Origin of the sequence: Methylophaga sp. UBA678 (assembly GCF_002299105.1) — a bacterium.
GTDB lineage: Bacteria > Pseudomonadota > Gammaproteobacteria > Nitrosococcales > Methylophagaceae > Methylophaga > Methylophaga marina.
On record NZ_DBNG01000009.1, the window covers coordinates 178,693 to 221,496 of the forward strand.

The following is a 42,804-nucleotide window of genomic DNA, read 5'->3' on the forward strand; positions in this document are numbered from 1 at the left end:
AAATTATTTGAGGATATTGGTCTACCTCCCCTTGATCCTGAGCATGATCGAGCCATGATCTGTGGCAGTCCACAAATGCTGAATGACACCGCAGCGTTATTAGATGAGCGAGGGTTTGTGGTTTCTCCTCGCATCGGTGTACCCGGCGACTATGTGATTGAACGTGCTTTTGTTGAGAAATAAGACTTTATTGAATAAAGACCTCATCACCAACACGAATAACACCAGCTTCAGCAATAGCGCCATAGATTCCCAGGTTTTGGTCAGCTTGCTTCACAATCGTACGAAGCATTTTTTTATCTGATGGGATATGGCGCTGTTGTCGGGTAATGGCGCCACATCGTGGCGTGGTGCCACAACATTGCACTGTCGTCTGACCAATCTGAATCGTTTTATCTAACCAGGCTTGCTCAACCAAACCTTCCATACCCGGAACCGTTTCGATGACAATATTTGGACGGAAACGCTCTACTGCCCAGTCAGAGTCAGGTTTAAGCTGTTTCATATAATCCAGTGTGGCGGTCGTCAGCATATGAAAAGGGGTGACTAAAAAAAAGGTGCCTGGCAGCGATACATATTCCTGAGCCTGCTCGGGCAGGTTATCCAAATCCGGTAAGGCTTCTCCAGGCTCCCGATCAAATGTGGCTTTTAGTTCTTCCAGCCAAGTGTGATCGTCTTGTTTATAACGTTTGTAAAAATCACGTTCTTCAATAGGTTTAAGCGACTGTAATGTGGAATCAAACCCGGTTAGCAAAGTCAGTAACTGATTGACCTGTGGCTCATCACTGCCAATCACGGCGCCATCAGGAAAAGTGATATCAACCTGATCATCTGGTCCGGTCGCATCTCCGCGTCGGCACTTTGCATTACAGCGTAATAATTCAGGCCGAAATTTACAGCTTTGGATTTCCTGTCGCTGAGTATCTTGTAATGCCCAGATACGATCGCCAGTTAAACCATTTTCACCTAGATAACATTGTTCAAGCTGTTCCCCTGCCATCCCTTTGACTGGATAACGCCAGATTTGTTTGATTGTGCCAACCTTGAGCATAAAACCACCTTATGTCCGTGATGCGATAACTGGTGCTAAGCTTAAGATTGTGTGTCCGGTCTGTATATCCGGCATTTTACGTAGATAATTTTCTTCGGGCATAAAAAAAGCCCCAACGAGTGGGGCTTTTTTGCTCTCGATTTGAGAAACTATTATCTGTTGCAGATGTACATAGTTACTTCGAAACCGAAACGCATGTCTGAATATTCTGGTTTAGTCCACATGATAATCACCTCGCTTTGTGTTTGTTAGTACGGTTCCTATGTTACGAGTACGTGGCAAATGACAATAGCGTATTTTTCTTTTGATCACTCAGGATTTTCCTGAGTAATGATAAATTGATTATCCGTCAGTTTGGCAGGAGTAAAGAAGCGAGACTCAAGAAAATCAGAAAGCCCAGTGTATCGGTCATTCCTGTAGTGATAATACTACTGCCCAATACCGGATCCTGTTTTAGCTTCTTTAGAATCAACGGAATACTTACGCCGATTAAGGCCGCTAACACCATTGTGCCAGACATGGCTAGCATCATTACAAAGGCCAGGCCCAGATTCTGATATAAAAATAGCGTTAGCAATCCCGTTAAACTTCCCCATATCAGCCCATTCACCGCAGCCACAGAAAACTCTTTTATATAGAGCCGTCGAAGATTATTGGCGTCGAGTTGTTTTAATGCCAGCCCACGAATCACCAGCGCCACCACTTGATTGCCCGTGTTGCCGCCAATATTAGCGGTGATGGGTAACAAGGCAGCTAGTGCCACCATACTGCTAATCGTGGTCTGGAACTGATCAATCACGCGAGAAGCAATCAATACAATCACCAGATTCAGTGCAATCCACGGCCAGCGATTTTTAGCTGACTTCATCATTGGGTCAAATAAATTTTCTTCTTTCGATAAGCCTGCCTGAGCGAGAAACTGGCGCTGCGACTGTTCTTCCAGTAGATCCATTAGCGAGCTGACACGTAATACCCCAACCAGTTTCTGATGTGCATTCACCACCGGTGCTACCAATAATTCATAGCGCTCAAAATCACGTGCCGCTTCATCGGCAGAATCGGTAGTATGAAAGATATGGGCTTGCTTCAACATGCAATCGGCTACCCGTAAATCACCTCGCTTGATTAATAAATCAGAGACGAGCAGCAGTCCCTGAAATAAACCCACCGAATTGATCACCATGATAAAACCGGACTCATCCGGTAACTTCCCTTTCTGACGTAACTCACGTAACACTTGATCTAAGGTTTGATTCTCAAGTACCACAGCAAAATCATATTCCATCCAGGCACCAACGCTTTCTTCAGGAAAGAGTAAGGTGGACTGTACATTTTCACGCTGCTGCTGTGGTAATGAGGATAAGACGCTATCACCGATCTCATCTGGTAACTCTTGCATCAGATCCGCAATTTCATCAGTATCGAGATGCGATGCCGCCCGAATCAAATCGGTTGGTTGTAATTCTGCTAATAAGGTTTGTCGTAAACTATCAGAAAGCTCCAGCAGCACCGCCCCCATATGCTCACTTTGCAGCAGTTGCCAAATAAACGAGCGCTGTACCGGCGGTAACTGCTCAAGCAGATTTGCTATGTCATATGGATGTAAGCGGTTTAACAGCTGCTGAATTTCACCTTGATACTGCTTGACGGTTAACAGCTCGACTAATGCCTGCTTATCCTTATTCTCCTGACGTATTGTCAGGGTTTCCACTAACTCCTGGCGATTAAGCAAATCATAAATTAAGTGAAATATATGCTCTGTTTGCTTCAGTTGTTGCACGCAAAACGCCTCATCATATTTAGTGCCGACCTTTTAGTATGCGTCAGAGATATTTCAATCTGATGATGGCTGAAATGCACTTACCCTTTAGCGGGAAAACTTTCCAGTATTTCAATAAATTATTCTTAAAAAGAGTCAGATGCAGTAAAATCACCGATTGCTTTATTAGACGTTGCCTTACATTGTGAACTCAAACCGCCCTAAGCTATTCAGCGCATTGCTCAGACGAATTAACCACTGTTTCCGTTCTGCCAAAGACGCATCCGCAGTGACGATTAGAACGACTGTTCAGTTACCCATTATTCTTAATGATGGCAGTGAGGCCATGGCAGAAATGTATAGCTTTTCGGGTTTTGTGGATGGCAAAGAACACTTTGCTTTGAAGCTTGGTAGACCCGATCCCACACATCCACTTGTTCGCATCCATTCGGAGTGTGTTACCGGTGATGCGCTGGGTTCCGCACGCTGTGATTGCGGACCGCAATTACAGGAGGCATTAAGTTTATTCAATAAAGAAGGTGGCTATTTACTGTATCTGCGTCAGGAGGGCCGCGGCATTGGTTTGTATGAAAAACTGGATGCCTATCGTTTGCAGGAACAGGGACATGACACCTTTACCGCCAATCTCGAACTTGGTCATAACGTCGATGAACGGGATTATCAAGCAGCGGCTGATATTCTGAATGCACTCAAGCTGAATCAGATTATGCTAATGACTAACAATCCGGACAAACGTCAGCAACTGGAAAAGGCCGGTATTCAGGTTCATGGCACACGGCCTACCGGGGTATTTGCAAACCGCCATAACCATGGTTATCTGACATCTAAAATCCACCGGGGCAATCATCAGATTAGTATTGACGAGCTGCTAAGGAAGCCCTAGACAACATCCAACGATTGAAAATATTGATGAATCTCTTTCAAGTTTGTTTGGATATACTCTAAAAAAGCCTGAGTAACAGGGGTTGCATGTTTACCCTGAGGCGATACCAGACACCAACTGCGTCGCAGTGGAAAACCTTTAATTACCGGACTGACCAACTGGCCCAGCCGCAGCTCAGATAACACACTCAACCTCGGCAAAACAGCGACACCTAACCCAGCTAGAACAGCATGCTTTAGTGCATCATTAGAACCAAACTGCATGGTGACATTCAGCGATAAACGTTGTTGCTGACAGTGCTGCTCTAAGGCCAGTCGATTACCTGATCCAGACTCACGACTGAGCAATTGTGCATCAAGAAATTGCTGCGGATGGATATGCTTTTTTGTGGCAAGTGGATGGTGTACGGGCACCACGGGTATCAATTCATTATCCAGAAAGGGTAAGGACGATAAGGAACGATCATTAGGTACTAAGCCCATGATCACCAAATCTTCTTTATTGTCATTCAAACGCTCAATGGCCTGCGTACGGTTCACAATATTCAGGTTTACATTGACCGATGGATACTGCTGTAAAAACCCTCTTAACAAATGCGGCACCGCATACTGGGCTGAACTGACCGCACACAGATTTAACTCACCTGAAAGCTTTCCCTCCAGTCGATGTAAATCACTCTGCAAACTGGCGACTTGCTCAAATATGGCATCAATATGTTCAGCTACCCGTTCACCTGCTCGCGTGCAATAAAGCTTTCGACCGACATATTCGAATAATGGCTGCCCCAAAGCTGACTCCAGTTTTTTGATTTGAGAACTGACGGCGGGCTGAGTCAGCCCCAAGCTTTCTGCCCCTTTTCCATAACCTTGCTGTTGATAGACAGCTCGAAACACCTGCATTTGACGAAAAGACAGTCGACTAATTAATTGCTGTAAAGTCAATGACATAAAAATTAAAAAACCTTATACATAAGTAATTACTTATCACTAATCAAAATTATATCAATTTTTAATTATGTATGATTTCCTCTAGCCTATTTCCTAGATTCAATCTGGAGTAGCTCATGTTGAAAAAAGTGTTAATCGCCAATCGTGGTGAAATTGCTGTGCGCATTGTTCGCGCATGTGCAGAAATGGGCATTCGTTCAGTCGCTATTTATACCGAACCCGATCGTTATGCATTACACGTCAAACGTGCTGACGAATCCTATTCACTTGGTGATGATCCACTCGCTGGCTATCTTGATCCTTTACGTATTGTGAACTTAGCGATAGAAACCGGTTGCGATGCTATCCATCCTGGCTATGGTTTCTTATCTGAAAATGCCGAATTTGCCCGCCTGTGTGAAAAACACAACATCACTTTCGTTGGTCCCAAATCCAGCGTTATTGAAAAAATGGGCGATAAAACAGCCGCTAGAGACAGTATGCGCGATGCTGGTGTACCCATTACACCGGGCTCTGACGGCAACTTAGCGGACTTAGATGAAGCGTTAGCGCTTGCTGAAGAAGTCGGTTATCCAGTAATGATCAAAGCCACCTCTGGTGGTGGTGGTCGTGGTATCCGTCGTTGCGATAGTGCCAATGAACTGAGTCAGCAATATCCACGCGTTATTTCTGAAGCGACAAAGGCATTCGGTTCTGCTGAAGTTTTCCTTGAGAAATGTATTGTTGACCCTCGTCATATTGAAGTACAAATCCTCGCTGATAGTGAAGGCAATGTCGTGCATTTGTATGAACGGGATTGTTCTATTCAGCGCCGTAATCAAAAACTGATTGAAATTGCACCGAGCCCACAATTGACACCTGAGCAGCGTAATTATGTCGGTGGCCTGGCTGTCAAAGCGGCTCAAGCAGTGAATTATGAAAATGCGGGTACCGTCGAATTTTTGCTCACCGGTAATGAAGTGTATTTCATGGAGATGAATACCCGGGTTCAGGTAGAGCACACCATTACCGAACAAATTACCGGTATTGATATTGTCCGTGAACAATTACGTATCGCATCTGGCTTGCCGTTAAGCTACCGCCAGCAAGACATTGCCTATCGCGGCTATGCTTTACAGTTTCGGATTAATGCTGAAGACCCGAAAAATGATTTCCTACCCAGCTTCGGTCGAATCACCCACTACTACGCACCGGGCGGCCCTGGTGTCAGAGTGGATACTGCTATCTACACGGGCTATGAAATCCCACCGTATTTTGACTCCATGTGTCTGAAACTGGTGGTGTGGGCACTGGATTGGGAAGATGCCATCAGCCGTGGTCAACGTGCTCTGGATGATATGCGTTTACACGGCATTAAAACCACCGAGAACTACTACAAACAGATTCTCAATCATCCTGATTTCCGCTCTGGTCACTTCGACACAAGTTTTGTGCCTAACCATCCGGAATTACTTAACTATTCGAATAAACGACGTCCCAGCGCAGTGGCGCTGGCTTTGGCCACTGCAATTGCAGCCCATGCAGGCTGGTAAGCCTTAAACACTGCTGGAGATTTTATGAAAAAAATTGAAGTTACTGATGTCATTCTGCGTGATGCTCACCAATCACTTATCGCCACTCGTATGCGCACTGACGATATGCTGCCTATCTGTGACAAGCTCGATCAGGTCGGTTATTGGTCACTGGAAGTCTGGGGCGGTGCCACATTTGATGCCTGTGTTCGCTACCTAAAAGAAGATCCCTGGGAAAGACTCAGACAATTAAAACAAGCCTTACCCAATACCCGTTTACAAATGTTATTACGTGGCCAAAACCTGTTGGGTTACCGCCATTATGCTGACGATGTGGTCAGTGCTTTTGTCGAGCGTGCGGCTGAAAACGGTATTGATGTATTTCGTATTTTTGATGCGCTGAACGACCTGCGTAACCTGGAAACCGCGATGAAAGCGGTGAAAAAAGCTGGTAAACACGCTCAAGGCACCATCAGCTACACCACCAGCCCGGTTCATACTCCTGAATTGTTTGTAAAACAGGCCAAAGATCTACAAAACATGGGCGCAGACTCGATTGCCATTAAAGATATGGCTGGTCTATTGGCGCCTTATCCGACCTACGATTTAGTGAAAGCCATTAAATCAGAAGTCGACTTACCTTTAGTTATTCATTCTCACGCGACTTCTGGTCTGGCAGCACAATGTCAGTTAAAAGCCATTGAAGCGGGTGTGGATCGTATTGATACCGCCATTTCTTCATTTGCCAGCGGTACCAGCCACCCAGCGACTGAATCTCAAGTTGCTGCATTGCGTAATACAGACTGGGATACTGGCCTTGATTTGAACCTGTTATCCGAAATTGCCGACTATTTCCGTGACGTTCGCAAAAAATACCACCAGTTTGAAAGCGAATTTACGGGCGAAGATGTGTCTGTCCAAATCAATCAGGTTCCGGGCGGCATGATGTCAAATCTGGCCAACCAATTAAAAGAACAAAACGCACTGGATAGAATTCGCGATGTGTTTGCTGAAATTCCACGCGTTCGTGAAGATCTGGGTTTTCCACCATTGGTGACACCCACATCACAAATTGTGGGTACTCAGGCGGTATATAACGTCTTAGCCGGTGAACGTTATAAAACCATCACTAATGAAGTGAAACGTTATCTTCAGGGTGGCTACGGTCAGCCACCCGCACCTGTTAATGCACAATTGCAGAAAAAAGCCATTGGTAACGAAGAAGTGATCGACTCTCGTCCTGCTGATGCGCTGGCACCAGAGCTGGATAAACTCAGAGCCGATATTGGCGAGCTAGCGACATCAGAAGAAGATGTACTGACTTTTGCCATGTTCCCGGATCTCGGTCGTGAATTCTTACAACAACGTGCTGAAGGCACATTGAAACCTGAGCCATTATTACCTGTTAGTGAAGCTAATAATGATAAAGAAAGCATTGCTACCGAGTTTAAAGTGGATGTCCATGGTGAAAGCTATGACATTGCCATCACCGGTGTAGGTGATGTTGGCGGTGGTAAACGTAAGTTCTACATATCTATCGATGGCATGCCAGAAGAAGTCACTTTCGAAGCGTTAAATGAGTATGTAAATGATGGCGGTAATACCGGTGGCCGTAAGAAAGCCACCGATCCGGGTCATGTCACAGCACCGCTGCCTGGCAATGTGGTTGAAGTTCTGGTGAAAGAAGGCGACAAAGTGGAAGCAGGTCAGGCCCTGTTAGTCATGGAAGCCATGAAAATGGAAACCGAACTACTGGCTAATATCGCTGGAACGGTTAAAGCATTACACGTGAAGAAAGCCGACCGTGTGACACCAGGTGAAACCTTAATCGAGATCGTCGAATAAGCTTACCAATAAAGCCCATTATAGTAACGCCATGATGGGCGTAAGCCTGGCCCGTAATACGGGCCATAGGCGAACGGGTCATAATAATAAGGATGACTCCGCCAATAAGGATCACGCGAATAGTCAGCTTGCGTCCAGCGGTACAATTCAGAAGAGATCACAACCGGTAAGCTCATTGATTTCTTATCGATTGTGACGGTCTCTTTATTCTCAACCGTGCCGGCAACAGTGATTAATGTACCCGCTTTATAGATATAAGGATCGATAAAACTTTCAGAATGAATTAAAAACCGTCCTTGGCTGACACCATCACTATCCGGTCTTCCAAAACTATTCAGTGGAAACTGTACAACATGAATCGTTGAGCCATTATCATCATTTTCCACTTTAACGACTTGTCCCCCCCAACGTATCACTTCACCTTTGTGCTGTTCAGCTTCAACAGCGACCTGACTTAACTGCCAGTCAGGGCTTGGGGCTTCTTTAATCGCCATTGGCAAATTACTACATGCGCTCAGCAGTAACATTAATAGAGGAAATAAAGCACGCATTGCTTGTACCTTCATTTGTTCAATAGCTGTGTGACCAGAGCGGTATTCTGTTAGTTCAGTTCAACAGCGTCTTTCATTGCAGGGATTTTCCAGTCTCTAAAGTAGCGATGAGCGACAGTAACTCCTGATAGAGTTTATCGAACTCATCTAGAAACGCTCTGGCTTCCCCCATCTTGTCAGCAAGTGCATATTCCCGCATTGTTATCGCCAAGTTATGCCATTTCAGATGCGTTGCAACCAACTCATCTAACCATTCGTGCTCGAACAGGTTCTGATTCTTTACGCGTTCAACCCACGTGCCACAATGACAGTAATGCACATCCATAATTGGCCATTGTGGTGATTGAGCCGTATCACTGCTCTCATCAAAGTTACTCAAAAACACTTGTCGCCAGCGTTCAAGCGTTAGCATGAAAAACCGTAATGCCTTCTGTCTTGGTGTAAGTGATAAACGAGATGCTGATACCCAGCCTAATTCAGCATGATAATGTCTGAGCCACGACATCACTTCATCGCTTGGCATGGGTCTGGCTATGCCATAGCCCTGAGCGTTTTCGCAGCCAATCAACAACAACATTAATCCATGCTCGACCGTCTCAACACCTTCTGCAATGACTTGTCTGTCGAACGCTTCAGCCAGACCGGTCACACCATCAACAATCGTATAGTCCTGTGGATCATCAAGCATGTCACGAATAAAGCTTTGGTCGATTTTAATCGTATCGGCACTCAAGTGACGTAAATGTGTCAGTGAGGAGTAGCCAGTACCAAAATCATCCAATGCCACTGATACACCAATGGAATCCTTGCATTGCCTTATGACCTTGGTGATGGCCCCAATATCACCTAGAGCGGTGGTTTCGACTATTTCCAGTTGTAGGTATTCCGGCCCAATATCGGGATACTCGGCCAGTAACGTCTCCATGTCACTTACAAAGGCATCAGATTGTAAATGGTAAGAGGCAATGTTGACACTGATGGAGATCATATACCCTTGCTGGTGTAGGAACTGGAGTTGCTTGAGTGCTTGCTGCAAAACCCACCGTCCGATCTCAATTTCTAGTTCGCTGTCAGCAATCACAGGCAAGAACTTGAGCGGTGTTAATAATCCCCTCGTTGGATGCTGCCAACGTATCAGTGCTTCCATGCCAAAAACTTCACCATTTGTCATGTTCACTTTTGGTTGATAGAACAAACAGAACTCATCGGTTTTTAAGGCCTGACGGATATCATGCAACAGCTGTTGTTTTTCTATAGTCAGCTGATTATCGGCTGGGTTGAATAGCTGGTAATGATTCCGACCAGATAATTTTGCCTGGTACATACTTTGATCAGCATGGCGGAGTAGCGTGTCCAGATCATCGCTTTCCTGTGTATAAAAACTAACCCCACTGGAAGCACTGATAGTCAGGCGTAAATCATCTACGTAGTATGGCTGAGCAATAGAGTGGTGTATCCGTTTCAACATGTCTTCACATTCCTGTAAAGACTCCACATCACGAAAGATGATGGCAAACTCATCACCACCAAACCTTGAGATGGTATCTTCTTCCCGAACATTGTTTCGTAAGCGATTAGCCACCTCAATTAGCAGCTGATCGCCAACATCATGTCCATAGGTATCATTGACCGGCTTAAAATCATCGAGATCCAGAAAGCAAATTGCCAGCATCGTTTTTGCACGTTTACAATGCGCCACTGCCTGTAAGAAACGATCAGCCAGCAAGGCACGATTGGGAAGCTTAGTCAGCACGTCATAATGGGCCATCAATTCCAAGGTATCTTGCTGCTGTTTGGCATTGGTAATATCTGAAAACAATCCGACAAAATGACGTGTTGCACCGTCGTCATCAGTCAATGATGAGACCGTTAACAACTCTGCATAAAGCTCACCATTTTTCCTGCAGTTCCATACCTCTCCCTGCCAATAGCCATGGTCGCTGATGGATTTCCACATGTTCTGAAAGAACTCAGGCGAGTGCTTTCCGGAACTCAATAAGTGAGGTGTCTGACCTATCGCCTCTTCACGACTATAGCCTGTGATATGACTAAAGGCGGGGTTCACATCGGTGATCACGCCTTTGGTATCCGTGATCATGATGGCTTCATGAGCCTGATTAAAGACCCGTGAAGAAAAACGTAGCTGCTCTTCAGCCTCTTTACGCACAGTGATGTCATAAATCACCAGCAAGGTCTCATCTCCAAGCGTATTCTCAACTACGGATGAGCTGACCAGGGCTACTCGAGGTTTGCCTTTTTTCGTCTCAATATCAATCTCGAAAGCATGACTCATACTACTGATATGAGCATTCTCTTGAGAGAAATCATGTTTTGATTTTTCCCTTTGTTGCTGTACCAGAAACATGAGCCTTTTCCAGTTAGGTAAGGTTTCAATGTTATCCAGATCGTAACCAAAGGTTTCTTTAAATGACTGATTGATAAACATCACTCGCTGCTGCTTATCCAACAAAATGTAAGGAACAGGTGAAGATTGAATCAGACTGCGGTATTTGTAATTTGCGATTGATGCCATCAAAACAAAACGAATAATGATGGCTGCCAATAAAAAGATAAAAACGGTCACACCATAAACCGTCAGTACCTCATGCCAGTATGCTTTGGGTAAAGTCGACCAGCCACCTTTTGGTTCAGCCGCCAGTATCCACTCTCCCTCAGGCAGCTTAAGTGTTTGGCTCAATGTGGGCTGTTGGAATAAAGCAGGGTCACCATAAAACACAGCGCCTTGTCGCCCTAAGCCATCCTTCCCCCTGATAGCTAATTCAAAAGGCAGGTCCTGGTTCAAGCCGACTTTATTAAAAAATGCTTTGATATCAATGACAGCAGAAATCAGACCCCAGAAATATTCCTCACCGGTTTTATCATTCTGTAAAAAAACAGGCACACGGGTAATCAGGCCTGTACCACCTTGTTTTAATTCTAGTGGACCGGCCAACACCAGTTCACGTGTTCGCCTTGCTCGGTCAGCTGCTTCAAACTGCTCAGGTTCTTCACGGTAGTTCAGCCCTAACGCATCTTCATTACCCTTTATCGGATAGATGTATGAAATCACCATATCTGGTGCCGCGGCGATATTCCGAATCTCCAGGTCGTCATTGACCAGATAACTCACTGCTGAAGCAAACTGTGCTTGCGACAGCTCCTGGTTCACAGCAAATAGGCTGGGAAGGCCTCGAACAAGTTGTATATGCCCCTGTAACTCGGAACTGATACGGTTGTTATATTCGGAGAGTAACTCCTGAGTATTGGCGTATAGCTGAGATTTGTAGTTTTCGGTGACACCTTGACTGATAAACGTCGCGACTGAGATGCAGATCACAGCCAGTACAGCCAATATGCTATAGAATGCCATTTTTGTGTAACTGCTAATATGCATAAACGACTATCATCTTAACCAACTGAAATATAACCCCTTTTATGAAGATAGCTCTCGCAAATCATGCACAAAAACAATACGCATTCGCTGTGCTACTGCATTGATACGACACAAGCTCTCCCTACAATGCTTGCAACAGATGCATTAATACCACATATTAACGTGTATACGATTGATTAGCATAGCAATATCTACACATCAAATGGTAATTCAAAGATAGTGTTTTCCTGAATGAATCGGTGACCCAAAGCGAACAGAATTGAACAACCAGAATCAGTATCGACCTAATATGAAAAAACAAAGCGGTGGCATACCTCGGTATCTAGCTACTTTCGCAGACTTGATGACGCTATTGCTTTGCTTCTTTGTATTACTGTTGAGCATGGCCGAAATAGATGCGCTGAAATATAAAGTTGTTGTACGCTCCATGGAAAATGCCTTTGGCGTCAAAAAAGAAACGCCAGATCAGATCATCAAAGCCACCAGCATCATTAAACAAACCTTTTCGCCCGCTCCTACTGATACACCCTCGCCCCTCTCAAAGATTTTTCAGGAAAGTGTCAATGACGAGCACGCCATAAAAATTCATGATGCCAATTTGTACCAACGGGCAAAATTGAATAGTCTGATGGCTACACTGCAGAAAAAATTTGTTAAAGCGATCACAGCAGGGCAGCTGAGTCTTGAAACCATTGAAGACAGAGTCATTATTCGTATTAATGAAAATGCGTCTTTTCCTTCTGGACAGGCAACGCTAAAACAAGGCATATTGCCAGTTCTGGCTCACATTTCTGATGTACTCACGGAACTGAATACGACATTTGTAGTCGCAGGACATACAGACAATGTGCCACTCAGTAACCTGAATTATCGGTCAAACTGGGAGTTATCTGCCGCCAGAGCGACATCAGTCGTACACGCACTGCTGCGTAATAGCGAGTTGACTCCCGAACAGTTTAGAGTGGAAGCGTATGCAGATACCAGACCCATTCGCTCAAATCTGACATCGCAAGGGCGCGCTATGAATCGTCGGGTTGAAATTGGCATCATTACCCCATAGCGGTAGACTGAATTATCACTATATAATCGAAAACAACAGAACACAGATCGGCCCCCTGAAACCAACGGATAAGGACGCATCATGAAAACATCAGACCTACTCGTCAAAGCACTCGAAAACGAAGGGGTCGAATATATCTTCGGCATCCCCGGCGAAGAAAATCTGGATTTTCTTGATTCTTTAAAACATTCCTCTATCAGGCTGATTATTACCCGTCATGAACAAGGGGCGGGCTTTATGGCCGCCAACTACGGACGATTAACAGGCAAACCCGGTGTCTGTTTATCCACTCTCGGGCCCGGAGCCACCAATCTGGTCACCCCGGCCGCCTACGCACAACTAGGTGGCATGCCTATGTTGATCATTACCGGTCAGAAACCCATTAAAGAGAGTAAACAAGCCCTGTTTCAGATTGTGGACGTCGTAAATATGATGCGTCCTATTACCAAGTTCACTAAACAAGTCGTGCATGGCAGCACCATCGCTGCAACTGTTCGAGAAGCTTTCCGGATTGCCGTTGAAGAAAGACCAGGCGCGGTTCATATTGAACTGCCAGAAGACATTGCCGCAGAAGAAGCCCATCAGCGCATCTATACGGTGGAAACTATCCGTCGCCCTGATGCGGATAACCGCACGATTCAGCACGCATTGAAAATGATAGAAGAGGCGTCAATGCCTCTGCTACTGATTGGTGCCGGCGCCAACCGGAAACGTGCCAGTGCCGCACTGACAAAATTTGTCGAACATACCGGTATTCCTTTTTTCAACACGCAACTGGGTAAAGGCGTGATTGATGAGCGACATGACAGCTACCTGGGTACTGCTGCTTTATCTGAATCTGACTTTCTACATTGTGCTATCGAGCGCGCTGACCTCATTATCAATGTGGGTCACGATGAAGTAGAAAAGCCGCCTTTCTTTATGAAAGATGGCGGGGCTCAAGTCATCCACATTAATTTCCATGCAGCAGAGATTGATCCGGTCTATTTCCCTCAGCTCGATGTGGTTGGTGATATTGCTACCTCGATTAACCGCCTTCGTGCCGGGCTTGAAGTGCAACCGCACTGGGACTTTTCTTACTATTACAGAGTCAAACAGGAAGTCAACGAGCGGCTATCTAAATACAGTGACGATGAGCGCTTCCCTATTCTGCCGCAAAGTGCTGTTCGCATTATCCGAGAGGCGATGGGAGAGGAAGATATTCTCGCGCTGGATAACGGTGTATATAAAATCTGGTTTGCACGCAATTATCCAAGCTATTACTACAACTCTCTGTTACTCGACAATGCCCTCGCCACCATGGGCGCAGGCTTGCCCACCGCAATGATGGCAAAAATGCTGAATCCGGATCAAAAAGTCATGGCTGTCTGTGGTGATGGCGGCTTTATGATGAACTCACAAGAAATGGAAACAGCCGTAAGATTAGGCTTAGATTTAGTGGTGCTGATTTTCAATGATAATGCCTATGGCATGATCAAATGGAAACAAGAAGGCATGGGCTTTGACGATTATGGCCTCAATTTTAATAACCCGGATTTTGTGAAATATGCTGACAGTTATGGCGCTTTTGGCCACAGACCCACCAGTCATGCTGAGTTCATTAAAACGCTGGATTACGCCCTCAATGCTAAAGGGGTGCATCTGATTGATCTGGCTGTTGATTATTCATTGAACTATTCCATCCTCAGTGAGGGTCTGAAACAAAAAATCTGTATTTTATAAGGAGCTTATATAATGACCACGCCCCATTTTCCGTTGAAGATCGCTGGTTTATCCAAAACGGATGCTTCCAGGGCCGAAGTCTTCTCGCCCTTCAATGAACAATTACTCGGTACTGTCGAACAAGCAGATAAAGCGGATATTGAAACGGCATTAAGTACGGCTCATGATCTTTACAAAGATCGCTCACAATGGCTCCCCGTTGTTAAACGCATTGCTATTCTGGAAAAAGCCGTTGAGCTCATGAAGGCGGATGCTGAGAGCCTGGCTATCGGTGCCGCTGAAGAAGGTGGTAAACCACTTATCGACTCGCAGGTTGAAATGGCACGCTGTATTGATAGCATTCGAGCCTGCATCGATGGATTGCGTAATGATGCCCCTCATACTATTCCCATGGGTATCAACCCGGCTTCGCAACATCGTTTAACAACCATACGTAAAGAGCCAATTGGTGTGGTGGTTGCTATCAGTGCCTTTAACCACCCACTTAACCTTATAGCCCACCAGGTGGGTCCAGCGATTGCGACGGGTTGTCCAGTCATTGTAAAACCTGCTGAAAAAACACCTTTATCCTGTTTTCGCTTAGTGGAGATATTCCACAAAGCCGGTTTACCGGAAGGTTGGTGCCAGGCGTTACTTACAGAAAGTCACGAAGATACCGAATCTCTGGTCACAGATGACCGTGTGGCATTTCTGAGTTTTATCGGCAGCGCCAAAGTGGGTTGGTATTTACGCTCTAAACTCGCACCAGGCACACGTTGTGCGCTGGAACACGGTGGTGTCGCCCCGGTTATTGTGACTGAAGACGCTGATATTGACGCGGCTGTTCCCGGTCTCAGTAAAGGCAGTTTTTATCATGCAGGACAAGTGTGTGTATCAGTACAACGAATCTATGCGCATCGTTCTATAGCCAGACAGCTGGCAGAAAAATTGGCAGCAGCGGCTAAACAGCTCAAGGTAGGTGACCCGGTATCTGCTGATACCGAAGTGGGTCCTATCATCAAAAAAAGTGAATTAACCCGGATAGATAACTGGGTCAAAGAAGCGATCGATGCCGGTGCGGAATGTCTGTGTGGTGCCAAGGCACTGGATGATAACTGCTATGCACCAACCGTGTTATTTAACCCACCCGCTGATGCAAAAGTGACCACGTCGGAGGTCTTCGGCCCGGTGGTAAATGTGTATCCATTTGACGAGGTTGATGATGCGTTGGCCGCGGCGAACAGCCTACCCTTTGCATTTCAGGCCTCGGTCTACAGTCGTGAATTAAACGCAGCCATGTATGTGGCTGATAAACTCGACGCATCTGCTGTGATGATCAATGAACATACCGCGTTTCGTGTCGACTGGATGCCGTTTGCCGGCTTGAAACATTCAGGCTTGGGAACGGGGGGTATTCCTTACACCATGGAAGATATGCAAGTGGAAAAAATGGTTGTCATCACCTCTAAAGGTATTTCTGCCTAGCATGTTCACGCCATCACTTAAGGCACTATCGACGATAGTGCCTTATTTTCTTGTGTTTGTGAGTCTCTTAGCAGCAGAAAGTCATGCCCAGACCGATGTGCGAGCCGTCACTAAACCTAACGTAAAAGAATTTGCTCCACTGACTACCAGCAAGTTATCGTCTCTAACGCTTAAGCCAGCGGGTTGTATCCAGAAAACTGAAACGGTGAGCTTGTTAGGTAAGCTGAGCGAAGCGCCTACAGGGTGGGCACTGAAATCGGGAGACAAGTGGTTCACCCTGGACAATACAAAAGTCAGTGATAATCAGTATTTACTCGAGCTTCCCGAAGCCGGTCTCACAGCCGGACAGAGTTATCCCCTGTATGTCGTTAACGCGAATAATAAAAAAGACTCGGGATTAAAAATCACTATCTGCCCCGCCTTCACACTTTTACCATTAATCCCAGCCGACACTAAAACTGATTAATAAACGCGATTATCGTTTGTCTCAATTCATCGCTGCCTCTCAGAGGTTTAGCCAAATGTGACACCATGGCAACGTGATTTAAATCGTCAAACTCAACCAGTTCAACAGCACCGTTTTTCTGCTTAATTTTCGTTGCCAGATTGACACTGTTTTTAGGTAAGACCGTGCGGTCCTTATTGCCAACCATCAAGAGCATCGGAGGATTATTTCCTTCCACAAAATGAATAGGTTGGCTTTGCCAACGTTGTTTTTCCGGACCAAATATCTGCTTTAGACGGTCACTTTGCAATGGTAAGAAGTCATAAGGGCCTGCCAACCCGATCATGGCTGTGACGTCTGTCGGCTGATGATCATATTTCGCTAAATAGGTGGCATCCAGACTGAGTAATGCAGCGATATGCGCACCGGCGGAATGCCCAGCGATAGTCACATGTCCCGCCTCTCCACCATATTCATTAATATGCTTCAATACCCAGGTCACAGCACGGGCACCATCATCCACAAACGCGGGAAAGACGACTTCTGGGTATAAGCGATAGTCAGGAATCACGACAATATAACCGGCAGAGGTGAGCGCCTCGGCAACAAACTTATAATCAGCTTTGCTGCCAGAATCCCAGCTACCGCCATAAAAGAAGACGACAGTCTTCAATGGATGATCTGATCTCGTGTGGGCAGGTAAATAAATGTCTAATTTTTGCCTGCTCTCATCACCATAGGCTTTATCCGCTAGTTTCTGATAGCCATTGTCTGGTACAAGCGCATTCAATACAGTCACTGGCGAACAGGCCTGACATATTGAGACCAGGACCGCTGTCACTGTGCTTCGAAGCACATGTCGACACGTTTTACTCATGCAATTTTCACTCATTTAACAGCCTATCAGAAAGAAGATAAGCTTTTGATTTATATTGTTATTAGGTTCACGTGAAATTCACGTTAAGCGGCAGAGACTGAATCTAACAATCAAGTCAAAGGTGACGACGATGAAACAGTTTCTACTCACAGCGGCGATACTACTTCTGCTTAGTTCTATCTCACCTGCCAGCGCCAATAAAGTGGCCATTCAATATGATTTTGATGCTGTCAGTCCTTTTTATGGTGACACAGCGATCGTGGTCCAAAATAAACAAGGCATCCCACATGTGGGTCTGATTAATAAAGCGGGCGAATTTATTCTCCCTCCTCAAAAACAGACTGAGATTACCGCCTTTCATGAGGGACTTGCTCCCATCCGTATTGATCAACATTGGGGAATGATCAACACCCAGGGTCAGATGATTATCCCCGCACTGTATAAGAAGCTGGGCCCATTCAACGACGGCCTGGCGGCTGCTTTGGAAAATGATAAATGGGGCTATATCAACACAGAGGGTAATTGGTCTATCTCACCACGCTTTGATAAAGCAGAATCATTCAGCGAAGGTAAAGCGGCTGTGAAGCAATATGGTTCTTGGGGATTTATCGATACACAGGGAAAGTGGGTTGTTCAGACACAGTTTCGTGAGTCAAAACCCTATAGCGAGGGTTTCGCCGCTGTAAAAACTAAAGATGGCTGGGGTTATCTGAACGCGAAAGGACAAATGCACATCACACCTCAATTCGAGACGGTGTTTTCTTTCAGTGAACAGCTGGCTTTGGTGAGTTCTAACGCAAAATGGTGGTTTATTTCTTCTGATGGGCATCCCATAAGCGATACAAAATACGACCGTGCCATGCCTTTCAGTGAAGCAAAAGCCGTGATTATGCTGGATGGCAAATATGGTTATATTGATAAGCAAGGCAAAACAATCATCCCACCACACTTTGACAATGCCTGGTCATATAAAAACGGCTTAGCCAGAGTGGAGAACGCGGGTAAAGTGGGATATGTGGATGACACTGGACACGTCGTTATAGCGCCTCAATTCAAATGGGGGCAGTCTTTTCAGGAAGGCTTGGCGGCGGTGACACTGGATTACTGGGATTATGGCTACATCAACCAATATGGTGAGCTGGTCATTCCAGCACAGTATGATGACGCCAGACCCTTCAGTGATGGTCTGGCGCCAGTCAAACATCAGGGAAAGTGGGGTTATGTATCCTTGGACTGATTGGCTGCCGCTTCCATTAGCTTAACATCAAAAGGTTTACTATCCTCGCCAAAATACAGTGTGCTGTGTGGGAATGGAATTTCGATATTTTTCTCGTCAAAGCTCAGCTTGATACGTCTTAAAAACTCCCGTCCCACCGTCCACTGTTGAATCGGTAACGTTTTAATTCTGCCTTTGATAACGACAGCTGAATTATCTAGTTTATCCACACCAAAAATTTCTGGTGGTTCAATAATCAGATGTTTCATATCCTCATCAGCCATCATACTGTCAGCAACTTCTCGGATGACTTTGGTCACCTCGTCGGTGTTCTCTTTGTAAGCAACACCAATATCAAAAACATACGCTGACCACTCTGTCGTCATATTACTCAACGTCGTGATGGTGCCATTGGGGAAAAAATGTACGATCCCCGCCAAGTCACGTAGCACCGTTGTCCGGAAGTTGATAGCTTCGACCAGCCCACCCGTGCCATTAATGACAGCTACATCCCCTACTCGGATCTGATTTTCCAAAATAATAAAAAAGCCTGAAATAACATCACGCACCAGATTCTGAGCACCAAACCCAATTGCTAAACCCACAATCCCCGCACTAGCAAGCAATGGCCCAACTTCTACACCAATCTCTCTCAGAATTATCAGGAAGAAAGTAATCCAGATCGCGAGTAAACCTGCTTGCTTTAGGAGCCTGACAATGGTTTCGATACGTTTTCTGGACTCGAGTGATGATTCACCTCGTGCTGTCGCTTTGCCGACCAGTCTTAGTTCAAACCGCTGTAATGCTGATTTGAGTAACCATGTTGTCACCCAGGCCACAATAAAGATAATCACCATTCGAAAACTGGTGGTGATAATAGTAGACCAGCTGATTTGCTCAATAAATGTCTTTATGGGTTCCATCGTATACTCCGATAAAGGGGGTGAATTCAGACGTCATATCCGAGATAATAATTAACTTGATTATGTTCGTTAACAACGCTGTTAACTCATCCTGTCTTTAGTATTAACGACTCAAAGCCCGCCCGTGGGTTCCATCCATTGTCGTGAGCGAGTAAACGATGATTGCTCAATCTCAACTTTTTGACTATCTTTAAACACAGCGATTCCTGGAACAATTTATGACGTATTGTATTGCCATATCATTAGATAAAGGACTGGTTCTAACTTCAGACTCAAGAACCAATGCCGGTATTGATCAAGTCAGTACATACAGCAAAATGTTTCGTTTCAATACGCATGCTGACCGCTGTATTGCCATATTAAGTGCCGGTAATCTGGCCACCACGCAATGTGTTATTGAACAGATAAACCGGGATCTACGGGAAAATAGTGAGACCAGCCTCAATAGCACACACTATCTTTCTGATACCGCTGACTATGTAGGTGATGTGTTAAATCAACGCATCAAGCGTTATAGCGAAGATCAGCAATCCGGCTTTTCACCTGATGCGACCTTATTACTGGCTGGCCAAATAAAAGGGCAACCACCCCAAGTCTTTCTGATTTATCCACAAGGAAACCACATTACCACCAGCCGTGAAACACCCTACTTACAGATAGGTGAGAGTAAATATGGTAAACCGGTATTAGATCGTTTTCTCACCATGCAAACGTCACTCACCGATGCCGCTACCTGTGCATTAATTTCTATGGATTCCACCATGAAAAGTAATGTCAGTGTTGGCCCGCCGATTGAGGTGCTGGTATACGAGACAGATAGCCTGGTCTTTAAGCATCATTATCGTTTCGATGCAGAAGATACTTTTTTGATTAACTTACGGCGGGAATGGGGTAATAAATTAAATCAGGCATTTAAGGAAATGCCGCGGATTCCCGAGGCTTTCTCAACGACTTCAACAACTGATGAATAAAAAGTAATTTTTTTCTGACCGGCGCTGAAACGACAAAGGGGTAAGCATCTGTATTGCCAACACTTCGATTCAGTGCATTCATTTTCACCACCAGCGATAACCAGTCGTTCATCATTACATCAAAATCGCTAGCATAATCAAAATGCTCAATCAGTTCATAGGTCATCGCCGTCTCCATGGTCTCATTCATCATCAAATAATGTGACCAGGTCTCGGCCCAGTCTTCAAGAGGGTGCGCACTGGCATAGGCTGACAAGTAGGAGGCTGGCCAGTCTGCTGCTGGTCCGTTTTCATAATACGCTTCTAGACTGCTTTGATAATCTTGCTGCTGATATTCAAACACCTCACAAAACATGGCGTAGTGCTCGGTATCTTTTATCAGCATATCCCAATAATAATGGCCGATTTCATGACGAAAATGTCCCAGTAGGGTTCGATAGGACTCGTTCATAGCTTCACGCGTTGCTTCTCTGAAGCTACCATCTGCCTCAGCAGCATTCAGCGTTATCACCCCCTGACTGTGTCCACTTAACACATGCTCAAGTGCCAGCATCGGATTGGTTCTCTGATCTTCAAGGAAGTCAAAAACCAAGCCATTTGGATAGCCTTGATAGGCGCCCTTTATCGGCAGGTTTAACCTCAGAATGCCATAGAGCATGCGGCGTTTTGCCGCTTCCAGGGTTCGCCAGCGCCGCCAGTTATCAGGTTGACTCAATATGGGTATAGTGCGTGTTAATGCACATGAAATGCATTGAGTATTAGATGATTCAGCCGGAATCAGCCAATTACAGGCAATCTCATCATCACGGTGCTCACAACTTCGATAGCGCTGCAGTGGAAAAAGATCGGTCATCAACCAAGCGTTATCATCTTCTTGCAGGCTGGTTAACTGTTGTAGTTCTGGAATAAACCCCAACTGACTGCCACAAACACCACAGTGGGTATTGTCGAAGAAAATTTCCTGCCCACATTGGCAAAAGAACCGTTTCATGAAACGGAGTAGTCCGGATAAAACCAGTTAGTGGTAATGCTGGTATTCAGACGATTTAAGGCGATTTGTAACTCATCCATCATCAATCGAATGGTTTCCGGCGGATTTCTCTCAGCACTATATGCCTGCAAATCATTCAGAATTTCAGCCTGCTGAGCCAACATGTGTTTATCCCCAGGTAAATACTCTAAGTAACTTCCTACCGATTTGACAGAAAAGCTCAAAGAACGCGGAAAAGCCGTATCTTGAATTAAAAATGCCAACACACTTTCCCCTTTTAACGAGGAATTATGAGCTTGAATATACATTTGCTGGGCATTCAGGACTCTCAATAGTGTTGCCCACAGAATACCTTCATGTTGCTTTAGGGCTTCACTTCGATTATCTGACATCAGCAACGCCGACAACTCCAATATTCGGCTGGTCATATCTGCCCGTTCCAGATGTTTACCCGCCTGTAAAAAGTCATAAGCAAAGTTACGACTCATGTGATTAGCAATCATACCCCAGATACACTGACATGACTCCATGATAGTGAGTAATAACTTCTGCCTACGGCGCCGATTACCAATGGACGACAATTCACTTTTTACTAATAAGTGTAGCTCATTCACCTGCTCCCAGATTTCTTCTGGTAATACATCCAATGAGGTTCGGGCATTTTCTCTCACAGCCGCCAGATTATTAATCAGTGAACCACCATAGCCAGGATCCGCTAATAGAAAATGCATAATGTCATATTCATTTTCACGCGGATGTTTTCTGTAATAAATCTGCTCGGCATCAAAAATGGTCACTAAGGTAAACCAGTTCACCTCCATATGTTCCGGCAAATCCATTAATAATGCGGTATGCACATTAACCAAACGCGCCGTGTTTTCCACGCGCTCTAAATAACGAGCCAACCAATACACTCTCTCAGCAACACGGGATAACATTAGTCTTCCTCCATGAAATGGCGACTATCATCAACAATCCAGGTATCTTTACTACCGCCCCCTTGTGACGAGTTAACCACTAAAGAACCTTCGACCATCGCTACACGTGTCAATCCACCGGGGGTGACATAAATATCATCTCCAGACAGAATAAATGGCCTTAAATCGACATGTCGTGGTGCAATCGTGTCATCACAACAGGTGGGGGAAACAGATAAACTCAAGGTCGGTTGAGCAATGTAGTTTTTTGGATCATTGATCAGTAACTCACGAAATTCTTCCACTTTCTCTGCCGAGGAATGCGGTCCCACCAACATGCCATAGCCACCTGACTCATTGGCGGGTTTGACCACCAGCTCTGGCAGATGTGCTAATACATGGGTCAAATCTTCCTCATTGCGACACAACCAGGTAGGCACATTGCCCAAAATCGGTTCTTCATTCAGGTAATAACGGATCATGTCAGGCACATAGGCATAAATGACTTTATCGTCAGCGACACCGCATCCTGGCGCATTGGCTATCGCGACTTTACCCGCACGCCAAGCACGCATAATCCCTGGCACGCCTAGCATTGAATCAGGACGAAAAACTTCTGGATCAATAAAATCATCATCAATACGGCGGTATATGACATCAACACGCTCAAGGCCATGAATCGTTTTCATGTAGACATAATCATCATCCCTTACCAGTAGATCGGCGCCTTCCAGCAAGATCAAACCGGCTTGTTGCGCCAGGAACGCATGTTCAAAATAGGCTGAGTTATAGATACCGGGCGTCAATAACGCCATCGTTGGATTGGTTAAATCAGGACGTAATGAGGCGAGCATTTCTGCTAAGTGTTCAGGGTAGGCATCAACAGGGCTAATATTTAAGAGTTTGAATAGCTCAGGCAAGACTCGCTTGGTGGTTTTTCTATTTTCGAGCATATATGCCACGCCAGATGGTACACGTAAATTATCCTCTAACACGTATAGCGTGCCATCATGATCGCGTACTAAATCTGAACCACAGATATTGGCCCAAACGCCATGAGCAGGGGTCATACCATGACATTCTTTACGATAACCTTTGGATTGATAAACCACGTCGGCGGGTATGATGCCATCGTTAATGATATTTCCATCGTTATAAATGTCTTGAATGAACTGATTTAAGGCATGAATGCGTTGTTTTAGCCCTTTTTCGGTGCGTTCCCACTCACTCTTTGGAATAGCCCTTGGGATAATATCGAATGGCCAAGCCCTATCAATATTGCCCGCATCACTATAAATGGTGAAGGTGATGCCACGCTCCAGCATTTCTACTTCTGACTCTTGCACCCGCTGCGTAAACGCTTCTTTTTCCATGCAACGCAAGTATTCAAGCAGTTTAAAACTGAATGCTCTGGGCTGATGTTTTGCAAACATGAGCTCATCAAAAAACGAACCCGGTTCATAGTCCTTCCAAATGTCCTTCATCAGTCCCCCTATCAGGTTTTAGTTCAAAAGAACGATATACAGAAGAAGAGAGCAAAAGTTATACCCGACTTAGATGGCAGGTTACTTTTTTTGGTTTTATTTTGTCAGTGCGGCATTAACCATACTGTTAATCCGTTCTGCAGCATTATCTTCATGTGTGCCACGATAGGCTGACACCAACTGTTTTGCCTCACTGAACTCCTGATCAATTTCATGCCTGAAAAGCTGTTTGTAACGTTCAACACCCACCAGATAGACTCCGCCTGATAACGACAGTACCTGTTGAATATCATCTTTTTTATCACTTGCTTCCGAGGCGATGCGTTGAGCCACAATCTGACTATACAAAGGAATCCCCATCACGAAACTTAAGAGCTTATTCACCTCTTGGGGATTTCTATCTTTCCAGTACTGGGCATAAATGGAGATCCGTCTTAAACGGAGCCAGTCAATATCCGTTAAAGCCGCAACAGGACCCGATGGCTGTGCACCATAAAAGATCAACTCAATATCACTGCAGAATTGATAATAATCCGGCAACGAGGCTTTACTTAATTGATCACCCGCCATCGCGATATCCACTTCCAGAGCTTGCATCGCTGTGGGTTCAGTGGAAAAAAGCAGCACTTTACTATGTGCCTGACCTGCCTTGTCTGACCAGAATTGAATCGCCTTTGCCAGAGGATGGAATTCAGCCAAAACCGACACGGATGAAAATAAATCTGTCTCAAGCGCGATCATCGACACCTCCTCCGCTAAACCATCTCTGAGCGTTTTTTAAACAAAAAAAAGCCCTGTTCAACAGCTGTTGAACAGGGCTTTTGCAACGATAAGCTCGTTTAGCTGAGTGCTGACAAGGCTTTTTCATAATCAGGTTCATCAGCAATTTCACTGACTTGTTCGGTATAAATGACTTTGCCAGTTTCATCAATGACGACAACTGCACGCGAACACAAACCAGCTAGAGGTCCGTTTTTCATTAATAAACCGTAATCTTCAGCAAATGAAGAGCGAAACGCCGAACCAGTGACGACATTATCAATACCTTCTGCACCACAAAAACGTGCCATGGCAAAAGGTAAATCTTTTGATACACAGACAACCGTGGTGTTATCCAAGGCAGCCGCTTTTGTGTTGAATTGTCTGACAGACATCGCACAGGTAGGCGTATCTACAGATGGAAAAATATTGAGCACAACACGACCAGATAAATCTGCCAGAGTCAGCTCAGACAAGTCATCTTTTGTCAGGCTAAATTCTGGTGCTTTTTGTCCAACTGCAGGCAACTCACCCACTGTCTCAAAAGGGGTTCCTTTTAATGTCACTGTAGTCATAAAATCTCCTTTAATTTAATTTGCGAAACATGTCAACATCCGCCTTGAAGAACTGGCTAGATAGCATGCTGACATTACCGTTGTCTGTCTTGTTTTAATGTTTGTAGTGTTCTGTAGACTTCGCGAGCATCAGCTAAATTTCGTTTAGCGACACTGACCCGCTTATCTTCAATCATGGCAATCATGGCGATCACACCGACTATACTGATCAGCGTACCAGCAATCCCCCCTGATACCCAAGCCACATAAATGGCTAATAAGATAAGAATGAATATCTGTATGACCATCCATTGAGAAGCGAGTTTCTCTTTTTGGCAGGTCACATACTTTTCGTGCCATAAACGAACTAATAAACCCAACTCATCATCACTCAACACAGCCAAATTTGAATAGTACTCGAGTCCGATTAATTCATCATTGTGGTTACGTGAGACCAACTGCGCATCTTCAGCCATTTCCTTTAACGCACTAAAGGTATCTTCATCACGCTCAATCATGTGCACTCCTTTTGACTGTCGTCGCTTGACTATGGCTTAGCTCGCCATAGGCCTCCAGAGAAAATATTCCTAATTTATTTTTTGTGAACCCGCTCTCATTTCATAAAACTTTAATACGGCTGCCCTATAGTCCACAGCACATCGCCTTTTCAGCTAGAGGCTACATTACTTTATATTTAGGTGCTGTCTGCATGAATATCAAGAAAGACGAAGACCCCATCATCATCTGGCGACTCACTGATGGAAAACCTGGCCATCAAAGTCAATCTCAAGGTTTGGTGAATGCCTTAAAGCGCAAAATGGCCTGTCAAAGTTTTGATATTCCGGTGAGTGGTCGACTTCAACCTGTGTTCGATTTATTGAGTACAACCTGGCCTGCAGGTCATGGGCTACCTTTACCTGATCTCATCATCGGGGCAGGTCATCGCACGCATCTTCACATGCTGGCAGCAAAAAAGGTGTATGGCGGGCAAACCATCGTCTTGATGCAGCCCAGTTTACCGGTGTCTTTTTTTGATCTTAGCTTAATACCGGAGCATGACTATTATCAAGGTCGTGGCAATGTATTGGAAACACGAGGCGTTCTTAACCCTATTCACGCGACAGGTGCTCATCAGACCGATAAGGGACTAATCATGATTGGCGGCCCTTCCAAACACTGTGACTGGAATGAAAACCATATAACATCACAAATAACTCAGCTTTGTAAGCAAAACCCGCGTATTCACTATACGCTCACGACCTCTCCACGTACACCTGCCAACTTCGCCACTCACATGCTCAGCTTCAAATTGGCCAACCTTACTATCGTACCTTTTGAAGAAACCGATGGTAACTGGGTTTCCCGCCAATTAGCAGCAAGTTATAGTGCATGGATTAGCGAAGACTCGGTGTCTATGGTGTATGAAGCACTCACAGCACACACCGCGGTCGGTATTCTTAACATGCCCATCAAACGTGATAACCGTGTCTCACGGGGACTGAGTAAATTAGTGGGTGAAGGCTATGCTGTTCGCTTTGACAGCCTGGGCCATTATAAAAACCGTCTACAAGCTGTTCCGGGGTTCATGGAATCAGAACGCTGTGCAGACTGGATAGCAAAACATTGGTTAGATGGCGTGCCACAAGTACAACCACAACCAATACCTCAACTCAGCTAATTGCTCATGACAGATCAGTTAACCGTTGTTCAGGTGTTACCTGCACTTGAATCAGGAGGTGTTGAACGAGGCACATTGGAAGTCGGCCGCTATCTGGCAAGCCTGGGGCATCGCTCGTTTGTTATTTCTTCTGGTGGCCGCTTAGTCGATACCTTACGTCAGCAAGGCAGCGAGCATATCAACTGGAACATAGGCCGTAAGTCGCTGGTGACATTCCGTCTTATCCCGAGACTACGACGCTTTCTGGTGAATAACCGTGTTGATATTTTACATGTGCGTTCACGTATGCCGGCCTGGGTATGCTATTTGACGTGGAAATCCTTACCAAAGGCATCACGACCAAAATTCATTACTACCGTTCACGGCACATACTCTGTCAACGGCTATAGCCGAATCATGACCAAAGGCGAACAGGTATTTGTTGTGTCGGAGAAAATCCGTGAATACGTTACGACTCAATACGGTGTTAAAGAAAACCTCACCCTGAATTACCGTGGTATTGACCGACGAGAGTTTCCGTATGGATATCAGCCAGATAACGCATGGTTATCTCATTGGTATCAATGCTTCCCTCAAACACGAGGTAAGTTGTTAATTACTCTGCCAGGACGCATTACACGCTGGAAAGGACAGGCTGACTTTATAGAGATTATTGCTGAGCTAAAAAAATATTATTCTGATGTGCACGGTTTGATTGTTGGTGAAACTAAAAAAGGAAAATCGGCTTTTTTAGGTGAATTACAACAACGTGCAACTGAACTTGGCGTTTTAAGTGATGTAAGTTTTATCGGCCACCGGAGTGATCTGAGAGAAATTATGTCAATTTCCAACATCGTCATGTCATTATCATTGCAGCCGGAAGCGTTTGGGCGAGTCAGTATAGAAGCCCTGAGTTTAGGGGTGCCGGTTATTGCTTATGCTCATGGCGGTGTGGAAGAACAACTAACGGCCGTACTGCCGGAAGGCAAAGTAAGCACGGGTGATAGAGCCGCTGTCGTCAGCTTAAGCACAAAATGGTTACTTGCACCGCCTGTTGTTCCAGAATCACATCCTTTTGTACTGGAGTCTATGTTAGAAACCACGCTATCTGTTTATAAACGCGCATTAAAACAACATTCGCCCACATGAACATCTGCCAATTGTTATTAAGCACAGGCGGTGGTGGGCTTGAAAAACATGTCAGAGAACTGTCTATCAGCCTCCACAAAGCCGGTCATTCTGTCAGTGTTATTGCCGACCCTCAATTTCTAGAGACCTTACCTGCACATATCCAAGGTTTTCCAGTTAATACTGAGCAAAGCCGGCGTAACCCACTTTTGTGGTTCAGCGTGCTTTATTATCTGCATAAGTCCAACGCAGATATAGTGCATGCTCAGGCTAATAAAGCGACGGCTGTACTAAATAAGTGTCGCTATTTTCATCGCGCAAAAACCGTAGGTACATTACATAACATCAAAAGCCGAGTGAAAGATTTTGCCAAGCTCGATCAGGCGATTGCGGTTAGTCATAGTCTTCGCTCACATCTGAACATAGCGAATGCCACAACAATATATAACGGTATTTCTACCCCAAAAGTTGCACCTATTGATATCCATCAAGAGTTTGGACTCAACCCTGAGTTACCAACATTTTGTGCCGTTGGTCGACTAGTAAAGGCAAAAGGCTTTGATTTGTTATTGGATGCCGCAGACGGCCTGGCTTTGAATTTACTGATTATCGGTGAAGGAGAAGAACGCCAATGGTTACATAGCCGAATTCAACAGATGTCAACACAGACACACTATCGTTTGGTCGGTTATCGTCCAGATGTCAGTTCACTGATGCACGCTTGTGACGGCGTATTAATCAGCTCGAGAAGAGAAGGCTTTTCTTATGTAGTCAGTGAAGCATTATTATTAGGCAAACCCATTTTATCTACGAATGTACCTGTCGCTAACGAAGTCCTTGATAAGGCATTAATCACACCTATCGCTGATACCCAGGCTTTTCGTCAACAGCTGGCCACACTTAGCAAAGACATAGTGGGCTGGCAAGGTATGATGCAGAAAGCGATGCTGCTGGCTCAGCAATCAATGACACTGGAAGCCATGACGGACAATACCCTTTCTGTTTACCAGGGTTTGCTGGAACCATAATTCATGACACAAGCAAATAAGATTTTGCTTATCAAGCATGGGGCATTTGGTGATCTAATTCAGGCAGACGGTATTTTCAAAGATATCCGCCAGCACTTCCTTGATGCTGAGATTATCTTGTTGACCATGTCCCGCTATGAATCCTTAATGGTGCGTTCACCTTATATCGATAGCATCATGATAGATGATCGCCAGCCACTGAGAAGGCTGAAACACCAATTCAGGCTAAGCAGACAACTTATTCAACACCAGTTTGATCTGGTTATTGATTTACAAAACTCGGATAGAACAGCCTTATATCAGCGCTTTTTTTTACCTGATGTTGACTGGATTAGTCGGCGTGGAGCAAAGGCGCCTGAGTCAGGTTTGAAAGGATTGAAAACCTTACTCACTCAGGCCGATATACCCACTCATCATGCTTTTTTTCCAGATGTGAAGTGGATGACGGAAAGTCACGCTATCAAATTTCTTTGGCGCCATGTTAAACAACCTTATATTGCCCTTATACCTGGTAGCTCTGCACAACATAAAGAAAAACGCTGGCCGTATTATGCCGAGCTCTCTTTTAAACTCATTGAGCTTGGATATGATGTGGTGAATATTTTGGGGCCAGATGAGCAAGATATGGCAGCAAGACTGGCAGGTTACACACCGGCAAAAGACTATGGAATGCTTAACTGGTTTGAGTTGGCAACCATTCTCAATCATGCACAGTTTGTGGTTGGTAATGATACCGGCCCCAGTCATATCGCCTCATGTTTGGGCAAACCGGGTCTTGCTCTATTCGGACCAACAACTTCTGTTGAACGATCCGAACTTCAACGTGGGGACTTTCGCGCGCTTCAGGTTAATGATTTGTATGACTTAGATGTTCATGAGGTGTTACAGCACTTGCCCTAGATATCGCCAACGCCCAGCCTACACCTAACCAAACTAAAGCTGCCACCCAGTTGCTCAGCACACTAATCCCTCCGGACAATGGCCAAAAACTGACCGTTAGTAATGCAAAGCATAATGCTGTTTGTAAGCCATTCTTAGCTTTAATACATGGCAGCAATACCTGCTTGTACAATAAACACAGCATTACCAGAAATAAAACTAATCCAACCAGGCCTGTTTCAGCCCCCAGTTGCAGGTAGAGATTATGCGGATGGCTGCACACCATGCCTGCACTAGCTAATAATTGCTGTTGTTCACAGACGCTTTGATAAGTATGCAAGCCACTGCCAAACCACCAATTATCCTGCCATACTTGCCAAGCGGTTTTAAAAACCAGCCCATAATCGGATTCGGCAAATGACGATAATTTAGTACCGATACTCATGATGCTCCGATCGAGCATATCTGGAGAGATCAGTATGATCATACCCAGTGATAATGCAAAAATTACCACCATACTTAACAAGCGTCGCTGATAGTCTCGGTAGATAAACAGCATAGTTATAAACACAACAGCAGCCCCGGCACAATAAAGAATTAATGCCATTCTCTCGCCTGTAAGATAGGTGAAAACAAACCCGACACTCATAATGGTCATTAATGATGTTATTTGTCGGACGGTCGTATATTTGAACCATGGCATAAGACAAGCGATGAATAGCACGATGAACCACAGTCGTAATAACATCGTTCCGGGAATAGGGCTTCTGAATGGCCCTGTTAAGCGTGTTTCAGTGAGACGTTCAATGCCAAACCAATCCACACCAAATAAATACTGCCATAAAGTATCAGCTACAACGAATGCCATAATAAGTGAGAGGCTGATAATAAAATGACGTCTAATGTCACTATTATCAAAAATCCAATACGCCAATGCCATTGCAAATAAAGGCCATCTTATAAAAGTAAGCACATACTTCAAACTTTCTGATGGTTCACTACTTTGGGGTAAATTAAGTAAAATTAGATAGGCGTTAAATACTAAAAAAGCAACAAACCATGACTGCTTTAGCCATGGCCAATACTGATTTTTATAGCTGATAAACAAAAAGGTGAATGCCACCAGAACGACTGTAATATCCGCTATTGCTCTCGAGAATAATAATAAGGCCGGTAGAAGATAAACAAAGACCTTTAAGGCAGGTGAGGGTGCGGTCAGCCTGATGGGATGCATAACGATATTCAATCAAAATGGATATCGTATCCGTAATATGTGACAGTTTAGTGGCAGACGAGTCAGCCAGACTTCAAGACTGGTTACATTAGCAGGGAATTATTCAGCAGTTTGAGGTTGCGCGACGATGATGGCTGCTTCCGGTGCCTCAATAGACAAACTTTCCATTAACCGCCCCATTGTTTCGGATAACCAGTAACAGGCGTAAATATGATCATAATAGGCATTGGCATAATCATTTCTGGCTGTTAGCAATTCATTTTCTGTATCGAGCAAGTCCAGTAAGGTCCGTCTGCCTACATTGAACTGTTCAAAATAGGCATCACGCGTTTTCTCAGCAGCCAGCATACGTTGCTCAAGAATAGGTAAACGTCTCGACAAGGTTTCAACATTACTCCATGCCAGCCGCACATCTCTATCAACGTCACGTTTGATAATTTCGGCGTTTTGTTTGGCTTGTTCACTGAGATACTTGGTTTCTTCAATACGTGCTTTGTCAGCGCCGCCATTCAAGAGGTTGTAGTCCATGCGAATCATCGCTTGAACTTCTTTCTCATGCCCACGTGTTCCGTCGAGATTATTATCTGCTCTGGCGCTCAAATCAGCTCGCACTTGTGGATGAAATGGCGCTTTAGCTCCCTCTTGCTGGGCCAATGATGCTTCGTGATCAGACATAGCTGCCCATAGTGCTGGATGCTGTCTGTAGGCAATTTGTATGGCATCTTCAACCTTAGCCGGTGCACTGTCACAACATGACATACCTGGATCGGTTAGCGCTTCAGGGGCTTGCCCTACTAATCGCTCATAACGTGTTTCCGCATCTTTTAAATTACCTTCGGTAGAGCGTAAATTCGCTTCCGCTAACGCCACACGACCAGTGGTTTGATCAAGGTCTGAGCGATTGCCTACACCCGCATCTGTTCGTAACTTGATTTTATCGAAGATCTTTTCATGTTGAATCAAGTTAGCTTGAGTGTTTTCAAGTAATTGCTGACGCTTCATTACATCAAGGTAGCTTTGTACAGTGTTCAGACCAATACTCTCCGATAAATCTGTCACACTGTAACCAGCAGAATTAGCTTGTGCCTGAGTTTGTTCAACTGCACTTTTTGTGGCAAAACCGTCATACAGCATTTGAGTTGCTTCAATCTCAGCCTCGCCACGAGAAAGAGATTCATGACCGGGTCTTGTTGCCGGATTTTTAGTTCGCTCAAAGCCGATCCCCAGAGTCAGATCGACTCTTGGATAGTAACCGGCTCTAGCCTGATCAACCGTTTTATCAACGCTATAACGGCGGTTTGCTTCAGCCAGAACTTCAGGATTTTGTTTTAGTGTTTTATCTACTGCTCCCTGCAGAGTTTCAGAAAAAACGGGACTGCTGGCGATAGCCGTCATAAATGCAGCAATGAGAGTAAAGCGTTGCGATGTAACCATATGTCTAAATGCTCCAGATATTAACGCAGATCAATCTCAACCCGGCGGTTACGTACTTCTTCAGTGCCATTTGCCGTGGGTACTTTCAGATCCGTTTCCCCTTTCCCTGACACAGAAATCTGATTGGCTTCAACACCGGCATTGATCAAATCCTGCGCTACCTTGTTAGCGCGACGCTCTGAGAGCTTTTCATTGTATGCGCTGGCGCCAAGCGTGTCTGTATGACCGACAATTTCAACATGACGATTTTTTCTTTCCAGAATCGCTTTGTATACATCAACAGAATCACGGAGAGAGGCTGGTGTAAACGTCGTTTTGTCTAACTCAAAATAAAGCGTTGCGTGATAACGCTCTGGAACACGCACCACTTTTGGCGTGACTGCAACCACCGTTGCTTCCTGACAAAAAGGCGAACCACTATCAGAAACAGTCAGCGGCGCCTGCAAAGATTCTCGTAACTCAGACTGAGGAGTGTCTGGACCAATGGTATTGTGAATACTGCTACATGCAGATAAGGCCAAACCTATTAAACTGGCAAATACCAGTCGATAAACAATACACATCCTTTACTCCAGCATTCCTTTTGTGTGCTAATAGACTTTGTTAATGATAACAACAAAGTATCAATAACAGTAGAGTATTGACCTTGCTGGGTATATAGTCAACAAGCTATGCGTATCTCTTGAGCTTAGGGATTATCTTCATTCTTACTCAGAGTGGAATCAATAGTGTTTAACAATTCAGGATCATCTGGCTCAACTGAACTGGCAAAGTGTTTTACCACCTGCCCATCAGCATCAACGATGTATTTATTGAAGTTCCAATCTGGCGCTTGGCTTTGTTGATTAATTTCCCTGAAAACTGGGTTAGCACGCGAACCTGTTACATAACTTGGCGCAACCATGGTGAATGACACACCAAAGTTTTCTTTACAAATTCTCGCTGCTTCCGCTTCTGTTTTGGCTTCTTGATCAAAGTCATTGCTCGCAAAACCAATTACCACTAAACCTTTATCTTGGTATTGCTGATGTAATGACTCCAAACCACCAAATTGGCGCGTATAGCCACAGTGACTTGCGGTATTAACGACTAATAAGGTTTTATCTTTGGCTATTTCACATAAATTCACCGTGTCATTCGAGTGAAGTTTGGGCAAGTCATAATCCATATATTGTGGGCAATCTTTTGCTTGGACAGTAGAAGCTACCATCATAAGTAAGCCAGCTTTGAACGAATTATTCATATTCTTTCTCCATGTATGTTTGTCTGATTTTGTCGACAGATCGATGAAAAAAATGTGATGACCGTATCCATACGGCTTATCGAAAATTGGCATCCGTAAAGCATTGTTATAAGAGAATTAAACTGCTAAATTAATGAGCACTGTTTCACAAATTTACACAAGGATCGTGTTTTGGAAGCCAGATCATTATCAGAGTGCGGCGTCATATCAAATTGGGGCTTGGTAGAAGTCCAAGAAACCCAAGAACAACATATTTTTGGCCACTCCAGCCATTACGATTTTTTTATCATCACGCAAAAAGTGACTGACTTTCACTATGATTTCAAAACACGGCAAGGCTCAGCCATTACCGATTCTGGCATTCTCTACTCGCTGACGGGCAAGCCCGTCCTCTACAAGCCGAACAAACAGTTACAACTGCGTGAGTTTATGGAAAAAAACAACTGTGTGCTTGTGCCGGTGAAGATCGGTCGATTTCATTTTTTTCACCTGAATGCTTTGGCGAAAAAACTTATCCCTGAATAAGTAATAAAGCCTGTATTAGTTCAGGATTCATGACAGCACTGAAAGGTCCGACTTTAGATCAATATCGGTCAAAACTGAAGACGATTTCACATTCACTTTTTCAATCAGCTTCTCGTTCTCGAGCAGAATACTTTTAGCCCCTACATCACCTGATAATGCCAGTAATGCATCACGATAAATTTGAGAAAAAGCAACTGGATGACCACGTCTACCCTCAAAATAGGGAGCAGCGATAGGAAAGCCTTGCTCAAGCTTATTGACCAGATTTTCAAGTATTTCTGGCTCAATCATTGGCATATCTGCCAAGCCTATCAAATAACCTTGTGATGAATGACAAGCTTCCACACCGGCAGCAAGCGAATGCCCCATACCCAACTCACTCTGTTCTGCTTTGATAAACTCAATGCTGTGATCAATAGAATGACAGGCTTCTTCAATAAGCTGATTCTCTTTGGGCGTCACCAGATAAACGCGCTCAAACACATCCAACCAGGGTGATAAAGTATGCAGTAGCAACGCTTGTGTGATGCCTTTAAATTCGACTTCTGCCAGTAACTTGTTCGATCCAAAGCGTGTTGACTTACCAGCAGCGAGAATAATCGGCGCTACCTTTTCAAGCGCCATGTTTAGGTGAGCACCTTATCCAATGAAGCTGAAGTCTGTTGTGCTCGAATACGTTGACGATAAATAGCGACTAACTCGGCCGCTATCGCCACCGCAATTTCTGCAGGCGTTTTACTACCTATGGACATACCAACCGGACCATGCAGCCGATCAATCTCTTGTTGAGTCAGATCAAATAATTTGAGTCTTTCCCGACGCTTATTGTTATTCGATTTGGCCCCCAAAGCCCCCACATAAAAAGCCGCTGATTTGAGCGCCTCAAGTAATGCCATATCGTCTAACTTCGGATCATGCGTTAAAGCCACCACTGCCGTATTTAGATCGGGCTGCAGTGAGGTCACAGCATCATCGGGCATCATTGTCAGTAATGTACTTTCTTGATGTGTCCATGTCTGCTGCATCTCAACTCTTGGATCACAAACATAGACTTGATAATCGAGCGCAGTGGCTATATTGGCCAGATAATATGACGTTTCTACAGCGCCAATAATGAGTAAGCGTAAACGCGGTCCGTAGACGAATGAGATGGACTCTGGCCGTTCGCAGACCAGAGGCTCATGACTTAGTGCTAAGGAGCAGGTTACCTGTAAAGACCTCAGAGAAACGTCTCTTTTGATCAGCTTTTGGGAGGAAATGGCGGTGATAACATCATCAAGCCATTGGTCATCAATGACTGGCTCTATCAGTAATTTTAATTGCCCCCCACAAGGTAGCTTGAAACGTGCTTGCTCTTCCTGATTAGCGCCGTAGGTTTTTATTTGAGCTGAAGCTGACGAAAGTGCACCATCATGTAAAAGTGTCACTAAATCATCTTCTACACAGCCGCCGGAAACGGAGCCAGTGAACAGCCCGTCATCACGTAATACACACATAGAGCCAGGCTGGCGAGGGCTGGAACCGTAAGTGCTAAGTACCGTCACCAACCAGACTTTATGCCCTTGCTGATACCAGCTTTGCAGCTGTTTTAGCACGTTTGTATCATGCCCCGTCATAACATTACGACTCTAGTTGATAACGTATTGGCAGTTCACGGATACGTTTGCCTGTTGCATTAAAAATGGCGTTACACAGAGCCGGTGCAATCGGTGGCATACCTGGCTCACCAACACCACCTAGCGGCTCGCTAAAATCATTGGCTGGCATCAGGTGCACATTAATTTCCTTAGGTGCAGCATCCATACGAGCAACCTGATACCCATCAAAGTTATCCTGAACGGTTACGCCGTCTTTAAAGGTAATCTCGCTAGACAGAGCAAGGCTCATGCCCATAATACATGCCCCTTCAATCTGTGAACGAATGCGTTCTGGATTCACTTGAGGACCGCAATCTACAGCAACATCCACTCTGGGCACGCTGACTTCTCCATCGTCATTCACCGTCACTTCAACGACAACCGCGACGTATGTCACGAAGCTATAATGAGCAGCCATTCCCTGACCAGAACCTGTCGGTAGTGATTTCCCCCACTCAGCTTTGTCCGTCACCATGTTAATCACGCCTTTCATACGTTTTGTATTCAATGGGTAAAGCTCGGGGGACTCGCCATAGTTCCACTCATCTTTTAATGAGGTCGGGTCTATTTCTCGATCGGGCCCAATCAGAGACAATAAGAAGTCTTTATGGTCTTTTTGCTGTTGGTGAGCCATCTCAGCAATAAATGATTGAATAGCAAAAGCATGTGGAATATTCGCTACCGAACGATACCAACCAATACGTGTATGAGCTGGTGCTTCTGGGTTTTCGATTTGAATATTCTTTATATCAAAAGGAATATTCACCACCCCCATGCTCAACTCCATCGGCATTTCATGTTTGGCACCTTCCGAAAAGGTTGAAGCAATGGTTGGAGCGACTGTACGGTGCAACCAAGCGATGGTATCGCCCTGCTCATCAAACGCGGCTTCCATATGTTCAGCAGACACAGTATGAAAATAGGAATGCTGAATATCATCTTCACGTGTCCATACTGTTTTCACAGCGCGCCCATCCAATGCTTTGGAAATCAGCGCGGCTTCAACCAAGTAGTCTGGTTTCGACTTCCGCCCAAAACCGCCGCCCAATAGGGTCACGTAGACCTTAACCTGCTCAGGTTTTACTTCCAGCCATTTCGCAACGGTATCAACACCAGCCTGTGGGTTCTGGGTTGCAGTCCAAATCTCACATATACCATCAACAAACCGTGCCGTCGCAGCAGGAGGTTCCATTGGCGCTTGTGCTAGGTGAGGAATGTAGTAGTCAGCAGAAATTGTTGAGCTGGCATTGGCCATTGCTTCATACGCTTGACCTTTGCTTCTGATGACCTTGCCCCCTTTTTGCTGTGAGGAACGCTCTAAAGTCTTACGAAAGGCTTCTGAATCATACTGACGGTTAGGGCCCGCGTTCCATTCGATAGATAATTTCTCTCTACCTTGAATTGCCGCCCAAGTGTTGGTCGCGACAACAACCACCCCACCTAGTGGATTAAATACAGCTGGAGGCGGGCTACTGGGCAAGGTCAGAACTTTGAGTACGCCAGGTACTTTTAAGGTCTCCGTATCATCGTAGGATTTGAGTGTATCGCCATAAGCTGGAGGATGCGCGATAACAGCATAGACCATATCATCAAGGCGTACATCCATACCATACGTTGTTTGGCCAGTAGCGATATCGGCCCCATCAACGAGCCTATTGTCACTTTTGCCGATGTAATTGAATTCATCTGCAGTTTTATAAATCAGGTTTTGGCTTTCGGGCACATCCATTTCGGCCGCTTTCTGAGCAAGCTCACCATAACCTAGTGATTGTCCACTAGCCGCATGAACGACCTGATGATTCGCAGCTTTTACTTCACTGACAGGCACCGACCATATCGCCGCGGCGGCAGCTTCTAACATCATTCTTGCCGCTGCCCCGACGTTACGCATAGGCATGAAAAAATGGCGCATACTTCTCGAGCCATCGGTATTCTGGTTGCCATAGCGCTTCTCATTACCATCTGCCTGAACAACTTTTACTTTTGCCCAGTCAGCAGACATTTCATCGGCAACCACCATAGGTAAACTTGTTTTAACGCCTTGGCCCATTTCAGAACGATGAGCGACAATCGTGACAGTGCCATCTTCAGCAATTGAGACAAACACGAGTGGATCATCAACCCAGCCATTAGGCATCCCGTCACGTCCATATTTTGGGTTTTCATCCGCAGCAAATAATTGTGACGGCATACCAACAGCTAGTACGAGTCCGCTTAATGCGAAGCCCTTAAGAAGTTTACGTCGACTCACATTGGCTATTTCAGGAAGATCAGAATGATTCATTATTTACCCCCCTGTTGCGCTGCTTGCTTAATTGCTTCGCGTATCCGCGTATAGGTACCACAACGACAAATATTGCCTCTCATGGCAGTGTCGATATCTTCATCTGTCGGGTTTGGGTTGTCACGAAGCAAGGCCGTTGCAGCAACAATTTGTCCTGATTGGCAATAACCACACTGAGGCACATTTATCGATTGCCAAGCCGTCTGAACAGCTTGCCCAACTTTGTCCTCTGATACCGCTTCGATAGTGGTAATTTTTTTATCTTTTGCCGCACTGATTGGTGTGACACATGAACGGATTGGTTTACCATCAAGCATAACTGTACAGGCACCACAAAGCGCTTTACCGCATCCAAACTTTGTGCCTGTCATACCGAGTATGTCTCTGAGTGTCCATAGAATTGGTGTATCTTCAGGTGCGTCTACCTGACGGCTTTTACCGTTAATCATGAGCTTCATTTGATTCATCCTAATTCTGATTCGAGTAATCTTTTTTTTTGCGCCTGACAATCACACTTAGTTAGCCAGCTAATTATTATTCAATTATACATGACCAGTATTGAAAAATTTAGTTCCTAGACAAAAAGCCATGGTGTAAAAAAAGATAAAGGTTTCTCTATCTTTTATCAGTTATGGTAATTTTATGCCTGTCTTAAAATAGGAGTGTTTATGAAACCATTGGCTTTGTTACTATCTGTTTGTTTCATCTTATTTCTAGCTGGCTGTAATACGATGGAGGGCATCGGTAAAGATGTGGGTGCGGCAGGAGATGCTCTAGAAAAGAGTGCCAGCGAGAATAAAGGTTATTAATAAAAAAGCCTCAATTCATTGAGGCTTTTTTTATTTTTATATATGTTAAGTGACATTAACTTTCGTCAAAGTATTGCTTAAATGCAGACTTAACAACAGACCTAGCTTCCTGACTATAACCAAATAAAACACCAGCAGCTAAAGTTGTTGCTAGAGACTTGCCTGGGTGTTTTTTGATCACATCAACCAGCACAGGGTCAGAAAGTTTTTCCAAAAGTGCGGTTAACTCCTCAGCTTGTTGAGTATTGTACTCGCGCCCCTCTCTATTACGAGAGGGTGCTTTATCAGAAGTACGGTTCAGTACTTTTACAACGGCTAAAATAATTAACGCCACCAGAAGGTACGCGATGGCTGTTAACAAAGCTGCTAGAGGCATATCAAAATATGCCTGAAGAGCTATATAGCCAGCAATCCCGGCAAAACCAATAGCAAATAATCCGAGAATGATTGCCAATGCAAACGCTAAGGTTGTTACTTGTATTCTTGAAAACAAACTCATCGTAACCTTCTTATTTAGTTAGGGTGAATAGAGTTATTTTCTATCGAGCGCTTTACCAATCACCAAGCCAATACCAAAAGCAACGGCCATACTTGTATATGGGTGTGCTTCAACTTCGCCTTGTGCTCTAGCAATACTCTCTTTTGCCTGTTGTTGTGCCTGCTGTGCAGTCGCTTTGACTTTATCTTGTCCTTGTTGTGCATATTCTGTAGTTAGATTTTTTAAAGTACTGGTAACTTCGGCAAAATCTTTACGTAATGCATCTAACTGTTCTTGTAATTCTTGATTTGTCGTTTGTGTAGCCATTTTTATCTCCTATTGATCTGTTATAAACGTATCTTCGAGACTATTATCCGTGGCAACTATTTATCCATTGCATCTTCAGCTTCATCTGCTGAATCTTCAATAGCATCACCAGCGTCATCTGCAGCATCGTCAATTGCATCTCCAGCATCTTCAACCGTGTTGTCGATTTTTTCACCCATTTCTTCTGCTGGACCATCGTTATCACAAGCTGAAAGCATACCAACGCCTGCAAAAGCAAACATAATTAGCAATGCTTTACAGATCATTGAAAAAGGCTTTGATTCACTCATTGATTTCATACATACATCTCCATTTAGAATTGGGCTGAATAAAAACATTATTCAACTAGACTGACAAACTTATTAATGCGTTTGTTCATCAATACTGACATTAAAAGAGCTTTCATAGCAAAAAGTATTTATCGGAAATACTTATTGTTCGGCTCTTCTTAATCTAACCTATCGCTGATTAATGACTACTGCCTTAACCTATGTTAAAGACGAGGTAATCAAATACACATATCGTATTCATTCCCATTCACTATAAAGGAAGATAGATATGTTAAGTTGGGCATTGACGTTTTTAATCATCGGTATCATTGCTGGTGCGCTTGGTTTAAGTGGTGTTGCTGGTACAGCGACCAACATTGCTTGGATTTTATTTGTTATTGGTTTAGTTCTCGCCCTCATTTTCTTCATTACTGGTAGACGTCCACCTATGTAGACGTATATTCTCACGAAAAATATAGACATTCTTAATCGATGATGGCGTATTCAAGAAGGTCTCTTTTGAACTACATTATTTGAGCGAGTCTTCATGGAATCTGTTATCAGCGATACAGAAAGTTGTATTGTTCGTCAGTTTGAAAAAATGGTCGAGTTGTCAGAGTCAGAAGTAAACCTTCTTGCCGCTCTAGAAAGAGATGCTCGTAAGTTTGGCTCTGGTGAACGTCTAGCGTTCGCTGGTGAATACAGTGATCGTTTTTACACCCTAAAATCTGGCTGGGCCTGTGCGATAAAGACCATGGCAGATGGCCAAAGGCAAATTCTGGATATCTTTTTGCCAGGTCAGATTATAGGATTAAGGGAAATTGGACTGAGTCATTCACTCACAGAGTTTAGGGCGCTGACACCAATAGAAGCCTGTCCATTCCCTAAACTAAGATTGACTGAGATTTTTGAAAAATCACCAAGATTAACCGATTTATTCTTTTTGATCATGGCCAGAGAACAGGCCATGCTGATTGAGAGAATCGTCAATATAGGCAGACGAAACGCTGCTGAACGTCTTGCACATTTCATTGTTGAAATGAAAGTGAGATTACATCAGCGGGCATGTGAGTTTCACCTACCTATGAATCAGGCGATTATCGGTGATACCCTTGGTATTTCTTCAGTTCATGTAAGTCGTACGTTTAAACACTTACGTGATTTAGGTCTAATTGACAATAAAAATGGTCAAATAGAAATAAACGATTTAGACGGATTAATTGATCTATCTGGTTTTGATCGGAGTTATCTTGATACGTATCCGGACTGGACCAGACTTAATAAACCCTCTCAACAATAATTGGAGGAGCAAATTATGAAACTTACTACCTTATTAATTCCATTATCTTTGGCACTTTTCTTATCCGCTTGTAACACGATGGAAGGTGTTGGCAAGGATGTTGAATCAGCAGGCGATGCGATTGAAGATTCCGCCTCTGAAAATAAAAACTATTAAAACCTACCGGTTTACTCTCAGCCCCTTAATTGGGGCTTTTTTTTACCCAAAAAAAAGCTAGGTATATACCTAGCTTAATCAATTAGAAGGAGCAATAATTGTGAGAACTGAAACCCATCACCTCACAATAAGTGTAGCGTCGTACAGATAAAAAAATTGAATATAAAGACACTAAATTATGAGCAAGATCACATTTTCTATCAGTTTTATGGCGCCAATCGTTGTTTTATCCATTGACCATCTGTTTTTAAGCTATAAGCAATGCGATCATGTAGCCTACTAGATCGTCCCTGCCAGAACTCCCAATACTGAGGCATGAGTCTATACCCTCCCCATGACTCAGGTCTTGGTGGTGTTAGTCCAAACTTCAATGCGTATTTAGCGGCGTCTTCAACAATCACTTTCCGACTTTTAATAACTTGGCTTTGTGGTGATGCCCAAGCACCGATACGGTGGGTTAATGGCCTCGAAGCATAATACTCATCTGACAATGATGTAGCGAGTTTCTCAACTTTCCCTTCAATTCGGATAACACGCTCTAACTCTGGCCAAAAGAATTGTAATGAGGCGTAAGGATTAACGTCTAGATTTTGCCCTTTTCTACTTTGGTAATTAGTAAACCAGACAATGCCATCTTCATCGAACCCTTTTATCAAGACTGGTCTAGTTGATGGTCTACCCTGTTCATCTGCTGTGGCTAAGGTCATTGCATTAGCTTCACACACACTTTTTTCCAGCGCGTCTGATAACCACACCTTAAACTGCTCAAGTGGTGATGCTGCACTCATACTCTCGTCAAGAGAGTCTTTTTCGTAGCTTTTTCTTAAACCAGACAAATCCAGATCATCACTCATAACTACTCACATATTAATCAATTAATAACACCATGCCTGTCGTATTTTTTTATCACAACAGGGATATGTTGATGCTATGACTATAATCAATCTTTTGTGAATTATTTATCAATGTCAGGCATAAAAAAAGCCTTGGCAAAACTTAATACCAAGGCTTTGATTATAATGGTGGGCCCACTAGGACTTGAACCTAGGACCAATGGATTATGAGTCCACT

The 42,804-nt window shown here is 44.5% G+C and carries 45 protein-coding genes (1 of these 45 only partly in view); 19 read left to right on the top strand and 26 right to left on the bottom strand.

Annotated features, from left to right (window positions below; genetic code table 11):
* A protein-coding gene (locus B3014_RS05425) for a ferredoxin--NADP reductase (protein ID WP_286305875.1) crosses the window boundary here: on the top strand, nt 1-183 show its 3' portion. The gene continues 594 nt to the left of window position 1, outside the view; only the last 183 of its 777 coding nucleotides appear in the window; its start codon lies beyond the left edge, outside the window; the stop codon is at nt 181-183.
* Between the two features lie 4 nt (nt 184-187).
* Here B3014_RS05425 and B3014_RS05430 read toward each other — a convergent pair whose 3' ends face one another.
* The 3 genes from B3014_RS05430 to mgtE all read right to left on the bottom strand — a co-directional run bounded on the left by B3014_RS05430 (nt 188) and on the right by mgtE (nt 2,831).
* Nucleotides 188-1,051, bottom strand: a complete 864-nt coding sequence (locus B3014_RS05430) for an MOSC domain-containing protein (protein WP_289243653.1) — start codon at nt 1,049-1,051, stop codon at nt 188-190.
* Between the two features lie 152 nt (nt 1,052-1,203).
* Nucleotides 1,204-1,275 (bottom strand): pyrroloquinoline quinone precursor peptide PqqA, encoded by a 72-nt coding sequence (pqqA, locus tag B3014_RS05435; RefSeq protein ID WP_081443609.1) that lies wholly within the window; start codon nt 1,273-1,275, stop codon nt 1,204-1,206.
* A gap of 125 nt (nt 1,276-1,400) precedes the next feature.
* Entirely contained in the window at nt 1,401-2,831 is a 1,431-nt protein-coding gene (mgtE, locus tag B3014_RS05440) for a magnesium transporter (RefSeq protein ID WP_286305877.1), read from the bottom strand.
* A 268-nt stretch (nt 2,832-3,099) separates the two neighbouring features.
* On the opposite strand from mgtE, the gene B3014_RS05445 reads away from it, so the two are divergent.
* Entirely contained in the window at nt 3,100-3,714 is a 615-nt protein-coding gene (locus B3014_RS05445; RefSeq protein WP_289283334.1) for a GTP cyclohydrolase II, read from the top strand.
* Here the strand turns inward: B3014_RS05445 and B3014_RS05450 are convergent.
* Nucleotides 3,711-4,661 carry a LysR family transcriptional regulator gene (locus tag B3014_RS05450; RefSeq protein ID WP_289243651.1) on the bottom strand — a complete coding sequence of 317 codons (951 nt, stop codon included), beginning with the start codon at nt 4,659-4,661 and terminating at the stop codon, nt 3,711-3,713. The two genes, B3014_RS05445 and B3014_RS05450, sit on opposite strands and share 4 nt — an antisense overlap.
* Nucleotides 4,662-4,777: 116 nt before the next feature.
* On the opposite strand from B3014_RS05450, the gene B3014_RS05455 reads away from it, so the two are divergent.
* Together B3014_RS05455 and oadA are read left to right on the top strand one after the other, a co-directional pair.
* Nucleotides 4,778-6,193, top strand: a complete 1,416-nt coding sequence (locus B3014_RS05455; protein ID WP_289243650.1) for an acetyl-CoA carboxylase biotin carboxylase subunit — start codon at nt 4,778-4,780, stop codon at nt 6,191-6,193.
* Between the two features lie 24 nt (nt 6,194-6,217).
* Nucleotides 6,218-8,017: a sodium-extruding oxaloacetate decarboxylase subunit alpha gene (oadA, locus tag B3014_RS05460; RefSeq protein ID WP_289243649.1), complete on the top strand. Its 1,800-nt coding sequence runs from the start codon at nt 6,218-6,220 to the stop codon at nt 8,015-8,017.
* Between the two features lie 2 nt (nt 8,018-8,019).
* On the opposite strand, the gene B3014_RS05465 is transcribed toward oadA, so the two are convergent.
* Complete coding sequence (locus tag B3014_RS05465; protein ID WP_289243648.1) at nt 8,020-8,568, bottom strand: Slp family lipoprotein; 549 nt, start codon at nt 8,566-8,568, stop codon at nt 8,020-8,022.
* A 73-nt stretch (nt 8,569-8,641) separates the two neighbouring features.
* Nucleotides 8,642-11,962 carry an EAL domain-containing protein gene (locus B3014_RS05470; protein ID WP_289243647.1) on the bottom strand — a complete coding sequence of 1,107 codons (3,321 nt, stop codon included), beginning with the start codon at nt 11,960-11,962 and terminating at the stop codon, nt 8,642-8,644.
* A gap of 289 nt (nt 11,963-12,251) precedes the next feature.
* Here B3014_RS05470 and B3014_RS05475 point away from each other — a divergent pair, with 289 nt between their 5' ends.
* The 4 genes from B3014_RS05475 to B3014_RS05490 all read left to right on the top strand — a co-directional run bounded on the left by B3014_RS05475 (nt 12,252) and on the right by B3014_RS05490 (nt 16,674).
* On the top strand, nt 12,252-13,022 hold the full coding sequence (locus B3014_RS05475) for a flagellar motor protein MotB (protein WP_289243646.1): 771 nt from the start codon (nt 12,252-12,254) through the stop codon (nt 13,020-13,022).
* An 81-nt stretch (nt 13,023-13,103) separates the two neighbouring features.
* Nucleotides 13,104-14,744, top strand: a complete 1,641-nt coding sequence (locus tag B3014_RS05480) for an acetolactate synthase large subunit (protein ID WP_289243645.1) — start codon at nt 13,104-13,106, stop codon at nt 14,742-14,744.
* Between the two features lie 12 nt (nt 14,745-14,756).
* Complete coding sequence (locus B3014_RS05485; protein ID WP_289243644.1) at nt 14,757-16,208, top strand: aldehyde dehydrogenase family protein; 1,452 nt, start codon at nt 14,757-14,759, stop codon at nt 16,206-16,208.
* A gap of 1 nt (nt 16,209) precedes the next feature.
* Entirely contained in the window at nt 16,210-16,674 is a 465-nt protein-coding gene (locus B3014_RS05490; RefSeq protein ID WP_289243643.1) for a hypothetical protein, read from the top strand.
* On the opposite strand, the gene B3014_RS05495 is transcribed toward B3014_RS05490, so the two are convergent.
* Nucleotides 16,661-17,530, bottom strand: a complete 870-nt coding sequence (locus tag B3014_RS05495; protein WP_289243642.1) for an alpha/beta hydrolase — start codon at nt 17,528-17,530, stop codon at nt 16,661-16,663. The two genes, B3014_RS05490 and B3014_RS05495, sit on opposite strands and share 14 nt — an antisense overlap.
* 130 nt (nt 17,531-17,660) lie before the next feature.
* Between B3014_RS05495 and B3014_RS05500 the strand changes: the two genes are divergently transcribed.
* Entirely contained in the window at nt 17,661-18,767 is a 1,107-nt protein-coding gene (locus B3014_RS05500; protein WP_289243641.1) for a WG repeat-containing protein, read from the top strand.
* Here the strand turns inward: B3014_RS05500 and B3014_RS05505 are convergent.
* Nucleotides 18,749-19,669, bottom strand: coding sequence for a mechanosensitive ion channel family protein (locus B3014_RS05505; RefSeq protein ID WP_286305889.1), 921 nt, complete (start codon nt 19,667-19,669; stop codon nt 18,749-18,751). The genes B3014_RS05500 and B3014_RS05505 overlap by 19 nt on opposite strands.
* Before the next feature lie 218 nt (nt 19,670-19,887).
* Between B3014_RS05505 and B3014_RS05510 the strand changes: the two genes are divergently transcribed.
* Nucleotides 19,888-20,640: a proteasome-type protease gene (locus B3014_RS05510; RefSeq protein ID WP_289243640.1), complete on the top strand. Its 753-nt coding sequence runs from the start codon at nt 19,888-19,890 to the stop codon at nt 20,638-20,640.
* Here the strand turns inward: B3014_RS05510 and B3014_RS05515 are convergent.
* From B3014_RS05515 to B3014_RS05540, 6 genes are all read right to left on the bottom strand, one after another.
* Nucleotides 20,582-21,631 carry a zinc-binding metallopeptidase family protein gene (locus tag B3014_RS05515; protein ID WP_289243639.1) on the bottom strand — a complete coding sequence of 350 codons (1,050 nt, stop codon included), beginning with the start codon at nt 21,629-21,631 and terminating at the stop codon, nt 20,582-20,584. The two genes, B3014_RS05510 and B3014_RS05515, sit on opposite strands and share 59 nt — an antisense overlap.
* Nucleotides 21,628-22,569, bottom strand: a complete 942-nt coding sequence (locus B3014_RS05520) for an alpha-E domain-containing protein (protein ID WP_289243638.1) — start codon at nt 22,567-22,569, stop codon at nt 21,628-21,630. Before B3014_RS05520 ends, B3014_RS05515 begins: the two co-directional genes overlap by 4 nt.
* Nucleotides 22,569-24,032, bottom strand: coding sequence for a circularly permuted type 2 ATP-grasp protein (locus B3014_RS05525; protein ID WP_289243637.1), 1,464 nt, complete (start codon nt 24,030-24,032; stop codon nt 22,569-22,571). The genes B3014_RS05520 and B3014_RS05525 overlap by 1 nt, the downstream gene beginning before the upstream one ends.
* A gap of 96 nt (nt 24,033-24,128) precedes the next feature.
* Nucleotides 24,129-24,773: a hypothetical protein gene (locus B3014_RS05530; protein WP_289243636.1), complete on the bottom strand. Its 645-nt coding sequence runs from the start codon at nt 24,771-24,773 to the stop codon at nt 24,129-24,131.
* Between the two features lie 98 nt (nt 24,774-24,871).
* Nucleotides 24,872-25,366 (bottom strand): thiol peroxidase, encoded by a 495-nt coding sequence (gene tpx, locus B3014_RS05535; RefSeq protein ID WP_286305894.1) that lies wholly within the window; start codon nt 25,364-25,366, stop codon nt 24,872-24,874.
* A 74-nt stretch (nt 25,367-25,440) separates the two neighbouring features.
* Nucleotides 25,441-25,863, bottom strand: a complete 423-nt coding sequence (locus B3014_RS05540; protein ID WP_289243635.1) for a hypothetical protein — start codon at nt 25,861-25,863, stop codon at nt 25,441-25,443.
* 191 nt (nt 25,864-26,054) lie between these two features.
* Between B3014_RS05540 and B3014_RS05545 the strand changes: the two genes are divergently transcribed.
* The 4 genes from B3014_RS05545 to B3014_RS05560 are packed head-to-tail and all read left to right on the top strand — an operon-like array spanning nt 26,055 to nt 30,058.
* Complete coding sequence (locus tag B3014_RS05545) at nt 26,055-27,023, top strand: mitochondrial fission ELM1 family protein (RefSeq protein WP_289243634.1); 969 nt, start codon at nt 26,055-26,057, stop codon at nt 27,021-27,023.
* Between the two features lie 6 nt (nt 27,024-27,029).
* On the top strand, nt 27,030-28,151 hold the full coding sequence (locus tag B3014_RS05550) for a glycosyltransferase family 4 protein (protein ID WP_289243633.1): 1,122 nt from the start codon (nt 27,030-27,032) through the stop codon (nt 28,149-28,151).
* A complete protein-coding gene (locus B3014_RS05555; RefSeq protein ID WP_289243632.1) occupies nt 28,148-29,158 on the top strand; it encodes a glycosyltransferase family 4 protein in 1,011 nt (336 codons plus the stop codon). Before B3014_RS05550 ends, B3014_RS05555 begins: the two co-directional genes overlap by 4 nt.
* A gap of 3 nt (nt 29,159-29,161) precedes the next feature.
* Nucleotides 29,162-30,058, top strand: coding sequence for a glycosyltransferase family 9 protein (locus B3014_RS05560; RefSeq protein ID WP_289243631.1), 897 nt, complete (start codon nt 29,162-29,164; stop codon nt 30,056-30,058).
* Here B3014_RS05560 and B3014_RS05565 read toward each other — a convergent pair.
* The 4 genes from B3014_RS05565 to B3014_RS05580 all read right to left on the bottom strand — a co-directional run bounded on the left by B3014_RS05565 (nt 30,006) and on the right by B3014_RS05580 (nt 33,948).
* Nucleotides 30,006-31,271: an O-antigen ligase family protein gene (locus B3014_RS05565; protein ID WP_289243630.1), complete on the bottom strand. Its 1,266-nt coding sequence runs from the start codon at nt 31,269-31,271 to the stop codon at nt 30,006-30,008. The two genes, B3014_RS05560 and B3014_RS05565, sit on opposite strands and share 53 nt — an antisense overlap.
* Before the next feature lie 99 nt (nt 31,272-31,370).
* Nucleotides 31,371-32,705 carry a TolC family outer membrane protein gene (locus B3014_RS05570; protein ID WP_289243629.1) on the bottom strand — a complete coding sequence of 445 codons (1,335 nt, stop codon included), beginning with the start codon at nt 32,703-32,705 and terminating at the stop codon, nt 31,371-31,373.
* A gap of 20 nt (nt 32,706-32,725) precedes the next feature.
* Entirely contained in the window at nt 32,726-33,268 is a 543-nt protein-coding gene (locus B3014_RS05575) for an OmpA family protein (RefSeq protein ID WP_286305903.1), read from the bottom strand.
* A 125-nt stretch (nt 33,269-33,393) separates the two neighbouring features.
* Nucleotides 33,394-33,948: a glutathione peroxidase gene (locus B3014_RS05580; protein ID WP_289243628.1), complete on the bottom strand. Its 555-nt coding sequence runs from the start codon at nt 33,946-33,948 to the stop codon at nt 33,394-33,396.
* A gap of 171 nt (nt 33,949-34,119) precedes the next feature.
* On the opposite strand from B3014_RS05580, the gene B3014_RS05585 reads away from it, so the two are divergent.
* Nucleotides 34,120-34,473: a hypothetical protein gene (locus tag B3014_RS05585; protein ID WP_289243627.1), complete on the top strand. Its 354-nt coding sequence runs from the start codon at nt 34,120-34,122 to the stop codon at nt 34,471-34,473.
* Between the two features lie 27 nt (nt 34,474-34,500).
* Here B3014_RS05585 and B3014_RS05590 read toward each other — a convergent pair whose 3' ends face one another.
* From B3014_RS05590 to B3014_RS05605, 4 genes are read right to left on the bottom strand one after another with little or no spacing between them, the layout of a single operon-like run.
* Nucleotides 34,501-35,097 carry a nucleotidyltransferase family protein gene (locus B3014_RS05590; RefSeq protein WP_289243626.1) on the bottom strand — a complete coding sequence of 199 codons (597 nt, stop codon included), beginning with the start codon at nt 35,095-35,097 and terminating at the stop codon, nt 34,501-34,503.
* A 2-nt stretch (nt 35,098-35,099) separates the two neighbouring features.
* Nucleotides 35,100-36,068 carry an XdhC family protein gene (locus tag B3014_RS05595; RefSeq protein WP_289286923.1) on the bottom strand — a complete coding sequence of 323 codons (969 nt, stop codon included), beginning with the start codon at nt 36,066-36,068 and terminating at the stop codon, nt 35,100-35,102.
* Nucleotides 36,069-36,093: 25 nt separating this feature from the next.
* On the bottom strand, nt 36,094-38,394 hold the full coding sequence (locus tag B3014_RS05600) for a xanthine dehydrogenase family protein molybdopterin-binding subunit (protein WP_289243624.1): 2,301 nt from the start codon (nt 38,392-38,394) through the stop codon (nt 36,094-36,096).
* Nucleotides 38,394-38,852 carry a (2Fe-2S)-binding protein gene (locus B3014_RS05605; RefSeq protein WP_289243623.1) on the bottom strand — a complete coding sequence of 153 codons (459 nt, stop codon included), beginning with the start codon at nt 38,850-38,852 and terminating at the stop codon, nt 38,394-38,396. Before B3014_RS05605 ends, B3014_RS05600 begins: the two co-directional genes overlap by 1 nt.
* A 210-nt stretch (nt 38,853-39,062) precedes the next feature.
* On the opposite strand from B3014_RS05605, the gene B3014_RS05610 reads away from it, so the two are divergent.
* Nucleotides 39,063-39,203: an entericidin A/B family lipoprotein gene (locus B3014_RS05610; RefSeq protein ID WP_286305911.1), complete on the top strand. Its 141-nt coding sequence runs from the start codon at nt 39,063-39,065 to the stop codon at nt 39,201-39,203.
* Between the two features lie 55 nt (nt 39,204-39,258).
* On the opposite strand, the gene B3014_RS05615 is transcribed toward B3014_RS05610, so the two are convergent.
* The 3 genes from B3014_RS05615 to B3014_RS05625 are packed head-to-tail and all read right to left on the bottom strand — an operon-like array spanning nt 39,259 to nt 40,307.
* The gene (locus B3014_RS05615; RefSeq protein ID WP_289243622.1) at nt 39,259-39,702 is read right to left on the bottom strand and encodes a phage holin family protein; all 444 of its coding nucleotides are present in this window, start codon (nt 39,700-39,702) and stop codon (nt 39,259-39,261) included.
* 33 nt (nt 39,703-39,735) lie between these two features.
* A complete protein-coding gene (locus tag B3014_RS05620) occupies nt 39,736-40,008 on the bottom strand; it encodes a hypothetical protein (RefSeq protein ID WP_286305913.1) in 273 nt (90 codons plus the stop codon).
* Nucleotides 40,009-40,064: 56 nt separating this feature from the next.
* Entirely contained in the window at nt 40,065-40,307 is a 243-nt protein-coding gene (locus B3014_RS05625) for a hypothetical protein (RefSeq protein ID WP_289243621.1), read from the bottom strand.
* Between the two features lie 259 nt (nt 40,308-40,566).
* On the opposite strand from B3014_RS05625, the gene B3014_RS05630 reads away from it, so the two are divergent.
* The 3 genes from B3014_RS05630 to B3014_RS05640 all read left to right on the top strand — a co-directional run bounded on the left by B3014_RS05630 (nt 40,567) and on the right by B3014_RS05640 (nt 41,733).
* On the top strand, nt 40,567-40,731 hold the full coding sequence (locus B3014_RS05630; protein ID WP_007144291.1) for a DUF1328 domain-containing protein: 165 nt from the start codon (nt 40,567-40,569) through the stop codon (nt 40,729-40,731).
* Nucleotides 40,732-40,824: 93 nt separating this feature from the next.
* Complete coding sequence (locus B3014_RS05635; protein WP_289243620.1) at nt 40,825-41,577, top strand: Crp/Fnr family transcriptional regulator; 753 nt, start codon at nt 40,825-40,827, stop codon at nt 41,575-41,577.
* A gap of 15 nt (nt 41,578-41,592) precedes the next feature.
* Nucleotides 41,593-41,733, top strand: coding sequence for an entericidin A/B family lipoprotein (locus B3014_RS05640; RefSeq protein ID WP_286305916.1), 141 nt, complete (start codon nt 41,593-41,595; stop codon nt 41,731-41,733).
* Nucleotides 41,734-41,939: 206 nt separating this feature from the next.
* On the opposite strand, the gene pdxH is transcribed toward B3014_RS05640, so the two are convergent.
* Entirely contained in the window at nt 41,940-42,587 is a 648-nt protein-coding gene (gene pdxH, locus B3014_RS05645) for a pyridoxamine 5'-phosphate oxidase (RefSeq protein ID WP_289243619.1), read from the bottom strand.
* Nucleotides 42,588-42,804: the final 217 nt, after the last annotated feature.

Excerpts from the sequence above, each read along its gene's own strand:
- B3014_RS05430 (WP_289243653.1), bottom strand. The coding sequence starts at position 1,051 with ATGCTCAAGGTTGGCACAATCAAACAAATCTGGCGTTATCCAGTCAAA.
- B3014_RS05450 (WP_289243651.1), bottom strand. The coding sequence starts at position 4,661 with ATGTCATTGACTTTACAGCAATTAATTAGTCGACTGTCTTTTCGTCAA.
- B3014_RS05455 (WP_289243650.1), top strand. The coding sequence starts at position 4,778 with ATGTTGAAAAAAGTGTTAATCGCCAATCGTGGTGAAATTGCTGTGCGC.
- oadA (WP_289243649.1), top strand. The coding sequence starts at position 6,218 with ATGAAAAAAATTGAAGTTACTGATGTCATTCTGCGTGATGCTCACCAA.
- B3014_RS05465 (WP_289243648.1), bottom strand. The coding sequence starts at position 8,568 with ATGCGTGCTTTATTTCCTCTATTAATGTTACTGCTGAGCGCATGTAGT.
- B3014_RS05470 (WP_289243647.1), bottom strand. The coding sequence starts at position 11,962 with ATGCATATTAGCAGTTACACAAAAATGGCATTCTATAGCATATTGGCT.
- B3014_RS05475 (WP_289243646.1), top strand. The coding sequence starts at position 12,252 with ATGAAAAAACAAAGCGGTGGCATACCTCGGTATCTAGCTACTTTCGCA.
- B3014_RS05480 (WP_289243645.1), top strand. The coding sequence starts at position 13,104 with ATGAAAACATCAGACCTACTCGTCAAAGCACTCGAAAACGAAGGGGTC.
- B3014_RS05485 (WP_289243644.1), top strand. The coding sequence starts at position 14,757 with ATGACCACGCCCCATTTTCCGTTGAAGATCGCTGGTTTATCCAAAACG.
- B3014_RS05490 (WP_289243643.1), top strand. The coding sequence starts at position 16,210 with ATGTTCACGCCATCACTTAAGGCACTATCGACGATAGTGCCTTATTTT.
- B3014_RS05495 (WP_289243642.1), bottom strand. The coding sequence starts at position 17,530 with ATGAGTAAAACGTGTCGACATGTGCTTCGAAGCACAGTGACAGCGGTC.
- B3014_RS05500 (WP_289243641.1), top strand. The coding sequence starts at position 17,661 with ATGAAACAGTTTCTACTCACAGCGGCGATACTACTTCTGCTTAGTTCT.
- B3014_RS05505 (WP_286305889.1), bottom strand. The coding sequence starts at position 19,669 with ATGGAACCCATAAAGACATTTATTGAGCAAATCAGCTGGTCTACTATT.
- B3014_RS05510 (WP_289243640.1), top strand. The coding sequence starts at position 19,888 with ATGACGTATTGTATTGCCATATCATTAGATAAAGGACTGGTTCTAACT.
- B3014_RS05515 (WP_289243639.1), bottom strand. The coding sequence starts at position 21,631 with ATGAAACGGTTCTTTTGCCAATGTGGGCAGGAAATTTTCTTCGACAAT.
- B3014_RS05520 (WP_289243638.1), bottom strand. The coding sequence starts at position 22,569 with ATGTTATCCCGTGTTGCTGAGAGAGTGTATTGGTTGGCTCGTTATTTA.
- B3014_RS05525 (WP_289243637.1), bottom strand. The coding sequence starts at position 24,032 with ATGAAGGACATTTGGAAGGACTATGAACCGGGTTCGTTTTTTGATGAG.
- B3014_RS05530 (WP_289243636.1), bottom strand. The coding sequence starts at position 24,773 with ATGATCGCGCTTGAGACAGATTTATTTTCATCCGTGTCGGTTTTGGCT.
- tpx (WP_286305894.1), bottom strand. The coding sequence starts at position 25,366 with ATGACTACAGTGACATTAAAAGGAACCCCTTTTGAGACAGTGGGTGAG.
- B3014_RS05540 (WP_289243635.1), bottom strand. The coding sequence starts at position 25,863 with ATGATTGAGCGTGATGAAGATACCTTTAGTGCGTTAAAGGAAATGGCT.
- B3014_RS05545 (WP_289243634.1), top strand. The coding sequence starts at position 26,055 with ATGAATATCAAGAAAGACGAAGACCCCATCATCATCTGGCGACTCACT.
- B3014_RS05550 (WP_289243633.1), top strand. The coding sequence starts at position 27,030 with ATGACAGATCAGTTAACCGTTGTTCAGGTGTTACCTGCACTTGAATCA.
- B3014_RS05555 (WP_289243632.1), top strand. The coding sequence starts at position 28,148 with ATGAACATCTGCCAATTGTTATTAAGCACAGGCGGTGGTGGGCTTGAA.
- B3014_RS05560 (WP_289243631.1), top strand. The coding sequence starts at position 29,162 with ATGACACAAGCAAATAAGATTTTGCTTATCAAGCATGGGGCATTTGGT.
- B3014_RS05565 (WP_289243630.1), bottom strand. The coding sequence starts at position 31,271 with ATGCATCCCATCAGGCTGACCGCACCCTCACCTGCCTTAAAGGTCTTT.
- B3014_RS05570 (WP_289243629.1), bottom strand. The coding sequence starts at position 32,705 with ATGGTTACATCGCAACGCTTTACTCTCATTGCTGCATTTATGACGGCT.
- B3014_RS05575 (WP_286305903.1), bottom strand. The coding sequence starts at position 33,268 with ATGTGTATTGTTTATCGACTGGTATTTGCCAGTTTAATAGGTTTGGCC.
- B3014_RS05580 (WP_289243628.1), bottom strand. The coding sequence starts at position 33,948 with ATGAATAATTCGTTCAAAGCTGGCTTACTTATGATGGTAGCTTCTACT.
- B3014_RS05590 (WP_289243626.1), bottom strand. The coding sequence starts at position 35,097 with ATGGCGCTTGAAAAGGTAGCGCCGATTATTCTCGCTGCTGGTAAGTCA.
- B3014_RS05600 (WP_289243624.1), bottom strand. The coding sequence starts at position 38,394 with ATGAATCATTCTGATCTTCCTGAAATAGCCAATGTGAGTCGACGTAAA.
- B3014_RS05605 (WP_289243623.1), bottom strand. The coding sequence starts at position 38,852 with ATGAAGCTCATGATTAACGGTAAAAGCCGTCAGGTAGACGCACCTGAA.
- B3014_RS05610 (WP_286305911.1), top strand. The coding sequence starts at position 39,063 with ATGAAACCATTGGCTTTGTTACTATCTGTTTGTTTCATCTTATTTCTA.
- B3014_RS05615 (WP_289243622.1), bottom strand. The coding sequence starts at position 39,702 with ATGAGTTTGTTTTCAAGAATACAAGTAACAACCTTAGCGTTTGCATTG.
- B3014_RS05620 (WP_286305913.1), bottom strand. The coding sequence starts at position 40,008 with ATGGCTACACAAACGACAAATCAAGAATTACAAGAACAGTTAGATGCA.
- B3014_RS05625 (WP_289243621.1), bottom strand. The coding sequence starts at position 40,307 with ATGAAATCAATGAGTGAATCAAAGCCTTTTTCAATGATCTGTAAAGCA.
- B3014_RS05630 (WP_007144291.1), top strand. The coding sequence starts at position 40,567 with ATGTTAAGTTGGGCATTGACGTTTTTAATCATCGGTATCATTGCTGGT.
- B3014_RS05635 (WP_289243620.1), top strand. The coding sequence starts at position 40,825 with ATGGAATCTGTTATCAGCGATACAGAAAGTTGTATTGTTCGTCAGTTT.
- B3014_RS05640 (WP_286305916.1), top strand. The coding sequence starts at position 41,593 with ATGAAACTTACTACCTTATTAATTCCATTATCTTTGGCACTTTTCTTA.
- pdxH (WP_289243619.1), bottom strand. The coding sequence starts at position 42,587 with ATGAGTGATGATCTGGATTTGTCTGGTTTAAGAAAAAGCTACGAAAAA.